Annotated in this window: 50 protein-coding genes (2 of these 50 cut by a window edge); 31 read left to right on the forward strand and 19 right to left on the reverse strand. The window is 40.4% G+C overall.

The annotated features are described in order from the left end of the window. Together ccsA and WG954_RS17740 are read right to left on the reverse strand one after the other, a co-directional pair. Positions 1-1,098 carry the 5' portion of a cytochrome c biogenesis protein CcsA gene (gene ccsA / locus WG954_RS17735; RefSeq protein ID WP_340438138.1) on the reverse strand. It extends 1,371 nt beyond the left edge of the window, so only the first 1,098 of its 2,469 coding nucleotides appear in the window; its start codon is at positions 1,096-1,098; its stop codon lies beyond the left edge, outside the window. Between the two features lie 56 nt (positions 1,099-1,154). Further along, the gene (locus WG954_RS17740; protein WP_340438139.1) at positions 1,155-1,562 is read right to left on the reverse strand and encodes a cytochrome c maturation protein CcmE domain-containing protein; all 408 of its coding nucleotides are present in this window, start codon (positions 1,560-1,562) and stop codon (positions 1,155-1,157) included. A gap of 281 nt (positions 1,563-1,843) precedes the next feature. On the opposite strand from WG954_RS17740, the gene WG954_RS17745 reads away from it, so the two are divergent. The 19 genes from WG954_RS17745 to WG954_RS17830 all read left to right on the forward strand — a co-directional run bounded on the left by WG954_RS17745 (position 1,844) and on the right by WG954_RS17830 (position 22,694). Beyond that, positions 1,844-2,890, forward strand: coding sequence for an agmatinase family protein (locus WG954_RS17745; protein ID WP_340438140.1), 1,047 nt, complete (start codon positions 1,844-1,846; stop codon positions 2,888-2,890). Between the two features lie 592 nt (positions 2,891-3,482). Then, positions 3,483-4,106 (forward strand): hypothetical protein, encoded by a 624-nt coding sequence (locus WG954_RS17750; protein ID WP_340438142.1) that lies wholly within the window; start codon positions 3,483-3,485, stop codon positions 4,104-4,106. Between the two features lie 68 nt (positions 4,107-4,174). Then, on the forward strand, positions 4,175-4,561 hold the full coding sequence (locus WG954_RS17755) for a hypothetical protein (RefSeq protein ID WP_340438143.1): 387 nt from the start codon (positions 4,175-4,177) through the stop codon (positions 4,559-4,561). A gap of 88 nt (positions 4,562-4,649) precedes the next feature. Further along, positions 4,650-8,996 carry a CusA/CzcA family heavy metal efflux RND transporter gene (locus WG954_RS17760; RefSeq protein WP_340438144.1) on the forward strand — a complete coding sequence of 1,449 codons (4,347 nt, stop codon included), beginning with the start codon at positions 4,650-4,652 and terminating at the stop codon, positions 8,994-8,996. 10 nt (positions 8,997-9,006) lie between these two features. After that, complete coding sequence (locus WG954_RS17765; protein ID WP_340438145.1) at positions 9,007-10,134, forward strand: efflux RND transporter periplasmic adaptor subunit; 1,128 nt, start codon at positions 9,007-9,009, stop codon at positions 10,132-10,134. A 303-nt stretch (positions 10,135-10,437) separates the two neighbouring features. Continuing rightward, positions 10,438-11,151 carry a c-type cytochrome domain-containing protein gene (locus tag WG954_RS17770; protein WP_340438146.1) on the forward strand — a complete coding sequence of 238 codons (714 nt, stop codon included), beginning with the start codon at positions 10,438-10,440 and terminating at the stop codon, positions 11,149-11,151. A 10-nt stretch (positions 11,152-11,161) separates the two neighbouring features. Then, the gene (locus WG954_RS17775; RefSeq protein WP_340438148.1) at positions 11,162-11,521 is read left to right on the forward strand and encodes a hypothetical protein; all 360 of its coding nucleotides are present in this window, start codon (positions 11,162-11,164) and stop codon (positions 11,519-11,521) included. Between the two features lie 10 nt (positions 11,522-11,531). Beyond that, the gene (locus tag WG954_RS17780; protein WP_340438149.1) at positions 11,532-12,002 is read left to right on the forward strand and encodes an OB-fold protein; all 471 of its coding nucleotides are present in this window, start codon (positions 11,532-11,534) and stop codon (positions 12,000-12,002) included. A 9-nt stretch (positions 12,003-12,011) separates the two neighbouring features. After that, positions 12,012-12,575 carry a YceI family protein gene (locus WG954_RS17785; RefSeq protein WP_340438150.1) on the forward strand — a complete coding sequence of 188 codons (564 nt, stop codon included), beginning with the start codon at positions 12,012-12,014 and terminating at the stop codon, positions 12,573-12,575. 21 nt (positions 12,576-12,596) lie between these two features. Further along, a complete protein-coding gene (locus tag WG954_RS17790) occupies positions 12,597-13,502 on the forward strand; it encodes a DUF5777 family beta-barrel protein (RefSeq protein ID WP_340438152.1) in 906 nt (301 codons plus the stop codon). A 121-nt stretch (positions 13,503-13,623) separates the two neighbouring features. Beyond that, on the forward strand, positions 13,624-14,220 hold the full coding sequence (locus WG954_RS17795; protein WP_340438153.1) for a hypothetical protein: 597 nt from the start codon (positions 13,624-13,626) through the stop codon (positions 14,218-14,220). Positions 14,221-14,281: 61 nt separating this feature from the next. Next, positions 14,282-15,583 (forward strand): radical SAM protein, encoded by a 1,302-nt coding sequence (locus WG954_RS17800; protein ID WP_340438154.1) that lies wholly within the window; start codon positions 14,282-14,284, stop codon positions 15,581-15,583. 117 nt (positions 15,584-15,700) lie between these two features. Beyond that, positions 15,701-16,882: an MFS transporter gene (locus tag WG954_RS17805; protein ID WP_340438155.1), complete on the forward strand. Its 1,182-nt coding sequence runs from the start codon at positions 15,701-15,703 to the stop codon at positions 16,880-16,882. A 76-nt stretch (positions 16,883-16,958) separates the two neighbouring features. Then, positions 16,959-17,873, forward strand: coding sequence for a DMT family transporter (locus tag WG954_RS17810; RefSeq protein ID WP_340438157.1), 915 nt, complete (start codon positions 16,959-16,961; stop codon positions 17,871-17,873). A 7-nt stretch (positions 17,874-17,880) separates the two neighbouring features. Further along, positions 17,881-18,594 carry an SDR family NAD(P)-dependent oxidoreductase gene (locus tag WG954_RS17815; protein WP_340438158.1) on the forward strand — a complete coding sequence of 238 codons (714 nt, stop codon included), beginning with the start codon at positions 17,881-17,883 and terminating at the stop codon, positions 18,592-18,594. A 107-nt stretch (positions 18,595-18,701) separates the two neighbouring features. Further along, positions 18,702-19,571 (forward strand): hypothetical protein, encoded by an 870-nt coding sequence (locus WG954_RS17820; protein ID WP_340438159.1) that lies wholly within the window; start codon positions 18,702-18,704, stop codon positions 19,569-19,571. A gap of 5 nt (positions 19,572-19,576) precedes the next feature. Then, positions 19,577-19,756 (forward strand): GldL-related protein, encoded by a 180-nt coding sequence (locus WG954_RS21675; protein WP_445298461.1) that lies wholly within the window; start codon positions 19,577-19,579, stop codon positions 19,754-19,756. A gap of 256 nt (positions 19,757-20,012) precedes the next feature. Then, on the forward strand, positions 20,013-21,353 hold the full coding sequence (locus tag WG954_RS17825; protein WP_340438160.1) for an ATP-binding protein: 1,341 nt from the start codon (positions 20,013-20,015) through the stop codon (positions 21,351-21,353). Positions 21,354-21,389: 36 nt separating this feature from the next. Further along, positions 21,390-22,694: a bifunctional folylpolyglutamate synthase/dihydrofolate synthase gene (locus tag WG954_RS17830; protein WP_340438161.1), complete on the forward strand. Its 1,305-nt coding sequence runs from the start codon at positions 21,390-21,392 to the stop codon at positions 22,692-22,694. A gap of 46 nt (positions 22,695-22,740) precedes the next feature. On the opposite strand, the gene WG954_RS17835 is transcribed toward WG954_RS17830, so the two are convergent. From WG954_RS17835 to fbp, 6 genes are all read right to left on the reverse strand, one after another. Continuing rightward, positions 22,741-23,289, reverse strand: coding sequence for an NUDIX hydrolase (locus WG954_RS17835; protein ID WP_340438162.1), 549 nt, complete (start codon positions 23,287-23,289; stop codon positions 22,741-22,743). Positions 23,290-23,373: 84 nt separating this feature from the next. Beyond that, positions 23,374-23,895 carry a YfiT family bacillithiol transferase gene (locus WG954_RS17840; RefSeq protein ID WP_340438163.1) on the reverse strand — a complete coding sequence of 174 codons (522 nt, stop codon included), beginning with the start codon at positions 23,893-23,895 and terminating at the stop codon, positions 23,374-23,376. An 80-nt stretch (positions 23,896-23,975) separates the two neighbouring features. Beyond that, on the reverse strand, positions 23,976-24,731 hold the full coding sequence (gene bamJ / locus WG954_RS17845) for a BamJ family beta-barrel-assembly machinery protein (RefSeq protein ID WP_340438164.1): 756 nt from the start codon (positions 24,729-24,731) through the stop codon (positions 23,976-23,978). A 20-nt stretch (positions 24,732-24,751) separates the two neighbouring features. Beyond that, entirely contained in the window at positions 24,752-25,513 is a 762-nt protein-coding gene (locus WG954_RS17850) for an ABC transporter ATP-binding protein (protein WP_340438166.1), read from the reverse strand. 23 nt (positions 25,514-25,536) lie between these two features. After that, positions 25,537-26,004 (reverse strand): GNAT family N-acetyltransferase, encoded by a 468-nt coding sequence (locus WG954_RS17855; RefSeq protein WP_340438167.1) that lies wholly within the window; start codon positions 26,002-26,004, stop codon positions 25,537-25,539. Continuing rightward, positions 26,004-27,011: a class 1 fructose-bisphosphatase gene (fbp, locus tag WG954_RS17860; protein ID WP_340438169.1), complete on the reverse strand. Its 1,008-nt coding sequence runs from the start codon at positions 27,009-27,011 to the stop codon at positions 26,004-26,006. Before fbp ends, WG954_RS17855 begins: the two co-directional genes overlap by 1 nt. A 165-nt stretch (positions 27,012-27,176) precedes the next feature. Between fbp and WG954_RS17865 the strand changes: the two genes are divergently transcribed. Continuing rightward, complete coding sequence (locus tag WG954_RS17865) at positions 27,177-27,647, forward strand: DUF456 domain-containing protein (protein ID WP_340438170.1); 471 nt, start codon at positions 27,177-27,179, stop codon at positions 27,645-27,647. A 69-nt stretch (positions 27,648-27,716) separates the two neighbouring features. On the opposite strand, the gene WG954_RS17870 is transcribed toward WG954_RS17865, so the two are convergent. Further along, on the reverse strand, positions 27,717-28,229 hold the full coding sequence (locus WG954_RS17870) for a GtrA family protein (protein WP_340438172.1): 513 nt from the start codon (positions 28,227-28,229) through the stop codon (positions 27,717-27,719). 40 nt (positions 28,230-28,269) lie between these two features. Between WG954_RS17870 and WG954_RS17875 the strand changes: the two genes are divergently transcribed. Together WG954_RS17875 and WG954_RS17880 are read left to right on the forward strand one after the other, a co-directional pair. After that, positions 28,270-29,004 carry a rhodanese-like domain-containing protein gene (locus tag WG954_RS17875; RefSeq protein WP_340438173.1) on the forward strand — a complete coding sequence of 245 codons (735 nt, stop codon included), beginning with the start codon at positions 28,270-28,272 and terminating at the stop codon, positions 29,002-29,004. Positions 29,005-29,031: 27 nt separating this feature from the next. Next, complete coding sequence (locus WG954_RS17880; RefSeq protein WP_340438174.1) at positions 29,032-29,793, forward strand: class I SAM-dependent methyltransferase; 762 nt, start codon at positions 29,032-29,034, stop codon at positions 29,791-29,793. A 2-nt stretch (positions 29,794-29,795) separates the two neighbouring features. Here WG954_RS17880 and WG954_RS17885 read toward each other — a convergent pair whose 3' ends face one another. Next, on the reverse strand, positions 29,796-31,775 hold the full coding sequence (locus WG954_RS17885; protein ID WP_340438176.1) for an LTA synthase family protein: 1,980 nt from the start codon (positions 31,773-31,775) through the stop codon (positions 29,796-29,798). Between WG954_RS17885 and WG954_RS17890 the strand changes: the two genes are divergently transcribed. Beyond that, positions 31,767-32,435, forward strand: coding sequence for a phosphatase PAP2 family protein (locus WG954_RS17890; protein WP_340438177.1), 669 nt, complete (start codon positions 31,767-31,769; stop codon positions 32,433-32,435). The genes WG954_RS17885 and WG954_RS17890 overlap by 9 nt on opposite strands. A 65-nt stretch (positions 32,436-32,500) precedes the next feature. Continuing rightward, positions 32,501-33,787 (forward strand): hemolysin family protein, encoded by a 1,287-nt coding sequence (locus tag WG954_RS17895; protein ID WP_340438178.1) that lies wholly within the window; start codon positions 32,501-32,503, stop codon positions 33,785-33,787. Between the two features lie 62 nt (positions 33,788-33,849). Here WG954_RS17895 and WG954_RS17900 read toward each other — a convergent pair whose 3' ends face one another. The 4 genes from WG954_RS17900 to WG954_RS17915 all read right to left on the reverse strand — a co-directional run bounded on the left by WG954_RS17900 (position 33,850) and on the right by WG954_RS17915 (position 40,168). Further along, the gene (locus tag WG954_RS17900) at positions 33,850-34,776 is read right to left on the reverse strand and encodes a class I SAM-dependent methyltransferase (RefSeq protein ID WP_340438179.1); all 927 of its coding nucleotides are present in this window, start codon (positions 34,774-34,776) and stop codon (positions 33,850-33,852) included. A 3-nt stretch (positions 34,777-34,779) separates the two neighbouring features. Beyond that, positions 34,780-35,304 carry a hypothetical protein gene (locus WG954_RS17905; RefSeq protein ID WP_340438180.1) on the reverse strand — a complete coding sequence of 175 codons (525 nt, stop codon included), beginning with the start codon at positions 35,302-35,304 and terminating at the stop codon, positions 34,780-34,782. Positions 35,305-35,422: 118 nt separating this feature from the next. Next, positions 35,423-37,057, reverse strand: coding sequence for a hypothetical protein (locus tag WG954_RS17910; protein ID WP_340438182.1), 1,635 nt, complete (start codon positions 37,055-37,057; stop codon positions 35,423-35,425). A gap of 51 nt (positions 37,058-37,108) precedes the next feature. Then, positions 37,109-40,168: a tetratricopeptide repeat protein gene (locus tag WG954_RS17915; protein ID WP_340438183.1), complete on the reverse strand. Its 3,060-nt coding sequence runs from the start codon at positions 40,166-40,168 to the stop codon at positions 37,109-37,111. Positions 40,169-40,369: 201 nt separating this feature from the next. On the opposite strand from WG954_RS17915, the gene WG954_RS17920 reads away from it, so the two are divergent. The 5 genes from WG954_RS17920 (at position 40,370) to WG954_RS17940 (ending at position 47,536) form a co-directional block, all read left to right on the forward strand. Further along, entirely contained in the window at positions 40,370-40,777 is a 408-nt protein-coding gene (locus WG954_RS17920; RefSeq protein ID WP_340438184.1) for a DoxX family protein, read from the forward strand. Between the two features lie 30 nt (positions 40,778-40,807). Next, positions 40,808-41,218: an acyl-CoA thioesterase gene (locus WG954_RS17925; protein ID WP_340438185.1), complete on the forward strand. Its 411-nt coding sequence runs from the start codon at positions 40,808-40,810 to the stop codon at positions 41,216-41,218. A gap of 21 nt (positions 41,219-41,239) precedes the next feature. Then, positions 41,240-42,505 (forward strand): CinA family nicotinamide mononucleotide deamidase-related protein, encoded by a 1,266-nt coding sequence (locus WG954_RS17930; protein ID WP_340438186.1) that lies wholly within the window; start codon positions 41,240-41,242, stop codon positions 42,503-42,505. Positions 42,506-42,670: 165 nt separating this feature from the next. Further along, the gene (locus WG954_RS17935; protein WP_340438187.1) at positions 42,671-44,020 is read left to right on the forward strand and encodes a dihydrolipoamide acetyltransferase family protein; all 1,350 of its coding nucleotides are present in this window, start codon (positions 42,671-42,673) and stop codon (positions 44,018-44,020) included. 879 nt (positions 44,021-44,899) lie between these two features. Further along, positions 44,900-47,536: a PKD-like domain-containing protein gene (locus WG954_RS17940; RefSeq protein ID WP_340438189.1), complete on the forward strand. Its 2,637-nt coding sequence runs from the start codon at positions 44,900-44,902 to the stop codon at positions 47,534-47,536. A 139-nt stretch (positions 47,537-47,675) separates the two neighbouring features. Here WG954_RS17940 and WG954_RS17945 read toward each other — a convergent pair whose 3' ends face one another. Continuing rightward, the gene (locus tag WG954_RS17945; RefSeq protein WP_340438190.1) at positions 47,676-49,175 is read right to left on the reverse strand and encodes an Ig-like domain-containing protein; all 1,500 of its coding nucleotides are present in this window, start codon (positions 49,173-49,175) and stop codon (positions 47,676-47,678) included. A 560-nt stretch (positions 49,176-49,735) separates the two neighbouring features. Further along, a complete protein-coding gene (locus tag WG954_RS17950) occupies positions 49,736-50,251 on the reverse strand; it encodes a SixA phosphatase family protein (RefSeq protein WP_340438191.1) in 516 nt (171 codons plus the stop codon). Between the two features lie 70 nt (positions 50,252-50,321). Here WG954_RS17950 and WG954_RS17955 point away from each other — a divergent pair, with 70 nt between their 5' ends. Beyond that, positions 50,322-51,035 (forward strand): hypothetical protein, encoded by a 714-nt coding sequence (locus WG954_RS17955; RefSeq protein ID WP_340438193.1) that lies wholly within the window; start codon positions 50,322-50,324, stop codon positions 51,033-51,035. A gap of 2 nt (positions 51,036-51,037) precedes the next feature. Here the strand turns inward: WG954_RS17955 and WG954_RS17960 are convergent, their stop codons facing one another. Beyond that, positions 51,038-52,006, reverse strand: coding sequence for a hypothetical protein (locus WG954_RS17960; protein ID WP_340438194.1), 969 nt, complete (start codon positions 52,004-52,006; stop codon positions 51,038-51,040). Positions 52,007-52,071: 65 nt separating this feature from the next. Continuing rightward, the gene (locus tag WG954_RS17965; RefSeq protein ID WP_340438195.1) at positions 52,072-55,032 is read right to left on the reverse strand and encodes an alpha/beta hydrolase family protein; all 2,961 of its coding nucleotides are present in this window, start codon (positions 55,030-55,032) and stop codon (positions 52,072-52,074) included. An 84-nt stretch (positions 55,033-55,116) separates the two neighbouring features. Here WG954_RS17965 and WG954_RS17970 point away from each other — a divergent pair, with 84 nt between their 5' ends. Next, positions 55,117-57,564 carry a TonB-dependent receptor gene (locus WG954_RS17970; protein WP_340438196.1) on the forward strand — a complete coding sequence of 816 codons (2,448 nt, stop codon included), beginning with the start codon at positions 55,117-55,119 and terminating at the stop codon, positions 57,562-57,564. 31 nt (positions 57,565-57,595) lie between these two features. Here WG954_RS17970 and WG954_RS17975 read toward each other — a convergent pair whose 3' ends face one another. Then, positions 57,596-57,671 carry the 3' end of a DMT family transporter gene (locus tag WG954_RS17975; protein WP_340438198.1) on the reverse strand. It continues 812 nt past the right edge of the window, so the window shows 76 of its 888 coding nt (coding positions 813-888); its start codon lies beyond the right edge, outside the window; its stop codon occupies positions 57,596-57,598.

Consider the following 57,671-nt stretch of genomic DNA (forward strand, 5'->3'; position numbering starts at 1 on the left):
TGATGGAATAACAAAGATTAAAAGGAAGGTGAGCAATTGAGCATTCATTCCAAGATCAGTAAAAGCATGCACACTCGTATCACCCAAGATTCCGCTACGGGTTAAGAAGGTGGAATAGATGATGAACAGGAACTGAAGTATAAAGAATAAGAAAGTAGCTCGTAAAGAATGACCGGTGTGCTTATAAGCGATCAGCGTATGAATACCACAAATGGCGATTAACCAAGGCACCAGCGATGCGTTCTCTACAGGATCCCATGCCCAGTAACCACCAAAGGTTAAACTTTCATAAGCCCATGCAGCCCCCATCATAATTCCCAAACCGAGAATACCGGCGCTGAAGATTGCCCAAGGACGGGCGGGTAACACCCAGCCGCCAAAATCTTTCTTCCAGAGTCCGGCAATGGCAAAGGCAAACGGCACGATAGTACTCGCAAAACCCAGGAAGAGAACCGGCGGGTGAATGGTCATCCAGTAGTTCTGCAACAATGGATTCAATCCATTTCCATCACGGATAAAGCTCAGGTAGTCGCTACGCAAATGACCTTCTGAATCAAAACCAATCGGGAATTGCTCAGGGCTTAACATGCCTTGGTCACGCATCAACACAAATGGATTACTACCTAGTTTAAAATCGAAGAAGTAAATACCTATCACCATGGTTGCCAATGCAAATTGCATGAAACTAATGGTGACCATTACAGGTGCTTCCCATTTCTTTTCACGCAACATGATAATACCACCTAACACACAATGCCAGAAACTCCAAAGCAGGAAGCTACCCTCCTGTCCTTCCCAAAAACAGGCAAGAATGTATTGCATAGGCAGTTGGTAATTGCTGTGCTGCCAGGCATATTTATATTCGAAACGATGATTGGAAATAATGAAATAGAGTACTGCAAAAATGCCGATGATGGCGATGATCTCGGCAATAAACGACACACGAGCAATCCGTTTCCAACTTTGCTGTACAGACGGTATTTGTGATTGTGTTGCTTTGAAGTAAGCAACGGTTGCCAGTAACGAGGCGACGAATGAAAGAATAGCTAAAAAATTTCCGATCTGTCCGGGCAATAACTGTTCACCTATAAATGGCATGGTTCGGTAATTGGTTCAAAAAAACTATTTCGCAACGTGGGTTAACTCAATATTTATCATTTAGCAACTGTACTGATCTTTGTTTTTTCGTCTTTGTACTTGCTGGGGCATTTAATAAGAATATCATCACACAAAAAAGCACTGTCTGTCATCTTTCCTTTCAGCACCATACGTTCGCTACGTTCCATATCTGTTGGAGGCTTTCCCTTCATGTAAACAACTTTGGTAGATCCTCCTAAAGAATCAACCACATGAAAGGCCAGGTAATTCGGATTTTTAAATGCATCGTATTCGATCTCTTTGCCATTTGCAGTATCAAGCTTGGCGATCAGGTGCAAAAACTTACCCGGCTTGGCTTTTGCTGAATCAATGGTATCGTAGGTTGAAAGGTCACCCATGCTGCTGATAAGTATGCCAATCGCAACGGCAATAACGATTAAGATCAGGATATGTGAGGTCTTCATTCGATGCTTTTTTATTGCAGCCGCAAAGTTAGACCAAAAACAAGTCGCTTTTTGTGATGTTAAACATAAAACACAGATAATTGGATAGATGGCATAATTCCTTGTAACAACTGTTGAGACAAGTGAGCGAACTGCAATTATGTTTCCGATTTGCCTTTCCCAACAATTACTTCAACCACCTTCTTTTACAACTTTCTTCATTGTGCAAAACTTTCCATGCAACTCTTTCAGGTTGTGATAATGTCTATTACCTTTGCGAAGTTTTTCCAAATTGTAACCACATGGCCGATCTATCGGGGTTTGACCCCAACAGCGCAGGTAACCCCAACAATAATATTTTCGGGCTCCCATTTTCAGAAGAAGATGCCGATTTGATCATACTGCCCGTTCCCTGGGAAGTAACGGTAAGCTACAAAGCAGGTACAGCCCGTGCTCCTGAACATATTTTCCGTGCAAGTTTGCAGGTTGATCTGCTCGACAATGACACCAATGATGCCTGGAGAAGAGGTATCTACATGCGTGATGTTGACCGCACAATCCTCCTTAAAAGCGATTATCTCCGTAAAGAAGCAGAACTCTACATTAACTATATATCACAAGGTGAAAATGTGAACGATAACAAGTTCATGTGCAAAACGCTAAAAGAGGTAAACGCCGGCAGCGTATTTCTTAACAACTGGGTGTATGAGCAAACAAAAGCCTTGCTTGATAAAGGTAAGCTTGTTGCATTGCTCGGAGGCGATCATAGCACTCCGCTTGGTTACTACAAAGCAATTGCTGAAAAGTATGGCGATTTTGGTATTCTGCAGATCGATGCGCATTTTGACCTGCGTGAATCATACGAAGGTTTCGTTTACTCACACGCCTCGATCATGTACAATGCGTTGAAAGAAATACCACAGATCAAGAAATTAGTACAGGTTGGCGTTCGTGATTTTGGAGATAACGAGTGGAAGATTGTTTGCGAAAGCAACTCCCGCATCGTTCCTTATTTCGACAGAGACTTAAAAGAACGTATGTATGAAGGGCAAACCTGGAAACAGGTGGTTGATGATATAATTGAACATTTGCCGGCCAAAGTATACATCAGTTTTGATGCCGACGGGCTTGATCCAAAACTTTGCCCACACACCGGCACACCGGTTATGGGTGGACTTGAAACAGAACAGGCTTTCTATTTATTCCGCAAAATCATTAGCAGTGGGCGAAAGCTGATTGGCTTCGATTTGAATGAAGTGGGTATAAGCAGCAATGAGTGGGATGAGAACGTAGGTGCAAGAGTGCTTTACAAACTCAGCAACATGCTGTTGGCTTGTAATCCAAACTAAACATACAACTGTATATCAATGAGAGGTTCATTTTTAATGGGCCTCTTTTTTATGCTAACAGGCGTAAGGAAATATCTTTGAGCTTGTTTGAGATGTTCTTAAAAAAAGAAAGCCAACCCTAAAAAGAGTCGGCCGTTGCTAACCTATGAAAAACACCTACGTGCAATATAGAATAAAAAACAATTCAGCGTGTGGTTGAAAAAGACATTTTAAACTAAGTCAGGAAAAAAATGACAAAACTGTGCCGATTGGGATGTAATACTTAAAAGTGATGGACAAAAAACTGATGTAATAAGTATGGGCAAAAAATAGGCCGTCCCTGGAAAGAGTCGGCCGTTGCTAACCTATGAAAAACACCTATGACACAAAAGAACAGCGAAATTTGATATTCTTTTGTAGTATAAAATATGATATTGGCAATGTTTTTACGTTTTTCACATTTTTTAGCCGGCATTGTGCAAAACCTAAACCCGGTGAAGAGATGATATCTATTTATTTGTTTTATTAACAGTACAAGCTGTATTGTTTGTCCTTGAAATACAAATTGTCACTTAGCATTCCCAACAACAGTGCGGCCAATGTATAAATTCATATGCTGTATCTTTATCCTGCCATGAACACATATCGTATTCCCATTTTCTTTGAACCGTTTGAAAAACAAAAAAAAGCAGCCCGTCTTTTACATTTACTGGCTGGGTTTTTAATGATTGCAAATGCATGGGGCGAATTCAAGACCCCTACTCCGGGTTTATTTTTTGTTGTGGTACAAGTGTCGGTTGCCTTGCTGATTATTCTCTATGCATTCGTTGGAAAAAAATGGATGGCTGATCAGTCGAGAAGTAATGGCATTTTTCGGTTATTGGGAGCCGTGGTTCTGTTTTATGCTGCATGGCATTTCTTGCAATTAAACGAAGGAATGAGAGCCGTGCTTCAGTTCTTTGCAGGTGGAGGCCTCCTGTTCCTCTTCTTTACCGAACGAAAGATCTTTTCACCCTGCTATATCACAATTGATGAAAAGGGTGTGCACACACCTGATAACCTGAAACAGCGACTAATTGAATGGAAGAATATTGACAACATGATTGTCAAGAACGATTTTGTTTCCATCAACACCGTTCAGAACCAATTCATACAATACGAAACCGGTGCTGTATTGAGCGAAATTCAAATGGATGAGACGAATGCCTATTGCAGGGAGCAGTTTACAAAAAAGTAATGCGCTTGAAACCTAGTTGCAATTTATATGCAACCAACTTCCAGGTATTTTAAAATATCTTTGCTTTGTTGAAAAAGGCTATCTGTATATTATTTCTGGGAGCGTATCTCATTTCCTCAACAGAGCTTCGTCAGTTGTTGAAGTTTCCGTTGCTGATCAAACATTACAACGAACACAAAGAACAAAATAAAGATCTCGGCCTGCTTCAATTCCTTGCCATGCATTATAATGATGAGGATATTATTGATCTTGATTACAGCAAGGATCAGCAATTGCCATTCAAATCACAAGGCGGATATACCGGTGCTGTATTGAGTGTATTTGAACCTACTCCTTTTTATTCATTGATACCTAAAGTTGAGACCGCACTGCCAGTAGCACATGCTATCAGCAACGAAAGTTTTATCAGCTCCACGTTTCGTTCTTCTATCTGGCAACCGCCCAAAGCCTGTTAAGTAATATCAATTTTATTTTTTCAGTTAGCTTTTCTTGAAGTAAAGAAAGGTTATTGCTGTATTACTTATGCTCTAAACAAAACAGGTAATGCTGAATGCCATTATACGGTTTTCCGTAAAAAACAAACTTATTATCGGGTTACTCATCATTGGTCTTATTGGCTATGGTAGTTATGAAATTACAAGACTGCCCATTGATGCTGTTCCGGATATTACCGATAACCAGGTGCAGGTAATTACCGTTGCGCCTTCGTATGGAGCAACAGATATTGAACGGCTCATCACTTTTCCTATTGAGCAGGTAAACAATAATATTCCCGGCTTAGTGGAGATCAGGAGTTTCTCCCGTTTTGGTTTATCACTTGTAACAATTGTGTTTGATGATAAAACCGATGTGTACTGGGCACGCCAACAGGTAGCCGAACGTTTGCAAAAAGTAAAAGATATTATTCCGAAAGAGATCGGCACACCTGAACTTGCGCCGGTAACAACGGGACTTGGTGAGATCTATCAATACGTTGTTCGTCCTGAAAAAGGTTACGAGAATAAATACGATGCAACGGAGTTACGCACGATCCAGGATTGGATCGTGCGTCGTCAGCTGTTAGGTGTACAGGGTGTTGCTGAAGTAAGCAGCTTCGGCGGAAAATTAAAACAGTACAGTATTGAAATTGATCCGGCAAAACTATTCTCTTATAACATCACCATCAGCGATGTATTTACTGCACTCGAAAAAAATAACCAGAACACCGGTGGTGCTTATATTGAAAAAGGTGCAACGGTACTGTATATACGAAGTGAAGGTCTTGCCGGAAGCCAGGAGGATATTGGCAACATCTCCATCAAACGCACAAACAGCGGTGCACCTTTATTTATCCATGATGTTGCAGAAGTGAAAATTGGTCATGCTACACGTTATGGTGCCATGACGTTTAATGATGAAGGCGAAGTGGCGGGTGCAGTTGTAATGATGTTGAAAGGTGCCAACAGCAGCGAGGTGATCAGGAATGTAAAAGACCGTATTGAACAAATACAAAAAACATTGCCTGAAGGCGTTAAGATTGAAGCATTTCTCGACCGCACAAAAATGGTGGGCCATGCAATAGGTACAGTGAAAACTAATTTGCTGGAGGGAGCATTGATCGTTGTATTTGTACTTGTATTGTTTCTTGGAAATTTCAGGGCAGGTATCCTGGTAGCATCCGTTATTCCATTGGCGATGTTGTTTGCTGTTATCATGATGAATATGTTTGGTGTGAGTGGTAACCTGATGAGTTTGGGTGCCCTTGATTTTGGTTTGATCGTTGATGGTGCAGTGATCATTGTTGAAGCGGTGATGCACCAATTAAGTCATAGTAAGAAATTCAACAGCACCTATCGGTTAACAGGTGAACAAATGGATGCTGAGGTAAATCACAGTGCGAGTAAGATGATGAACAGTGCAGTGTTTGGACAGATCATTATTCTCGTTGTGTATCTACCCATCTTCACGTTACAGGGCATTGAAGGAAAAATGTTCAAACCAATGGCACAAACAGTTGCGTTTGCATTGCTCGGAGCATTTATTCTTTCGCTCACTTACATACCTATGATGAGTGCGTTGTTCCTCAGCAAGAAAATTCATCATAAACAAAACCTGTCAGATAAATTTATGATCTGGCTTGAACGCATCTATCAATCTGCATTGGATAGAGTACTCAACTTTCCAAAGACTGTTCTAGCAGCGGCGCTGTTATTGTTTGCATCATCAATCCTGATCCTCCGTTCACTTGGTGGCGAATTTATTCCTGCACTCGAAGAAGGTGATTTTGCGATTGATACAAGAGTATTGACCGGAAGCAATCTGCAAACAACAATTGATTACACGCAGAAAGCAGCACACATTCTTAAAACAAGATTTCCTGAAGTGGAGAAAATCGTTACTAAGATCGGGAGTGGTGAAGTACCCACCGATCCAATGCCAATGGAAGCAAGTGACCTGATGGTGATCTTAAAAGACAAAGATGAATGGACCTCAGCCAAAACCTTTGATGAACTGGCAGAAAAAATGGGTGATGCATTGAAAGATGTACCCGGCATTACCACAGGTTTTCAATATCCGGTACAAATGCGTTTCAATGAATTGATGACCGGCGCAAGACAGGATGTAGTATGTAAAATTTTTGGCGAAAATCTTGATTCGCTGGCACATTATGCTCAAAAACTCGGGAAGATCATTAACACTGTTGAAGGTGCAAAGAGTTTGTATGTTGAAACCGTGAATGGTTTACCACAAATCATTATTCAATACAACCGTGCTGCTATTGCACAATACAACTTAAGTATTGCTGATATAAACAAAGTTGTCAATACTGCTCTCGCCGGGCAAAGTGCGGGTATGTTGTTTGAAGGTGAAAAGCGTTTTGATATTGTTGTACGTTTAAAAGGCGATCAGAAAAAAGACGTAAAAGATATTCAGCAACTGCTCATCCCTACTCCATCAGGTTCGCAGATTCCGTTATATCAACTGGCGAATGTAGAAATTAAAGAAGGCCCAAATCAGATCCAACGTGAAGATGCCAAACGACGGATTGTTGTTGGCTTCAACGTTCGTGGTCGTGACGTGCAAAGTATTGTGAACGAATTACAGAAAAAAACAGAACAACAATTAAAGCTACCTGCCGGCTATTATATAACCTACGGTGGTGCATTTGAAAATTTGAATGAAGCTAAACAGCGGCTGATGATCGCTGTACCTGTTTCGCTCCTGCTCATTTTTGTATTACTCTATTTTGCTTTTGGTTCTGTAAAACAAGGATTACTCATTTACTCAGCTATTCCGTTATCTGCTATCGGCGGCATTCTATTTCTTGCGATGCGTGGGATGCCGTTCAGTATCAGTGCAGGTATTGGTTTCATTGCGTTGTTTGGTGTGGCTGTATTAAATGGCATAGTACTGATCGCTGAATTTAATCGATTGCGGACAGAAGGTTTAACTGATGTTCGAAGGATTGTATTAATGGGCACCAAGATCCGGTTACGTCCGGTGTTGATGACAGCTTCTGTTGCATCGCTTGGTTTTTTACCAATGGCATTAAGCGATGGTGCAGGTGCGGAAGTACAACGCCCACTCGCCACTGTTGTAATTGGAGGTTTGATCATTGCCACCTTCCTCACTTTATTTGTATTACCTGTGCTTTATATCATTTTTGAAAAAGGAATCAAAATGAAAAAGAAAAAAAACAGTGTGCCGTTAAGTATTTTGTTATTGTTGTTCTTCTTGCATGGGACAGCAACTGCACAAACACCAATCAGCCTGCAGGCAGCAATTGACACAGCAGTAAAAAATAATTTAATTTTGAAGAATGAGCAATTAGTTGCGCAATACAAACAATTACTCATACCATCAGCTTCGGTTGTGCCGCAAACAACTGTGCATGCTGAGGCAGGACAATTCAACAGCATTTACACTGATACAAAGTTTGGCTTATCACAAAGCTTCAGTTTTCCAAAAGTGTACAACACCCAAAAAGAATTGCTACGGGAAGAATGGAAAAACAGTTCGCTTTTTACAGCAGTAAAAGAAAAAGAATTGAAGCAACAGGTGCAATCAGTTTTTTATCAACTCGCATGGCTGCAGGAAAAAGAAAAACTGCTGCAATATGCCGACAGCCTGTTTACTGATTTTTACAAACGTACCGAACTACGTTTACAAAAAGGTGAAAGCAATATCCTGGAAAAAGCAACTGCAGAAACGCAACTGGGGCAAATAAATATCCAACGCAAACAACTGCAACACGATAAAGCTGTATTGCAATTACAATTTCAGATACTGCTCAATACAACTACTGCTTTTATACCTGCGGTGCAAACGTTGAAGATGCCTGTTCAGATCATAAGTGCTGAGTTCAGTTCGCATCCATCGATCATACTTGCGCAGCAGCAGGAACGCATTGCTGATGCAACCATTGAAGCAGAACAATCGAAACTGTTGCCTGAACTTTCATTGGGAGTTTTCAGTACAAGTATTAAAGGTATTGGTGCCGATGATAAATATTACAGTAGTGCAAAACGTTTTCAATCGGTACAATTAGGAGTTGGCATTCCTGTTTTTGCCAGAGCACAAAAAGCAAAGATCAACAGTGCGCAGTTCAGTAAGCAGATTGCTGCTAATCAAACAGCCATCAGCCTGCAAACACTTTCAAGCAATTATCAGAAAACGCTTGCATTGTATAAACAGCATAACGAAACTGTCACTTATTTTGAAAACACGGGATTGAAAAATGCTTCCCTTATCATTGAAACTGCAAACAAACAATTCAGCAGCGGTTTAATCAATTACCTCGAGTGGTTTATGCTGGTGAATCAAGCCACGGCTGTAAAGAACGATTATTTTGATGCAGTGCGGAATCTCAACGAAAGCATTATTCAACTCAACTATTACAACAACCAATAAACGAACGATCATGAAATATTCAATCCTGTCTATATCACTTCTGCTGTTGTTTGCCTGTAGTAGTAAGAATAAAACACAAGGAACAGAAACGCCTACACTTCAAGAAACAAGCATCACACTTACTGATGCTCAATTAAAAAATGCAGCACTTGAATTGGTGCAGGTGCAGCAACGTTCTGTCTCTTCAATTTTAAAACTCAATGGACGAATTGATGTGCCGCCGCAGAATATAGTTTCCATCAGCGTGCCGTTGGGTGGTTATCTGAAATCAACAAAGTTGTTGCCCGGTATGCATTTAAGGAAAGGTGAAGTGATCGCTACTGTTGAAGATCAGCAATACATTCAGTTGCAGCAAGATTATTTAACTGCTAAAGCAAGGATCGGTTTTACAGAAGCGGAATACCTGCGTCAAAAAGAACTGAACGAAAGCAAAGCCAGCAGCGATAAAGTATATCAACAGGCTGAATCAGAATTTAAAAGCCAGAAAATACTCATCAGTGCATTGGGAGAAAAACTGAAACTGGCCGGCATCAACACCAATCAACTTACAGAGCAAACGATCACCCGCAGTATTCAACTGCACTCCCCTATTGCTGGATATGTATCGAAAGTAAATGTGAACATCGGCAAGTATGTTGCACCTACTGATGTTTTATTTGAATTGATCAACCCAACCGATATACATCTTGCATTGACCGTATTTGAAAAGGATGTGAATAAACTTTTTATCGGGCAGAAACTTGTGTCTTATACCAATAATGATCCCGGCATCAAACATCATGGTGATATCATCTTAATTGGAAAAGACCTGGGGCCCGACCGCAGCACAGAAGTGCATTGCCATTTTGATGACTACGATAAAACACTCATCCCCGGAACTTACATGAATGCAGATATTGAAGTACAGAATAAAGCCGCTTGGGTTTTACCTGAAGATGCTGTGGTTCGTTTTGAAAACAAACAATACATATTCGTTAAAAAGACGGATAAAACATTTGAGCTGCTGGAAATACAACCGGGCGCTACCGAAAACGGATTCACTGAAATACTGAATACAGAAAATTTGCAACAAAAACTAGTAGTAGGTAAAGGAGCTTACACACTATTGATGAGCCTGAAGAATAAAACAGAAGATTGATCTTAGATTATTATGCACATCGTTCCATACTTTTTAACGGCAGGATCTAAATCAAAAATGATTTGCATCCTGCCATTGACAACATACAATCCAATGTGACATAAGTCACATTGGATTACTTCATTTATATATTGTTGTACCTTTATAAAAATCTAAACATACCGTGTACAATAAAAACTGTGTACCAGCGTATAAAGATTGAAACACTCCCCACCAATTTCTATTTCTGTTTAAAGTCAATACCACTGCAGTTTGCTGCCTGGTAATTGGAATTTTATTTCGGTAACTATAACCACATAGCACATGAAAAAAACAATGCGCTTTGGGAGTATAATTGGTATTGCCTGTACTTTTTTCTTCCATGCATGCAAACATCAAATTCCAGTGCCGCCTGATAATGGTAATCCCGGTGGTGTTTCTGGTATACCCGGCACCGTTGGTCGTACTTGCAGTACTGACTCCGTTTATTTTGCGAATGATATTTATCCGCTCATCAGCTCAACATGTGCGATGGCGGGTTGTCATGATGCCATTACTCATGTAGAGGAAATCAATTTGTCCACTTACAACAATATCAAAAATTATATCGTTGCAGGAAATGCATCAGAAAGTAAGATTTATAAAACAATCATTAAAACAGATAATGAACGTATGCCACCGCCTCCAATGCCGGCATGGACAACTGAACAAGTAACAAAACTCAGGACATGGATCAATCAGGGTGCAAAAAATAACGCCTGCGACAGATGCGATACAACTGATTATAAATTCAGCACAGCCATCAAACCTTTAATTCAGAACAAATGCCAGGGCTGTCATAATCCTGCTTCATTGGGAGGAGGAATTGATCTGTCAACTTATACAGCAATCAAAGCCGCTGGTTCAAATGGCAAACTCTATGGATCCATTAATTGGTCAGCTGGTTTTATTCCAATGCCGCAAGGCGGATTAAAAATGCCTGAATGTGAAATAAAACAAATCAGAAAATGGATCGATGCAGGCATGCTCAACAACTAAACAAAAAAGTATGAAGCGGATCATCATTTATGTTTTACTCATTTTCAGCAGCTCCTGTTATTACGATGCTGCAGATCTTTTATATCCTGCCAGTGGCGTTTGTGATACCACTGCAACATCGTATTCGCAAAAAGTTGTGCCCTTGCTGCAACAACATTGTTACAGCTGCCATTTGAGTGCCTCATCTGGCGGTGGTATAATGATGGGTACTTATTCCGCTGACAAAACTCTTGCAACAAACGGAAAACTTTATGGAAGCATCAGTCATACGGCAGGTTATTCAGCAATGCCAAAAGGCGCAGCGAAAATGACTAACTGTCAAATTGCAATTATCAAACAATGGATCGATGCAGGAACTCCTGCTAATTAATAAAGACAATATGAAAAGAAAACCGATTTTCAGGATCATTCTCCTTCTTATTATTATCGTTGGATCAATAGGCGCTTATTATGCTTACAGGGAGTATAACCGGAAAACAGAAAATGTTGACAATCTTGAAGCTGCATTTGAACTAACAACTGAGGCATTGATCCAGGAGTTTACAGAAAATGAAGAAGCAGCTACACAAAAATATGCCGGTAAAGTACTGCAGGTTGAAGGGCAGTTAAAAACCATCGACGTTGATGATAAGGGAAACTATACTGTTGTTTTAGGCAACCCTGTTTTGCCTTCGTCTGTGAGATGCAGCATTGATACGCTGTTTGCTATTGAGAAAAATAACCTGCAGATCAACATCCCCATAACAGTTAAAGGTATTTGCACAGGTTTTAACGCAGATGAACTGGGACTTGGTTCTGATGTATTACTGAACAGGTGCATCATCGTTCAAAAAGAAACTACTTCACATTAAAATGTTCATATGAAAAAGATACTTTGTTTGCTGATTGTTGTATTCCTTACGGGAATTGTTTCTGCGCAGGACAAATATTTTACTAAAACCGGTAAGATCAATTTCGACGCTACTTCGCCCGGCTCTCCCGAACAGGTTGAAGGCACTCACAAAAGCACTTTATGTGTGCTTGATACCAAAACCGGTAATCTGCAATTCTCTGTTACCATGAAAGGTTTTGAGTTTGAACGTGCTTTAATGCAGGAACATTTCAATGAAAACTATGTTGAAAGTGATCAATTCCCTAAATCGGAATTCAAAGGGATGATCAGCAACAACAGCAGTGTTAATTATACAACCAATGGCGATTACACTGTTTCTGTAAAAGGAAAACTAACCATGCATGGAATTACAAAAGATGTTGAAGCAAATGGAAAGCTTGTTGTCAAAAATGGCAAGATCGCTGCAACATCTGTCTTTACTGTTCTGCTTGCCGATTACAAAATTACCATACCCGGTTTAGTTGCAGATAAAGTTTCCAAGACTGCAAAAATCGTTGTGAATTGTTTGCTCGACCCATTACCTGCTAAATAAACAACTCATTCTTCAATCAACATGAAAAAGAAAACTTATTTCGCAGTTGCTTTACTTTTCCTGATGTTTTCGTTCAAAGCAAAAGCACAGGAAACCGAAGATCTTTTAAGTCTTGTTGATTCGGGAAGCGCAACTAAGACATTCATTAAATCTGCATTCAAATCAACAAGGGTGATCAATGGACATTCGATGGAATTTCTTTCTCCCGGCACTATGGACTTCCGCATACTGCATCGCTTCGGGCAGCTTGATCTGGGATATAAAAACTTCTTTGGATTAGACCAGGCCAGTATGCGCATGGGATTTGATTTTGGATTGTTTCGTAACCTCATGATTGGTGTTGGCAGAAGCACCTACAAAAAAGAACTTGATGGTTATTTCAAATACGCACCCGTTATGCAGTCAACAGGAAGCAACAGTTTTCCAATGACCATCGCTATTGCAGCGGGCATTACCATGAATACTTCTCCATGGGCCGATCCAACGATTAAGAATTATTTTTCTTCACGCCTCGCCTATTATTACCAACTCATACTTGGAAGAAAATTCTCTGAACGTTTTACGCTGCAATTAACGCCAACAATGGTTCACACAAATCTTGTTGCAATGCACACACAACCGAACGATGTATTTGCACTCGGTGCAGGTGCGAGGTTGAAATTGTCGAAACGCATTGCACTCACAGGTGATTATTTCCACTCGTTTAATGGTATAGAGCAGGGCATTAATTATCATCCTTTGTCAATAGGAGTTGATATTGAAACCGGCGGTCACGTGTTTCAACTTCATTTTTCTAATGCCACCGGCATGAATGAGAGAGCCTTTATCAATGAAACGACAACACGCTGGGGCAAAGGTGAGATCAGGTTCGGTTTTAATTTATCGAGAGTGTTTCAGTTGAAAAAGAAACAAAAAACAGATAGCTGAAAGAACAAGCCGTTATTTTTTAAGTAAACTAAAACAGATTATTTTTCCGGCTTTATAAAAAAATCCGCACCTTTTGTGTGGATTTTTTTATGAACGGCATCTCACATCAAAACCTACTGCTATGGTATCACCACTTTCCGTCTCAATTGTGCATCCTGCTTATAGTAATCTGAAAAAGATCAGCCCTATCCTTCATTTCCTTGCCGGTACCGTTTTTATTGCAGCGGCCATTTATGAAATAAGGATGGACAACCGAATTACCGCTTTCTGTGAAATCATCATTGGTATCGATGTAATTGCGCTGGCATTTATGCGTGGTTTTGCTGAAGAATCAACCCGGCTCAATGCTATGTTTCGTCTTATTGAAGTAGTGGTATTTGGCGGATTAGCTATTTTGGCGGGACTCGACCAGGCTTGGATCACGGCGGTTTTAATGTCGCTGGCTACGGGCATGTACTATTATGTATTTCATTGCGAACGCAAGATCATTAACAGCGAACGGGTTGCAGTGCATCATTTGGGCGTCACTATCTCCAATTTCCCGAAGGATAAAGAACTGGATTGGGAGCAGATAAAGCAGCTGGAAGCTCTGCCTCACAGCATTACCATACACACAAACCGTAATAAAACCCTCCGTTTTGAGTTCCAAAAAGCAATTGCTTTCGATGAACTGGAACAAATTCACGAATTTTGCAGACATTATCTGAAAAGTGAATAGTGAATGGTCAATGGTGAATCAGCCAAACCGCACATTCACCATTCACAATTGACAATTCTCTATGGCATTAGAACATTCTCCTTATTTACTTTACTCCGACGGGAACGGAAATATTTTTGAAGACACTTCACTTTACGCAGTAGGTCGTGAAGCGTGGGATGCTTTTCCGATTGATCTTGATAACTGGATGGAACTGCCGGATGGCGGCAATCTTTACGAATTACCCGACCGCAAAGGCATTGGTCTTGATGTAGAGACGGGTGAAATGCGTTTGTGCGAAAAAGGTTGGGCCGTAGCTGCGTTTATTCCTCCGGCACATACCAGTTTGTTTATTGCCGCATTTGAATGTGAGCCTGGCGCTGACACACTCCCGCTTTTCTGTTATACAGCGGTTGGCTGGCATGATGATAAATTTTACGTTCCCGCCATTCGCATTGAACAAGACATTCGCCAGGAATGTGCTGGTTACAACGATGAGAAAATTGAAACAGGTGCTGAGCATCTCATTAAAACCTATCCGCACAATCGTCTTGTAAAACATTTGATGGAGAATTGCTGCAATACGTACAATTGTCCGGCAGCAAGAAATTTTGCAATGAGTCGTTGGGAATGCCCTATTCCTGTTTCACCTGCTTGTAACGCCAATTGCATTGGTTGTATTTCGTTTCAGCCACAGGAAGAACATATTCAAAGTCCGCAGGATCGTTTAACGTTTAAACCAACTCCTGAAGAAATTGTAGAGTTTACTGTTCCGCATTTAGAAACAGCGCCATATCCTATTGTTTCATTTGGACAGGGATGTGAAGGCGAACCATTGTTGATGTGGGAAACCATGCGTGATGCAATTATTGAAATGCGCAAGCATACACAGAAAGGAAGTATCAATATTAATACGAATGGATCAAAACCTGATGCCGTAAAAGTGTTGTGTGAAGCGGGTTTGAATTCTATTCGTGTAAGTACCAACAGTGCACGCAAGCATGTGTACGAAGCATACTACCGTCCTAATAATTATCAATTTGAAGATATCGTTGAGAGCTTAAAAGTGATGAACAGCTATGGCGGCTGGACGAGCATCAACTATTTTGTATTTCCCGGTATCACCGATTGCGTGGAAGAATATGAAGCATTAAGAAAACTGATCAAAGAAACAGGACTGAAAATGATCCAGTGGCGCAATTTCAATATTGATCCTGATTGGTATCTCGGTAAGCTTGGTATTACTGAAACGAGTGAAATACTCGGTGTAAAACAATTCATTGAATTGATCAGAGAAGAGTTTCCTGATCTGAAACATGGTTATTTCAATCCGCCGATTGAACGTATCAAAGGAAATTACGAGGTTGATTTTGCACATTGGTAAACATGGCCGGCACGGTTGAAAACCATCAGACCAACACTCATAACAGGGTTGTCAACTTTTAAAAAGTTGGCAACCCTTAGTTTTTCAGTTTACATTCCGTAAGTTCATGTTCAGTTCATGCAACGCCCCAACCATATCTTACCACTCATTGTGCTGTCGCAATTTGCAGGCACATCGTTATGGTTCAGCGGCAATGCTATTCTTACAGAGATCAGCAAATCATTTCAATTACAGCAAGACGGGTTAGCGATCGTTACATCATCAGTACTCATTGGTTTTATCACCGGTACGTTTTTATTTGCCATCACCGCTATTGCTGATCGGTTTAAACCATCGGTTGTATTTTTTATTTCATCGTTGTTAGCGGCGTCTGCCAACCTGCTTATCCTGTTACCTCAACAGGATTTTTTATTTTTAGTAGCATCAAGATTCTTTGTTGGATTTTTCCTTGCAGGTATTTATCCTGTTGGAATGAAGATAGCCGCCGAGTGGTACGAAAAAGGACTGGGTAAAGCATTGGGTTATCTCGTTGGAGCATTGGTGATGGGCACTGCATTTCCGCATTTGCTAAAACAAGCCGATTGGGATTATAACTGGAAACATGTGTTGATGGTTACTTCATCAGTTGCAGCTACAGGTGGACTTATTATTTTCCTGTTTGTACCACGTGGGCCATTTTATAAAAAAGGCAGCAGCTATTCGTTTGATGCATTTAAAAACAGTTTTCGTTTTCCAAACTTCCGTGCAGCATCATTCGGCTACTTTGGTCACATGTGGGAGTTGTATGCGTTTTGGGCATTTGTTCCTGTGATCCTTGGTCTTTATGCAAAACAAAATGACCCTGCATTGAATGTGCCGATCTGGTCATTCATCATCATTGCAGCGGGTGCAGTTGGATGCGTGGCCGGTGGTTATATCACACTCAAACAAGGAAGTGCAAAAGTAGCCTACGCAGGCATGTTAGTGTCGTTTTGCTGTTGCGTGTTATCCATCTTCAGTTTTGCCATGCCTCCGTTTTTATTTCTTTTCTTTTTATTGATATGGGGCTTTGCCGTGGTGGCTGATTCACCGCAATTCTCCTCTATTGTTGCGCAAACAGCAGTAGCAGAAAACAAAGGTTCAGCCTTAACCATCGTTACCTGTATTGGATTTTCCATTACTGTTGTAAGCGTATATGTGCTGAATCGTTTGTTCGAACAATTCATGCAATCACCTTATGTGTTATTGATCCTTGCACCGGGACCTTTGTTTGGATTATGGAAATTAAGGCCACTGCTGAAGCAGAAGACATTTAATTAAACAGAAGCATTATTTTTCATATGAAATAAGTTCTCCAGCACCAATGCTTGCACTTTGCTGCATTTATATTTGGTCGATGAAGCCAGCCAGCCAAAACCATATTTTACTTGGGATTGTTCTTGCCATTGTTGCCACCATCATCTGGAGTGGCAATTTTATCGTAGCACGAGCTGTTATTAATGACATCCCTCCGGTTACCCTGGCTTTTTTCCGTTGGCTTACCGCCTGCATTCTTCTATTGCCAATTGCGTGGAAACATATCAAACCGTCGTGGCTGATCGTTAAACAAAACAAAGCTTATTTTTTTTGGACGGGCTTAACTGGCATCAGCCTTTTCAACACTTTTGTGTATATCGCCGGACATAGTTCAACAGCAATCAACCTGGCGTTGATTGGTACTACCTCCTCTCCCATCATGTCCATAATATTGGCGCATTACTTTTTGAAAGAACATATTCAATGGAGACGCATCGTTGGCATTGTGTTATGCGTTGCGGGTATCCTGTTCCTGCTAAGTAAAGGGAGCTTTGAGAACCTGCTGCATCTTCAATTTACCAAAGGCGATGGATGGGTTTTACTCGGAGCATTAAGCTTCGCCATTTACAATATTCTTGCACGCAAAAAACCGAAAGAAATCTCAGCAATTGGATTTTTGTTTTTTGTGTTTTGCATCGGCACCGCCCTATTAATTCCTGCCTTTTTTATTGAATCTTCTTATGTAAAGCCTGTGCAATGGACCTGGCAAACAGGTTCAGTGATTCTTTACCTCGGATTGGGAACATCTGTAATCTCTTTTTTAATGTGGAACCGTTCTATTAAAGAATTGGGTGCAGGCAGAACAGCTTTGTTTGGCAACTTAATTCCCATCTTCAGCAGTATTGAAGCGGTCATTATTCTTGGCGAAAAAATAAGTTATATTCACATCATCAGTTTCCTGTTGATCGTTGCAGGACTTGCCGTCGATAACAGTGTACTGTTGAAACGAAAATAACTGGCTGATGAAGAAAGTGATCATCATTGGTGCAACATCCGGTATCGGCAAAGCACTTGCTCTCCGATATCTTAAAGCAGGACATAGCGTTGGCATTACAGGCAGACGTTCACACTTACTCGATGAGATAAAACATCAATATCCGCAACAGACTTTTACTTCAGCATTTGATGTAACAGGCAACGAAAACATTGTTCATCTGGAAGAATTAATTGAACAATTGCAAGGCATGGACCTGTTTATTTACAACAGCGGATATGGAGAAGCAAGTAAGGAATTGAATTGGGCGATGGATAAAAAAACCACGCTCATCAATGTAATTGGTTTTGCTGAAACAACTAATTATGCCTTCAACTATTTTGTAAAACAAGGGCATGGACAAATTGCTGCCATTTCATCTATTGCAGCTTATCTTGGTAACAGCTGGGCCCCCGCCTATGGTGCCAGCAAAGCTTACATGAGTAATTATATGGAGGCGCTAAGTATTAAAGCTTATCGCATGAAGTTGCCGATCTATATGACAGATATTCAACCCGGGTTTGTTCTCACCGATATGGCCAAAGGCAATAAATTATTCTGGATGGCACCGCTTGAGAAAGCCACCACGCAAATGATCGAGGCCATCGAAAAGAAAAAACGCAGAGTGCAGATCACCAAACGTTGGGCTATTGTTGCATGGTTATTTAAATGGCTGCCTTATTCTATTTATAAAAAGCTTTAAGTCAACTGCTAACATTTTCTTAAAAGCTTCACATCTCTTATGCAATGTGGCATGGTTTTCCATCGTTAGGTGTAAAAGAGCTAAATTCGATGAATCAAACTTCAGCCATGCAATCAGCAGACACACAGAAAAATTATAAAGCGGCAGCCATCACCTTCGTGGTGCATGCGGTGTTGCTGGTTTTGTTTTTTGTGATCACCATTGCCATGACGGGGCCAACACCTCCGGCAGTTGAAGAAGGCATTGAGGTTAATCTTGGTAATAGTGATATTGGTTTTGGCGATGTGCAACCATTGATCCCCGACGAACCTGCTCCTGAAGCCATTCCTGAAACAACCACTACACCTCCTCAACAACAAATTGCAGCAGCAGCAGTTGATGAAACTGAAAAAGAATTGAGTGAGCGTGATGAAGAAGATGCTCCTGAAGTAAATAAACCGTCTAAAGTAACCAAGCCAACCAAGGTTGTTCCAAAAGAAAATCCTCCTGTTGCAACTACGAAACCTGCAACAACAACAGTTGTAAACCCTAAACCAGCTCCTCCTAAACCAAAAGCAGTTTATGGTGGTGGCACAGGTACAGGTGGAAATAATTCTGATACATATAACAACAGCCGTAACCAGGGTATTGCCGGTGGAACAGGCGATCAGGGTAAAGCTGGTGGCAACCCCAACAGCGATAATTACAATGGCAATGGCGGCACAGGTTCAGGTGGTGGACCACGAGTAACCAGCGGCAACCGTAAGATCATTAAATATTATTCATTCGCTGGTGATCTTGAAAAAGCAACGATCTATGCAGTGATCAAAGTATCGGCTGAAGGTCGTGGTACATTTGTACGTATTGGGCCACGTTCAACTTCAGTTAGCCAGGCATATGCAAATGCCATCATCGAATACCTGCGTAATATTCAGTTTGATAAAAGTGGACAAGAGTCTACTGTAACTGTGCAGTTCAATTTTAAAGTGAACGATTAAACTATATGTTGAAACTATTCAAGTACCCCTTACTTCTTTTCTTATGCGGATCACTTGTTACCATTTTTGGTGCGTGGTCAAAAATCCTTCACATGAGTTTTGCTGACATTCTTTTAACGGCCGGCATGCTACTACAGGCAGTTGCTGTCGTATACGCAATGTACGTTTTGGTAAAGTCGAAGTAACATAATCTTGCACTCACTAAACGCCATCATCTGTGATCGTAACGATGCGTTTTCTTTTTACTCCGTCTTATCGCACCAGAACCATCTCTCTTCATCCATCTATTTTACCATTTACGCATAAAAGATAAACAGAACATCCGTCTCGTATGTTTCCTACGTATGTTTATGCCGTAACCTTCGAACTTCTCCTAACAGCCAGCTGACACTGATCAAAACACCCTCAGTTATTATCTATTCCCTTTAAAAACGCAGGATCATGAAGATGATTAGGTTATCGTTATTGTCTGATGCCATCAGCCGCATCAAAAAGATTGGTTACACAGAAGACCTTGATGGTTACGCAGCCCGTCGCTTAGGCATTTTCAACACACTTAATTTTATAGGTTTACTTACAGGGATCATTATTCCATTAATAGCTATTCTTAACAATGGTTATTTACCACTTATTGCTTGGGTTGTTGCAGCAGCGCCTGCATTTATTAGTTTGGTTGTATTGATTGCGAACTATTACCGTCGTTACAACTTTGCCATGCTTTGGTATTTTATCTTGTATCCTGCCATTACTTCATTGGTGTACATGGATAGTATTGACGTGGGCATTGAATTATTCTTTATCCTCTATGCTGTATTCGGCGTTTTCTTTTTACAAAAGCTACGGTTGATATTATTAGCGATCAGCTTTTCACTCATCAGCTACTTTGCAGTATTTATAGTGGAGCAGAACTATGAATTTGTAATGCGGGACATCAACTATCCGTTCTATGTATTCAATCATGTTCTTTCAGTTGCTTTGATATTCATTGGCCTTTTCCTGATCAAAAAAGAAAACAAAGATTACCAGGCTGAGATATTAAACAGTAACGAAGAACTCTACCGTTATACACAGGAGATCGAAAAACAGAAAGAAGAACTGGCGGAGTTAAATAATCTGAAGTCGAAATTATTTTCTGTGATCTCTCATGACTTGCGCACACCTCTCTATGGCTTACGTAACTTATTTAAAAGTGTGGAGCAATATGATCTACCGGCAGAAGAAATAAAAGTATTGATCCCTGATGTGGTAAAAGATCTTCATTACACAACCGACCTGATGGAGAATCTGTTGCAATGGGCCAAAAGCCAAATGAAAGGTGAATCAGTTTCGCCACAATTGATCGATATGAACAAACTCATCCAGGATGTGCAACAGGTTGTTCGTCTGCAGGCAGAAAATAAACAGGTTTACCTGAAAACAAAAGCAGAAAAACCCGTTTATATTTATGCGGATAAGGAAATGATTGAAGTGGTATTGCGCAACCTCATCAGCAATGCCATTAAATTCACACCAAAAGAAGGTGAAGTAATGATTGATGTAAAGGAAGATGAAGAACTGATAGAAGTGCTGGTGAGCGACACAGGCACAGGCATGAGTGAAGAAGCAAAGAATAAATTGTTTGGCGATGAACATTTCAAAACAAAAGGAACTTCCAATGAATCAGGAACCGGTTTGGGATTGATGATCTGCAAAGAATTTCTCAAGAAAAACGGCGGCAATATTCATGTAAAAAGCGAGTTGGGTAAAGGCAGCACATTTGCTTTTACATTACCACGTGCCTGATGTACAAACAGTGCATGCAACTTCTATCTTTGCGACATGACTTACCAGGAGACGATCGATTATCTCTTTACCCGGCTTCCCATGTTCAGCCGTATTGGTGCTGCTGCCATTAAGAAAGATCTGCATAACACCATTGCCTTGTGTGAAGCCTTGGATAATCCTTACAATCATTTTAAAAGCATTCATGTTGCCGGCACAAATGGAAAAGGTTCTGTAAGTCATATGTTGGCTGCTATCTTACAAACAGCCGGTTACAAAACGGCTTTGTACACCTCTCCTCATCTGCACGATTTTCGAGAGCGTATTAAAGTGAATGGAGAAATGATCAGCGAACAATATGTGATCGATTTCACCAAACGGGTACAACCATTGATCGATGAAATTGAACCTTCCTTTTTTGAGATCACCGTTGCTATGGCCTTTGAATATTTCAAACAACAGAATGTAGATATTGCTGTGATTGAAGTGGGACTCGGCGGAAGATTGGATAGCACCAACATCATCACTCCTGAATTATCTATCATCACCAACATTGGTTGGGATCATATGAATTTACTTGGCGATTCACTTGAAAAAATTGCCTATGAAAAAGCCGGGATCATTAAACAACATATTCCTGTTGTAGTTGGAGAAACATTACCAGAAACTAAACCGGTGTTTGAGCAGAAATCAAATGCAATGCAGGCTCCTTTACATTTTGCATACAATGAATTCAATGTAACCGGCAAAAAAACAATTGATCACAAGTTGGTAGTTAATGTGGAAGAGCAGAAAACAAAAAGTCATTTTCAATACACTCTTGATTTACCCGGTGGTTATCAAACAAAAAACATTCTCACAGTTCTTTCATCTGTCCGTCAACTGCAGGAACAAGGCTGGGAAATTTCAGAAGAACATATCCAAACAGCCTTGGCAAAAAGCAAACAGATCAATGGCTTGCATGGCCGCTGGGAAGTTATTCATGAACAGCCAACTGTTGTGATTGATGTTGGACATAATGAAGATGGTGTAAAGCAAATTGTTACTCAGCTTGCTGAGAGCAATTACAACAGGCTGCACATCATCATTGGTATGGTAAAAGATAAAGAAATTGAAAAGGTGTTGGGTTTATTGCCAACAGAGGCAACCTACTATTTTACAAAAGCACATATACCAAGAGCATTACCTGAAGCTGAGCTTCAATCGAAAGCATTTGCATTCGATCTCAAGGGAAAAACATTTGAAAACGTTAATGCAGCGATCAGCACTGCTTTGCAACATGCAAGAAAAGATGATTTGATCTTAGTTTGCGGAAGTGTATTTCTTGTTGGAGAAGTTGATGCAGGAGCGATAAGCAAATAGGCAATTTTTCAAATCATAAATCCTACATCAGAGATCAGAGATCGCATTAGAATTTAAGTTCTCCCAACTTTTCCAATGCATACATCAATGCTGTTACGTGCATACTTTGGATGAACTTTTTTTCACGGATGAGTTGTTTTATTTCATCGATTGAAAAAAGCAATACTTCAATATCTTCTGCTTCATCCAATTGCTGTTCTTTTACCTTTACACCACCTGTTGCGAGGTACACATGCATGAGATTATTATTGGTGGAAGGATTGGCAGAAGTATTGCAGAGAAACTCGATCTTCTCAAACTCATATCCTGTTTCTTCAAGCAGCTCACGTGCACAGGCTGCTTCATAATCAACGTCTGTTTTATCAACGCATCCTCCGGGAATTTCAAGAATGGTTTGACCTAATGCATGACGGTACTGCTTCACCACTAGAACCTTATTCTCTTTTGTTAACGCAACAGCTGTCACCCAATCAGGAAATTCGTACACGTAGTATGGCTCAATAACTTTTCCATCTGGCCGTTCGCATTTATCAACCCGAAGTGTAAGCCAGTTATCAGTAAAAAGATATTTTGAAGAAAGCGTTTTCCAGTTCATGATTGGTTCATTGTTAAGGGTTCATTGTTCACCGTAAAACATGCTTCAAGCTATGAACCATCAGCTATGAACCATGAACTTTTCTCACCATCCTTTCCTCTCACGTAATGAGGTAATATGCGCCACATGATGTTTACCATGCCATGCATACGTGCCCAGCAAATACCAAAGATCAAATTGCTTTTTTGATTGGGAATGAACATAAGTTCTCGTCCATTGTTCAGCAGTTAGGCTTGAAAACAAAGCATGCAACTTGGCATGAATTGTATGCAGCATCGTGAGGGATACATTAACAGGTAACAATATGTATTCAGCTGTTTCAGCCCATTTCACTTCATCATACCCCATCACAGTAGGGTTATCTTCTGTTAATGTAAACTTCAAACGACTTAATGCATTCAGATGACTATCGCTTACATGATGCACCACCTGCCTCACTGTCCATCCGCCATCACGATAGGGAGTATTCAACTGTGCTTCATCTAAATTTTCAATGGCCTGTTCTAACAATCCAGGCAAAAATTTAATATCAGCCAAACGTTCTTCTTTCAATGCTTCACTGAAAGGAGCTGGTTCGTATTCTCCAATGGGATAACGTAAATCCATAATAGTTGATTGTTGATGGTTCATCGTTCATGCAGATCTGCTCAACAAACAGCTAGCAACACTGAACTATGAACCTTCGTTTATTTCTTAACTGGCTTTACATCCAGTAATTCCATTTCAAATATCAACGTAGCACCACCGGGAATCATTCCGCTGCCACGCTCACCATATCCATACTCACTTGGAATAAACAATTGCCACTTACTGCCAACAGGCATCAATACCAATGTTTGTTTCCAGCCTTCAACTAACTGGTTTAACGGATAAACAATAGGTTGACCACGTCCGTAAGATTCATCAAACACATTACCATCAAGCAGTGTTCCTTTGTAATGAGCAACAATGGTATCTTCCAGCAATGGTTTAATACCGGTACCCTGCGTGATGATTTTGTATTGAACTCCGCTTGGCAATTCAACAACACCGGGTTGTTTTTTGTTTTCTGCCAGGAATTTTCTTCCTTCTTCTTTTACAGCAGCATTTTTCTTTGCCATATACTCCTGTAATTTTTGTTGTATAGTCATATTTGCAGTATTAGCATCCATTAATGGATTTGGATTATTTTTCAACGCATCAGCAATTCCTTTGTTCAACGCAACATAGCTCATGTTCTCTATGCCCTGTGCCTGCATGTTACCGCCAATGTTTAAACCAATGGCATAACTTAAACTATCAAGTCCGTTACGAAGTAATGGCTTGGGTGCTGCCGGCTTAGCAGCAGGTTTAGTTGCTGGCTTTGTGGTGGTAGTTGTTTTTTTAACAGGTGGTTTTGTGCTTTGTGCAACACTTGCAACTGCAAAGGATAATAATAAAACTGTGAGAGATAGAATACGCATGTGATTAATTGATTAAAAAATTATTCGTCACGCAAGGCATGACCGGTTAATGAAATAAATACATCTTCTAAATTAGCCGCCTTCATTTGTTTTGGTCGTTCAAAGCCTGTTCCAAGCAATTGATCGATCAGTTTTGAAGGCGAATCCAACGCTACAATGTTTCCACTGTCGATAATGGCAACACGGTCGCAAAGATATTCAGCTTCGTCCATGTAATGTGTGGTAATGATCACGGTTGTTCCTCTTGCCTGGATGTTACGCACCAGATCCCAAAGATTCCGTCTCGCCTGAGGATCAAGACCGGTTGTTGGTTCATCGAGAAAAACAATCTTGGGTTCGTTAATGAGTGTGGTAGCAACAGAGAAACGTTGTTTCTGTCCGCCACTCAACTCTTTAAATTTTGCTTTGGCTTTTTCTTCGAGGTTCACTGTTTTCAGCAAGGCCATTGGGTCAACAGTGCGGTTGTACAATCCGCTGAAGAGCTGAATCAATTCAACCAATGTTAAGCCCGGATAATAACCTGAAGTTTGCAATTGCACACCAATGATCTGTTTAATATCATTCGCCTGTGTATCCAGATCAAATCCATTTACAGTTACAGTGCCACTTGTTTTTTGTCGCAAAGTTTCAATGATCTCAAGCGTCGTTGATTTACCAGCGCCGTTGGGGCCCAGCAAGCCAAATATCTCGCCTTCGTACACATCAAAGCTGATGCCTTTCACAGCTTTAAAGCTGCCGTAATTCTTCACTAAATTCCTGACCTCTATAATTTTTTCCTGCATCTTATTCGTAAGTAAGAGAAACTTTAGTTCGTGTGTTTTAAATTCAGTTCCATTTTAATATCAGCTGTCTCAAATGGCGAGTCTTTCATTTCAATATACTCAAAACCATATTTTTCATACAGCTTCAACGCATTCTTCAATTGATGGTTCGAAAACAATTCGATCTTCACAGCACTCAACTCTTCGGCTTTCTGCAAACAGCTTTCCAATAATAATTTACTGATGCCTTTGCCTTGCCACTGTTCGGTTACACTCATCTTCGCCAGTTCATATACATTGTGTCCTTCCGGAACTAATGCTGCTGTGCCAACAATTTCATCACCAGCCTTTGCTAAATAAATGGCACCACCTTTATCTAATATCGTTCCTTGTGGATCATTCAACACAAGCATATCAGCTTCTTCACACAAATTGAACTTATCAAGCCATTCAAGATTTAATTGCCTGAAAGCATCATGCCACTCATCTCTGTATGAAATAATCTCAACCATTACTTATAATAGGTCTCCAGTTCATCCATCATATTCTTACTGCCAATGAACATGGGCACACGTTGATGCAGTTCTGTTGGCTGTACATCAAGGATTGGAATTTTTCCGTCAGTTGCTCTTCCTCCCGCCACTTCCATAATAAAAGCGAATGGATTGCACTCATAAGCCAAACGAAGTTTACCTCGTGGCCGGTCAACAGTGCCTGGATACATAAAGATGCCGCCTTTGATCAAACTCCTGTGCACATCGGCCACCATGCTGCCAATATAGCGTTGCGTGTACGGGCCTCCGTTAGTTTTATCTTTTTTCTGACAGGCATTGATGTATTCCTGCACTCCTTTTTCGTAACGGAAAAAATTACCGTGATTCACCGAATAAATATTTCCGTCAGGCGGGCATTTAATATCAGGATGACTCAAACAAAACTCACCAATGGATGGATCGAGTGTGAAACCATTCACACCTCTTCTTGTTGCATACACCATCATGGTACTGCTTCCATAAACCATATAACCTGCTGCAACCTGGTTGCGTCCTGTTTGCAGAAAATCTGCTTTAGTACAAGGCTTTCCTCTTTCGCTCACACGACGATACACGCTGAAGATTGTACCAATTGAAATGTTTACATCAATATTACCACTGCCATCAAGCGGATCAAACATCACCACATACTTTGCATTATTGCTTATCTCGTCATCAAACACAACAATATCATCCATCTCTTCACTACCAATACCTGCACAACTGATACCATGCTGCAACACTTTCATAAATTGCGTGTTTGCATAAATATCCAGTTTCTTCACATCTTCCCCCTGCACATTAATACTACCATGATCGCCCAAAATATCTACAAGCCCGGCTTTATTCACTTCCACATTTACACGCTTCGCTGCAAGACCAAGATCACGAAGCAAACTACTTAACTCACCGGTTGCCTGTGGAAAGTTGCGTAGCTGCTGAATGGTAAACTCATCCAGCGTGGATACTCTTCTGTCTATACTCATAAGGTTGTTTTAAGCGTTATCGTTGTAAGCAAAAGTAAGGGTTTAAGGCAGATGAATTATCCTGCTGTGCGGCAAATAGCATCACCTCTTGCCACGCTCGTTTCACAGTTCCGTTTTCATTGCATCAGTTAAAACACATCGTTTCGGTTTTGCTATCTTTAATCAATGGAATGGATCTGGATCATCATTGGAGTTATACTTACCATTGTAGCAATAGCCGGAAGTATTTTGCCACTCATACCCGGCCCACCTATTGCTTACGTGGGCTTGCTTTTGCAGCAACTTCGAGACGACAAACCTTTCTCAACCAACTTCCTCCTCTTATGGGCCGCCATTGTTGTCGTGTCGCTTATTCTTGATTATGTAATTCCCATCTGGGGCACCAAAAAATTCGGTGGAACAAAGTATGGAGTTTGGGGTTGTACGCTTGGTTTTTTGGCCGCATTCTGGCTGGGACCGTGGGGTATTGTTATCGGTCCTTTTGTGGGTGCCTTTATTGGAGAAATGATTGCCCAACAAAACTCAAACATTGCATTCAAAGCTGCGTTGGGTTCATTTGTTGGTTTTCTTGCAGGTAGCTTTTTGAAACTCGTGATTTGCTTTTTTATGCTGTATTACATTCTAACAAGCATCTAAAATATCTATTGATGCGGAGCGTGAATAGACAAAAGCTTTCTTTCCGTCTTCCCGACTTTGCGGTAAAACTCAACTCACTTTAAACGTAAAATACTTCTGTGAAAAATAGCTGAATGCCACAACAAAAAACGTGGTGCAGATCTTCGCTAGTGTGGCATACATGTGAAAGGTTTCCACAAATATTTTCAGAAAAAAATAATTCAGCAAAATAGCACCTGCCACTACGATCATGTATTTTGGCAATTGCTCCCGTTTACGGACTGAACTTCCTTCGAACACTACATATCGGCTTAGAAAAAAACCAACCGGGAACGTGATAACAAACGACATGAGAAAAGCTGCAATGTGCGGACTAACCGTCATGAACGGCGTGTGCACCATTTCCTTGTTGAGAATAAAATTGTAGCTAATGTAAAACAACAGAATATCAAGCACTGTGTTGCCTCCACCACATGCCGCATACCTGAAGGTTTGTGTGGGCATGATTTTTTTGAATGGCGGATAGAACCAATCGATCACTGCATGAATAAAAGCAACAACGCTGTTGATCATAAGAGGCGGCAAAGGTAAAGATTTGATCATTAGTTTACTACTCGTTAACACACATCGGTTTTTGATAATTATGAAAGCAGTTTTGAGCGTAGCTTTGCAAAAAAATGATATGCGTTTACTGGTTGCATCTGTACTCTTTTTGTTGCTGAGTTGTAACAGTGGTGCCCAAACGGGCAAAGAAGTGACTGCCGATGAGTTTGAAAAAGGTCTGGAGCAAGCCGATGTACAGTTGCTTGATGTGAGAACTGCCGGCGAATACCGTACAGGCCATATTAAAAAAGCATTACAGGCAAACTGGAACGATCAAAAAGAATTTGCGGACCGCACTTCAGCTCTTGACAAACAAAAACCGGTGTACATCTATTGTTTGAGCGGTCCCCGCAGCAGTGCAGCTGCAGAATGGCTAAGAGCAAATGGCTATACGCAGGTAGTAGAATTAAAAGCCGGTTTCAACGGTTGGAAGCGCAATGGAAAACCAATTGAAGGAATGGCTGATGTAAAACAGATTACGTTTGCGGAATATCTACAGCAGATCGCTGGTAAGGAATATGTGCTTGTAGATTTTGGTGCAGAATGGTGCCCGCCCTGTCGCAAAATGGAGCCGATTGTAAATGCATTCCTGGCGCAGCACAAAGAGATAACATTCTTTAAAATAGATGGCGGCATTCATACCGACCTGATGAAACAATTGAATGCGGATGGCTTACCAACCTTTATTCTTTTGAAAAAAGGTGAAGAAGTTTGGCGCTACAAAGGCGTTCTTACCCCTGAAGAACTAAACAATATCTGGACAAGCAAGAAATAGTAACTTTAAGAGAGAGGTATTAAAATAATGGAAGCACTTTCTACTGATCAGAAAACATGGTATCGTAACTGGTTTAATTCACCATACTATCATCAATTATATTTTCAACGTGATGAGCAGGAAGCTGCTGCGTTTATCGATCGCCTTTTATCAAAACTTTACCCGCCAGTTAATGCAATGATGCTTGATGTTGCCTGCGGCCGAGGAAGGCACAGCATTCATCTTGCGTCGAAAGGATACACAGTCACCGGCATCGACATCAGCGAAGACAGCATTGAAGAAGCCAAACAATTTGAAACGGATAAGCTGGAGTTTTTTGTTCATGACATGCGGCTACCTTTTCGGATGAACTATTACGATTATGCCTTCAACTTCTTTACCAGTTTTGGATTTTTCCGTACACGTCGTGAACATGATAATGGCATCCGCACCATTGCACAATCATTGAAACCGGGCGGTACATTTGTGATCGATTACCTCAATGCCCATTACGTGGAAAATCATTTGCAGTATAAAAGTGAATTTCAAAAAGATGGTGTAACATTTTACATTACCCGTTGGCTCGATGAAACACATTTTTATAAAAAGATCGTAGTGGAAGATGAAGCCAACCTGGAAGAACCACTTGAATTCACAGAAAAAGTGGCTAAGTTTTCTCTAGGTGATTTCAACGATATGTTTTCGTTTTATGATCTGCAGGTACAGGAAGTGTATGGTGATTATCATTTTGAGCCCTATCATGTAACCAATTCACCAAGGTTGATCATAATTGCCAAAAAGGTGAAGTAGTCTTACGGTTTAACACTCGACTTCTTATTATTCAGCAACATCCAGCGTGAAGATTCGTAGAGAGCAATGGTTTCAACGGCCATTTGTTTCTTCGTGTGTTCGTATTTTTCTTTGGAGAGTAAAGGTGCATTAAAATGCAAAGGCACCAGCGTATCCTTTTGCAGATTCATATTAAGGATATAATAAAACTCATTATTCACCATGCCGATCTTTGCTTCATCATGATGAATGATGAATGCAAAATCTTTCCCTGCTGGTTTACGCAACAAGTCCCGACCGATAGTGCTGTTGGTATAAGGCTGATTTAATAACCCTGCAATGGTCGGTAAAACATCCACCTGGCTCACTACTTCTTTACGCTTTTCCGGTTTAATAAAACCCGGCGCATAAAATAATAAGGGCACATGTTCATCCGTCAAACGCTCATTGGTCCATGCATCAGGATACAATGCTGTTGCATTTCCTTTTACACCATGATCACCAATGAATACAAACAAGGTATTGTTGAACCATGGTTGTTGCTTGGCTGCCTCCATGAATTGTTGAATACTGTAATCGGTATACAACAATGCTTCCATTTCTTTTTGAGAATCGAACCCGTACTTTTTCAACTGGACCTCATCAACCTGTTTTGCTGCCACAGCCGCTGTATCTTCTTCAGGCAAAACAAACGGACGGTGATTATCGGCTGTTTGTATAATACTGAAAAAAGGAGTTGTTTGTTGCGACAAAACCTGGTTGGCTTCCTTAAACAAATTTTTATCACTGATACCCCACACATTAAACTTCGGACTCTTGTACATACCTTCTTCATATAAATGAAGTCCGTTCACATTGTTCACCAGCAAGCCTTTGAAATTATTGAACTCGCTGTTACCACCAATGAAATAAAACTTCTCATGGTTAGTAAAGGAATTGAGGATCGTATGTTGATCAATGGCTTCAATATTTCTTGTGGAGAACTTACTCAACTGTACATCAGGCACACCACTTAATAAGGCAAACACACCTCTTGCAGTTCCAAAGTGCGGAGAGAAGCAACGTTCAAACAACAAGCCTTCATTTGCCAAATGTTGTAAATAGGGCGTGGTATTAAGTGGGTTGCCGCTCAATCCTGTTTTATACATACTCAACGATTCGCAGATCACCAACACCACATTCATTGGTTTGGCGGGTTCCGCAAACACTTCTCTCCTTTGGAAATTAAGCATGGTTGATTCCTTTGGAAGTTGCAACAACTCCTTCATAGCATCAAACTGAACCTTGGCACTTCCATCGTCGGTAAAAGGCTTGCGGAAACGAAGGGTGGTAAAGAAATTTTCCAATGGATTTAAAGCCAGGTAGGCTTTGAAATTATCGCCAAGCTTAAATGCGTCTTTCCATGTTAATGGCTTTGCCGGGTTGCTGCCCGCAACACCTATGATCAACAACAACATCATCCAAAAAGTACGCATTGGCTTAAACGGATGCTTTATGGTATGAACTTTTGAATGGCTGCGTTGAAAAAATCTGTACAAACCATAAATGATCAACGACAATAACAGGAATATCCAAAACAATGGGTACGATTGCCAAAGCATACTCATTGATATGGCAAAATCTTCAATAAAGTTGAGCGCACTTGCATTGAGTCTTGTTTCCACGTAATCAAAGTGCCCGAAATCGGCACCAAAGAAAAACAAGAGGAAACTGCTTACGATAACCAGGTATATGATCCAGAAACGTTTTGTTCTTGGAGATCTAAATGGTGAAAAACGGCTAAAACTGCCGGCAATTAACAACGGTGCAAGCAAAATGCAAACCCAGCGCAAATCAAAGCGCATCCCCATTAAAAAAGATGGAACTGCATCAGAAAAGGAAACCCCATCGGGTCTGAATGAATAAAAAGTAAGTACACGCATGAGGCTGAACAGCAACATGAAGAAGACAAATAAGCGCAGCACCCAGCGTGAAGTTGGTGGTAAATGAAAGCGATGACCCATAGTTTCCTTAAGCGATGCGCAAAAGTAGAAAGAATTCCTTTGTTGAAAGGTTTATTCCATAAACGGTTTGTTATATTTGGCAATACCATGTTGAAGTCAGTGTTACAATTGGACCGTTCTCTTTTCTATTACATCAATAACAAGTGGAGTAATGATGTATTTGATGCAGTAATGCCTTTTATCCGTAACCAATATTTTTGGGTACCACTCTATTTATTTTTATTGGCGTTTGTAGTAATAAACTTCAGAACAAAGGCTTTGTGGTGGATACTATTTTTTCTTGCCACGTTTGCACTTACCGATCTTATAAGTACACAGGTTGTAAAAGCGCTTGTGGAAAGGCCACGTCCTTGTGCTGATCCAATTGCGTCGGAAACTGTGCGTATGCTGATACCCTGCAGTTACAGTTATAGTTTTGTTTCATCACACGCCAGCAACCATTTTGGAATGGCCATGTTTATGTTCATGAGCATGAAACAGTTCAGCAACCGATGGATCTGGCTGGTATTTGCATGGGCCTTGATCGTCAGTTTTGCACAGATCTATGTTGGTGCTCACTTTCCCATTGATGTGTTGGGCGGCGCCCTGTTAGGCTCGTTTATTGGTCATAGAACAGCCATTATTTTCAACAAACAATTTGGCGGGCTTCAGGTTAACTGATTGTTGCTTATTTTCAACAAAAAGAGCACTTGCTCAAAGGATTGTATCTTTGCGCTTTGACAACAATGGAAATATTTATACTACTCGTTCTTATTTTTCTCAATAGCTTATTTGTAATTGCCGAGATCACATTGGTTTCAGCCCGCCGTTCCCGCCTTGAAATGTATGCTGCCAAGGGCAGCAGCAGTGCCCGGACAGCCCTCGAACTTTCTGAGAATCCTGAAGTTTTTTTATCTGCGGCACAGATTGGAATTACACTAATTGCCATTCTTACGGGTGTGTACTCCGGTGAAAAATTTGGGAAAGATCTTGCGCCGGTTTTTGAAAAAATTCCTTTGGTTGCAGAATATGCTGAAGGAATTGCCACAGGTATAGTTGTTGTGATCGTCACCATTCTTTCGATCATACTCGGTGAACTTATTCCAAAACGAATTGGTCTGATGAACGCCGAAAAAATTGCCATGGCTGTTGCCAAGCCCATGAAGTTTTTTGCAAAAGCAGTTCATCCATTGGTTTGGTTCTTAAACAAAAGCACCAACCTGATCTTTCGGTTATTCAATGTAAAAACTGTTTCAGATAATCATGTAACTGAAGAAGAGATCAAAGCCATCATCAGCGAAGGAACAGAACAGGGTACTATTGAAGAAGCTGAGCAGGAAATTATTGAGCGGGTGTTTCATTTAGGTGATCGTAACATCACTTCTTTAATGACACATCGCAACGACATTATCTGGTTCGACCTGAATGACAACGAAACATCCATCAAAGAAAAGATCATTAATCAACCCCACTCCATCTATCCTATTTGTGATGGTGATCTTGATACTATCAAAGGTTTTGTATCTATCAAAGACATGTACGTATCTGATGATTTTACGTTGTTCAAAGATTTGATGAAGCCTGCTTTGTTTGTACCTGAAAATAATTCAGCGTACCAGGTACTGGAGAAATTCAAACAAGGGAAGATCCACAGTGCATTTATTGTTGATGAATACGGCAGCGTGCAGGGCATGATCACACTTAACGACATTCTCGAAGCTATTGTGGGCGATATTCCTGAGCCGCACCAGGATGATTATGAGATCATAAAACGTGATGATGGCAGCTATCTTGTAGATGCACAAATACAGTTCTACAAATTCCTTTCACGTTTTGAGAAAACAGAATGGATGAATGAAGGTGAACAGGAGTTTGATACGCTGGCCGGTTTCATTTTACATGAACTGGAGCGTATTCCGCATGCCGGTGAAAAATTCGACTGGAAAGGATTCACCTTCGAGATCATCGACATGGATGGTCACCGCATCGATAAAGTATTACTACATGTGCCCGATGGTGTTGGTGAAGAATAACCGCTGATCCGATGAATGAATGATGAGAATGATTTTCATACACCATCATTCCCATACCCGGCTCAATCTTCCCGTTCAATTATGTACACAAGTGAACTGCATTGTTCTTTATGCAGCAATGCATTGAAGTTTGATACAAGTCCGTTCCAGATACCTTTTAAGAAGAATCCTTTCTTATATTTTTCACTGAGAAGTGAAATGTAAAAACTATCGAGCCACATACGTCTTGTACCGATTACTTGCATACCATGGCGCTTAATAAGCATTCGCATGGAGTTTGGAGAGAAATGATAAAGATGTCTCGGCACATCATAGCTTGCCCAGAATTCTTTGTAAATCGCAGCATCCTTGCTTGTATAATTTGGCACAGCAATAATGAGTTTACCTGTTGGCGCCAACAAATCTTTCATGCGATCAACATATTCATCTAACTGATGCACATGTTCCAGTACATGCCACATGGTAATAACGCTGTAGGTTTGTTCGGGTAAACGAAACAGTTCATCAGACGGATAAATATCACAATTGTATTTCTTGATGGCTTGCTTTCTTGCTTCCGGATCAGGTTCAAGACCAACCACGTTCCAACCGGCTCTTTCCATTGTATGTGCAAACGTACCGGTACCGCTGCCAATATCGAGCAACATCCCCACCTGGCGTTTAGCAGCTTTTTTTACCAGCTTCTCTTTCGACATCATGGTAAAAAAACGTGCAACATGATACAGGAAGTTGATCACGCCTTTCTTAGTATTACTATGCGAAATGTAAGCGGAAGATTGATAATAAGGAGCGATCTTATCCTCAGATGGAGCATTTAATGTATATCGCAACCCACACATACCGCACTCGGCAATGGTGAATGTTTCACTACTGACTGTGTGATCTTTAGCGGTTAAAACTGGTTTGATTGATTCATTTTTGCAGACCGGGCAGTTGGCATAACTCATCAGCTGAAGGTTCATGATTGGAGCAGTTCGTTTCTGGGTCATGGATTATTGAATTTTATGCAATGGCGGCGCCTCGTTTACTTTCAGCTTCTGGTTATTTCCTTGCTTGTTCCATTGCGGTGAATAATTAGCGAATAGCAAAATACTTATTACGGCTGACAAGAACAATGCCAGCGCAATCATCCACCAAAGATTGAGGGGTTTCCTCTTATTACCCGTCAGTAATTCCGTCATCTCCTCGCTTGTTTTTTCCTGCTCACCTACCAGTATAGAATGCGAAGTATTCTTACGTATGATCTTTTCTGCAGTTACGGGATTTCCCTTTACCGCTTCGTAAAGCGACGAAAAATGAAGTAGTTTCTGTTCATCTTTTGTAAAAACGCCGAGGCCAGTCAAAGTCATTTCCCCTTTTTCAGACAATGTACGTTGAAATTCTGCTGAAAGGTTTTGTTGTAAAGTTTTTACTTCTTCCCTGTCCACATTCAGTTCTTTTTGAAGCCAATGTTCAAATTGCTCATCAGTTCCGGTACCTGATGATGAGTAATGAAGAATAAATTCGGGGGGATACAACAGCCGGTTAGGAAAATCAAGCCGGGCAGGCAGGTGCTCAACCGAAAAAGTACCGATTCCGTGTAGGGAGACCTTTTTTTGGAAAGATAGATAACGTAATACCTGTTCAACCATGCCTTTACTGTTGCTTTTGGTCAAAAGTAAGTCTTATTCCCGCAAGTAGATTAAATCCAACCACCTGGTAATTATTCCAGCGCTGGTAGGTATTGTTGAAGATATTATTGAACTGGCCCCATACACTGATCAGCGGGTGAACTTTAAATTCCATCCCGGCATTCAGATCAAATACTCCACGCAGGCGCTCGCTGCTTTCGCTCAAATCTTTCCGGTATACCGCCCCCTGCCATGAAAGCAGATCTGCCTTCACCATGATCTTTTTACTCGGCTGCCAGCGAAGTGCCGCACTCAATTCTATAGGTACAAAATGCCAAGGTCTTTTTTCGTCCTGCTGGTTGAGGAAATTATAAATATCCATTTTAGCGCTGGCATTAAACTGATCCTGCAATACAAAACCTATTTCACCCTGTGTATGCAATACCTGCAGTTTTCCTTCACGCAGTACCTGAAACAAACCGGGCTGTATGTGATTACTAAACAATGGAATACTCATGTATTCCAGGAAACCTGTTTGCACACGGTAGTTGAATGAATTTGCAAGTGTTCCTTTGAAACCACCATAAAGTTCTGTAATGCGGGTATTGAACTGAGATAGCGGTTGATTGATCCACGGATTCTTTGCAACCAAGGCCTGGTAAGTATTCTTCTGCACATAACCTGTCCAACCACCTGTCAGGATGATTTTCTTTTCCTGAAGATGAATGTCAACCAATACATCGGGCAATACATTCAGTTTACCCTGATCCCATGTTGGGCGTATACCTCCTTTAATAAACAGCCTCGATGTTTTGAGCATAGCTGCTGCATTAAGGAAAAACACATTATTTGTGTAAGTTTCCCCGCCTGTTGGTGTAAACGTTGTAAGATCAAAATTTCCACGTACAAGCAAGCCAAAGCTGTTTCCAAATCTTACTTCCACTGGAAGATCAAGCACACCGTTTGTTTCGGTTGAACGTGTATCGCTGAAAACATTAATATTAAGATCGGGATTATAGCTGATGCCGAAACGGTTAATAAATGCATTACGTACACCTGCACGTATATTGATGGTTTGATAGGGTTTCTTCAATGAATCTTCTTTCGAATTGGCAAATACTGGATCCGGACCATACAAAAAGAAGGTTTGGTTTTGATACCCTGCCTTACCATATACTTCTACGTTCTTCACAATAGAATTGATGTTAGCAGCAAAAGAAGTATTGCTGAACCGTTGCACACGCAGCTTGCCTCTTTGTGAAAGATGATTGGCGAATAAAGTGAAGTTCGTTTTCTTTCCATCGCCCAATGTAAAACCGGCATCTACTAACGGAGTGTTGTAGTTGCCGTAGCCCACTTTTATATAGTTGCTGTTATGCGCCTGACCAGCTGAATCAATTTGCAACGACATTGGCTTCAACCCAACCGGTTGCAGGTTAAAGTATAAATTCTGAACAGGAATGTTGTAAGCAAGATTGGGTGCGCCTGTTTCTGGAGCAGGTGGTGTGGCATTGAAATTAAGTTTCACTGCATTTTTCAACACTGGTTTAAATGCCGATACAATTTCAACAGATTGTTTCTTTGTTGTATCCTGTGCAACAGCATAAATGCCGATGCTGCTAAATATCAATGTGAATATCGTTAATCTGCGCATGTTCATGTTTGTTCGTTGTTCAATCGTATCTCCTACTTCTTACGTCGTACTTTTTATCTATCCTTCGATCTTCGAATTCCTTTTTTCTTCTTCAGTAACCTGTTGCAGTTTTGCCTGTGCTTCCTGCTTCAACTGCAGGTTCGTTGCATTATCAACTACACTCTGGTAAGTTGCCTTTGCATTGAAGTAATCTTTTTGTTTCAGGTAGATATCTCCGAGTAAGATGTATGATTTGGTTACCCAGAAATCATAAGAACCGCTTAGTTTGATGACATCAAATGCAGCTTTCTCAGCATTGGTGAGGCTGTTCAGATCAAATTGACATTTTGCAATTTCATATCTCGCTTCTGCTGCCCACTCTCCTTTGTTGAGATTAACCACTGCACGGTACGATTGAATAGCGAGATCGTATGTATTATTCAACTGATGGTTACGACCTGTTACAAGATTCGACAATGCCTTATCATCATTACCTGCACCTTTAGCGATCAACAGATCTTTCGCCACATCAGCAGCTTGCTTGTATTCTTTCAACTGATAATGGCAACGCAATAATCCACGCAATGCTTCCAGTCTGCTTTCATCTGTTGTGGCAACGGTACGCAGTATTTCATAATAAGGTTGTGCTTTTGCATAATCCTTTAACTCAAAATAATATGAACGTGCAGCGATCAATGCACTCTTTTCTGCAAACTGACTGCTACCTTGTTTTGCTACATATTCATAGCCGGGCAGTGCACTCTTCCAGTCTTTACGTTGCATGTAACATTCGCTGCGGTTATAATGCGCATTCAATGCATTTGCGCCATTCGGGAAACGTGTGAGATAACTATTGATCTGTTCAACAGCACCTGCGCAATCGTTATTTTCCAATTTCACTTCAACTGCAGCATAGGCCAATGAATCAGCTTCGCTCGCAGAAACATTTCTACCTGTTGAACGAATGAATGCTTCGTATTCCTGTGGCCGTCCTGTTTCCACATAAATTGCACGGATATTTTCCAAAGCAAATGCTGCTTCTTCACTGTTTGGATATTGCTGTAATAGTTTTTTGTAGTTATCTAAAGCTTCCTGGTTTTTATTCAGGTTACTATAACAAACAGCTAACTGTAACAATGCCGTTTGTTTAAAGCCTGTATTCTGCGGCGCATTGATTACATTGTTGAGGAAAGGAATAGCAGCCTGAAATTTTTCATCGGCCATATAGGTTTTTGCAATTTCCATGTTTGCATCTGGTATCAGGTTGCTGCGTGGATACAAACGTTGCAGGGTGCTCATCTGATCGATCTTTCCTTTACTGTTATTAATACCGGCAAGCATTGCCTTTTGATACAACGCATAATCTGCATTGGGCCATGAATAGTCAATTGCTTTTTGATACATGCTTAATGCAGTAGTATAACTCTTCTGCATAAAATAACAATCTGCTAAACGGATATGCGCATCCTGATCAATTGGTGCGGAGTTAAGCGCTACACGACCAACTGCTTTTTGAAAGAATCCTTGTGCCACTACGAAATTTTCTTTGCGCAGGTAGCAATAACCCATGTTATAGTTTGCTTCTTTCACTGTTGCCTCACCCATACCCGGGCTTCCGCTTTGGAGAAACTTATCGTAGAAACGAATGGCATCATCCAATCGATCATTACGGTAAGCGATCTCTCCTTTCCAGTAATTAGTTAATGGAAGAACAGGCGAATTGTATTTGTCTTTTAAAATTTTATCGAGCAGTTCATCGGCTTTATTCAACTGACCATCATTGATCAATTCAGCAGCACGGCCGTACAACATACGAGGATACAATTTCTTCGTTGATTCCGATGGATCAACCAACGACTCCATTAATGAGATCGCATCTTTGTAATTGCTTGTGCCGGTTAACAAACCAACCAATAATTCTTTTGCTTCATTACTATAAGTGCTGCGTGGATATTCGTTGAGGAATCGTTTAAATTCGCTGATGGCAACGCCTTGGTAACCTAATTCATATGAAAGCTTTGCATAGTTGAATAACGATACTTCACGCTGTTGCTGGTTGCTGTTATTGGCAGCGCAAAAAGCAAAAGCGTTTCTTGCATTTTCTTTCTGATTTGTTTTGAGATAAGCATCGCCCAGCATATACATTGCACTCTGGCTGAGTGAATCTTCACTGCCACTTAATTGTTTGAAACCATCAATGGCTTTATTGAGTTGATTATTCTGATAATAGCTGTAGCTGAGTTCATACAGATCCTGACGTGTTACTTTATCCGCTTTGTTTACATATTCTTCCAATAACGGAAGTGCACGTTTGTAGTCTTTCTTTTCGAAATATGCATGACCAAGCAGTTGTTTCATCTCAAGGTCATACAATATATTCGGACGCTTCACTGCTTCTTCTGCAATTTTGATCGCCTTATCTTTTTCTCCACGGAAATAATAAATAGAAGCAATATAGAAAGGAACGATCTTACCGTACTCAGGATGGTCTTTCACTTTTTCAAAACTTCCAAGTGCTTCATTGTATTGTTTATCGTTGTACGCAAGAAAACCATAGTAATAGTTTGCATCGAGGTAATGCTTATCATCCGGCATTTGACGGATTGTGTTGAACAACGGCTTGGCCTGTGCATAACGTTTCAAATGAAAATAACTATAACCCATCCTGAATTTTGATTCAGATATCTGTTCGTTATTTAAACTGGCGATCTCTGCTTTTTCATAAAACTCCAGTGCATCTGTAAACAGTTGCTTGCGGAAGTAGTAATTCGCTAAATGAAAACTCAATTGTTGTGTGCGTGGCATATTATGCACCACGGTAATAAACTCACGGCTCGGTTGCACTGCACGTTCATCGTTTTGCTGCAAACCGCAAGCAAGGAGATAGTAGTCGATTTCCTGCACCTGTATACCGGCATTCAGGATGGTTGAGCTTTGTACTTCCTGTTTCAACTCACGCAACAATGGCATGGCCAAACTGTACTGATCAGTTAAGAAGTACTCCTGTGCCTGTTTGAATTTTGCGTTGGGATCGTTATTTATTGCGGTAACCTGCGCATTCACTTGCACAGAAAAGCACAAGAGCAGGAACGAAAGAATGTAAGTAATGCGGTTGTTCATTGCCGGGTAAACGTTCATCGTTGGTAAATATTTTAACCTGTCTCTTAAAGTCCGTTCGTCGGGCTAAAGGTAAATTGTCCTTTTCCTTTCAAACACCATTCCAGATTTTTGTGGATAAAAGTTGATGTTCCGTTAATTTCGCAACCTGGAATCAATATTCTTGAAACGAACTGCAATGATATGTCCATTTTTCATTGCGGCTAAAACTACAACGGACACATGAAGAAACTCTTATCTATTAATTACTCTGCCACTGCTTTTAACATTTCATTCTTATTATTGAGGCTTGTTTTCGGCATCAGCCTCTGTGTAAACTATGGTTATGATAAGTTGGTTCACTTTGCAGACAGGAAAGACAGCTTTGTAAATCTCTTTGGAATCGGTAGTACGGCCACTCTTGCATTAGTTGTTTTTGCGGAGTTCTTTTGTTCCATTTTTGTGGCCATTGGTTTATTTACACGCTTCACCGTAGTACCTATTATTGTTGCAATGAGTTATGCATTTTTTGTTTCGCACAACAGTGCATTGTTTGCAAAAGGTGAAGTGGCAGCTTTATATTTAACCGGCTTCTTTGCTATTTTGTTATGTGGCCCCGGCAAAGCCAGTGTTGATGGAATGATCAAATAAATAGCGCAACCTATCTGTTGCGAAGGAACGATGTTCAATAGTGAAACCAACATAAGGGTGCGATACTCTGAAACGGACCAGATGAACGTGGTATATCATGGTAATTATGCCCAGTATTTTGAAGTGGCAAGAGCCGAAGCCATCCGTGAAATGGGTATTACTTATAAAGAAATGGAAGAGATGGGAATTGTGATGCCCATTGTTGAACTGCATACCAAGTTTTTGCGACCTGCTAAGTATGACGATCTGCTAACGATCAAAACACAGTTGCGTGAATTACCCACCGATCATCGTGTTGAGTTTCATCATGAGGTGTATAATGAAGAAGGTAAACTTTTAACCATTGGCCGTGTTGTATTGTATTTCTTAGATGCGAAAACAATGGCAAGAAGTAATATGCCGGCAGCATTAGCAAATCATCTTCTGCCCTATTTCAAATAATTTAATTTCTAAATTCTCTTCATGCAGAATCAACAAATCTACGCCTCCATCATTACCATTGGAGATGAATTATTAATAGGACAAACCATTGATACCAACAGTGCTTGGATGGCGCAGGAACTAAATAAAATTGGTGTGTGGGTGAAACGTCGTGTGGCAGTTGGCGATACTAGAGAAGATATCTGGCAGGCATTGGATGAAGAATCTGCATCAGCACAAATAATTTTAATTACGGGTGGACTTGGTCCAACAGCAGATGATATTACCAAGCCTTTACTCTGCGATTATTTTGGCGGCAAAATGATCGTGAATGAAATGGTGCTTGAACATGTAACGAACATTTTTCGCCGTCTTAACCGGCCTCTCATTGACCGAAACATGAAACAGGCCGAAGTACCAGATGTATGTACCGTGCTCATGAACAGACGTGGCACGGCACCAGGCATGTTATTCCGTAAAAGCAACTGCATTTATATTTCAATGCCGGGCGTACCGCATGAAATGAAAGGAATTATGACCGATGAAGTATTTCCTCTGTTGAAACGTGAATTTGAAATGCCGTTTATCCTTCACCGCACATTGCTTACTGCCGGTGTGGGCGAATCGTTTCTCGCAGAAAAGATCAATGCATGGGAAGAAGCACTTCCAAGCGATATTAAGCTTGCTTATCTGCCAAACTATGGTATGGTTCGTTTGCGCTTAACCGCCACCGGTACAAACAAAGAACAATTAGATGAACAACTTGACCGCCTCTTTGCTGAATTGCAAGAACAGGTAAAAGAATGGTTGATTGTTGCAGAAGATCTTCCGCTTGAACAGGCATTGGGACAATTGTTGCTGCGCAAGAAAAAGTCAATGGCAACTGCTGAAAGCTGCAGCGGTGGTTATATTGCTCATCTTATTACTGCCATTCCGGGTTCATCTGAATATTTTAAAGGAACGGTGGTAGCTTATGCATATGACGTGAAAGAGGATGTGCTGGGCGTACAACACTCAACGCTTGAAATAAAAGGCGCAGTGAGCGAAGAAACAGTTACCGAAATGTTGAACGGCCTGTTACAAAAAACAACTGCAGACTACGGCATCGCCACAAGTGGCATCATGGGACCAGGTGGTGGGACGGAAGGAAAACCCGTTGGTACAGTATGGGTGGCTGTTGGTTCAAGAGAGAAGATGATCGCAAAAAGATTACACTTTCGTTTTGACCGGTTAAAAAATATAGAATTAACGGCAACAAATGCTTTGCTGATGCTCTTCCAGTTTATTGAGGGAGAGACGGATAAATAAGTCTCCAATCCTTACCTTTGACGCCTATTAACGATTGTTTGTCCAGGTTACCGGTGCAGTTGTCAGAAAGCTGAACTCTGCATTGTGGCACAAGTGAGTGACACAACCGGTGATGAATTGAATTCCTGTTGCTGGTCAACAAAAAAATAAAAACATCAAATTATTATGGCTTTAGTTGATTTAGTAATGCCTAAGCTCGGTGAAAGTATTATGGAAGCAACCATTTTGCGTTGGCATAAGAAACCGGGTGACAGTATTAAAATGGATGAGACTGTACTTGACATTGCAACGGACAAAGTTGACAGTGAAGTGCCCAGCACGGCTGAAGGTGTGTTGAGTGAAGTGTTATTCAGCGAAAATGATGTGGTGCCTATTGGTGCTGTGATTGCACGTATTGCAACAAACGCCGCTGAAGCTGTTGCTGCTCCGGTTGCAACTCCTCCTCAGGCTTTTGAATCAGTTGCTGAATTTGTGGAAGAAGCAATTCCCTATCAACCGGCAGGTGCTAAAGTAAGTGCGCCAACTAATGGAATCCGTTTTTACTCGCCGCTTGTTTTGAATATTGCAGCGCAGGAAGGCATTGGCATGGCTGAATTGGAAAAAATTCCGGGTACAGGTAATGATAATCGTGTTACGAAGAAAGATATTCTTCAGTATGTAAGCACACGAAAAGGCGGAGGTACTGGTTATGCTCAGCAAGCTGCACCGAAAGAAGATGTATTGGTTGTGCCGATGAACCGAGTTGAACAACCAGCACAACATCAACCAGCTCCTGCTCCATCAATGGCGCCAACTGTTTACAGTGGTAATGTTGAGATCATTGAAATGGATCGCATGCGTAAGTTGATTGCTGATCACATGGTGAGAAGCAAACACACAAGTCCGCATGTAACAAGCTTTACTGAAGCTGATGTGACCAATCTTGTGCAATGGCGTGATAAGATGAAGAAAGAATTTGAAAAACGTGAAGGAACGAAAATTACGTTCACTCCGTTGTTCATTGAAGCAATTGTAAAGTGTATTAAGAAATATCCGTTGATCAACAGTTCAGTTGATGGCGACCGAATAATTGTAAAGAAGGACATCAACATTGGTATGGCGACAGCCTTACCAAGCGGCAACTTAATTGTACCCGTGATTAAGAATGCAGATCAGTTGAATCTTGTTGGCTTAACCAAACAGGTGAACAATCTTGCTGATTCTGCACGTAACGGTAAACTGAAAGCTGATGATACAACTGGCGGCACATTTACGTTAACCAATGTTGGAACTTTTGGCAGCTTGATGGGCACTCCTATTATTAATCAGCCACAGGTTGCAGTATTAGCAGTTGGCGCTATAAAGAAAAGACCTGTGGTGATTGAAACTCCAATGGGTGATAGTATTGCCATCCGCCACATGATGTATTTAAGTATGAGCTACGATCATCGTATTATTGATGGCAGCCTTGGCGCTACATTCTTAACTGCGGTAGCGAATGAGTTACAGAATTTTAATCCTGATAGAGATTTGTAATATATCATCATCAAAGAAAGCCTCCTGTTTTGCAGGAGGCTTTCTTCGTTTTATGCATTATTTTATAATACGTTGAGTCCCGATATTGATTGCTATTTCAAGCAAGCGACTTGATACTATTTTGTATAATAAATTTTCAATGGCATTTTTTACTAAACGCTTGCATTTTTAATTTGGAGCTTGTAATTTGTGTTTCCCATTAAATCTACGTACGGTTTTATTAGGTTAATCAACAAGCCCAACTCCTTCTTGTTGGTCAATAAGAAAAACCTTGAAAAATACCCAATGAACAAGCTTTTCTAATCAGCACTCTTCCTGACTGTTTTAATATCTACCCCCTGTCAACCCTTATCTGTGCCTTGTTCTTATTCGTCCAGATGATTTTTAAAACAGGATTTTCTATTTCAAAATGATATTAAGTATTACGCATTAGTAACTGAATGCGTACCTGAAAGATTTTCCCTGACTTTTTTGTACAAAGACAGTCTCTGATCATTCTATAAAAACCATTATACATTTTTTATAAACCTTAAAACGCACTACCCAATGCACATTAATATCTTTTTACACTACTTCTTACAGTAGCCCTCAACCGGTAAATACAACAAAACCAGTAACGTTTCAGGAGGCAATTATTAACTCAGCAATACTGAGGAAGAATGCTATTGTTTGAACTACTGCAACAACTGCCGCCTGTTGTATACTGTTATACCCGATTTGTAAATAAATAATTTCTCACTTGCAATAAGCAAACTGAGAGAAGGATGCTTTTGCTCTCACTCAACTTGCATACTCTACCTGCAAACTGAACAGCACAGGAAGCACTCTTTCGTAAAGAAATTGTCACAAACATTTTCAAAATCATTAAAAACTAATTTTATGAGTAACGTAATTGTACCTGCGGGCACCCGAAAACCAAAGCGGAAAATATTTTTTTCACAACGGATAAAAATATTTCTTTCATTTTTTTTAATCAATCTTTTGTATACTTCATTCTCATCATTTGGCCAGGGATTTACCACGGTTGATTTTCACCAGGCGCAAAATGACAGAAACGGTGCCAAACTATATTTGATCGATTGGGTGAATGGGTCTTTAAATTCAACCCATACTGATTATTGGGAAGGGATCGGTGTACCACAAAGAATTGTAATGACCGGTATTCTTCCAAACAATGCTAATTCTAACGTTAATAAGCATTCAATACGTTTCCAGGTTTTATCAAGCAAAGGAAGCAAGCATGCTTATGATTTTCCTATTTCATGGGATCAAGCTTTCAAAACAGCAGAGGACATTGGGGGAAGCGTAAATGAATTACAAAATCTTTTTAATCTACAATGCGGCGATGCATTCAGTGCTATTGCAAAAACCACTTGTAGTGAACTAACTGACGGTGCAAATGATAATGTTACCACTGCCGCATTTCCTGATGTAATTGGAAACCCGGGTAAGCCGACTATTGGTGCTCCCAATGTAAATGATAATATTGCCTGCTTTGAAGCCTACAAAAGATTTGGTGAAGCAACCGAGCGGTATGGAAACAGGCTTATTGAAATAAGAGGTAATGCTGCTATTAGTAATGTTACTGTGACTTTTACCGGCTACCAAGGTAGCGGAAAGGACTATGCAGAATATCTCCTTACCTGGGAATCTACTTCTGATAAAATAATGATTCGTTTTGCAACCCGTCTTGCACCGGGAAATGGCCGATGTGGTTATGGATCTGGAAATGGTGCTGGAAGTATTAGCGGTGCTCCTTACCATGTTACCCTGGTTAGATTTGATGATGTAGATGATCCAAGTGATAATGCTCCTGAGTCCGGTGTTTCAATGGGAAGCCAGGATAACCAGATCATGTCAAATGCCATTCAAATTCCTGCACCTCAATGCGGTCTTTCTAATGGATCATCAGGATGTACTGATAATACAACACCTTTTGTTGTAAACTATACCAGTGCCGATGCTGCAAATGCAACAGTTAAATTTTATTTCACCAGTAACACTGCAGGTGCAAAATTGCCAAACGATGTTACTGCTGTTGGTAACTGTACAACCAGTACTTATTCTGTGGTAGCTGATGCAAACGGAAGTGCCAATATTTCAATCGCTCCTTCAGGAAGTGCATTTACACAAGGAAGTTTCCGTATAGGTGCCTGCGTGACTGGTCCCGGCGGTAGTACCACTTGTGAGCAACCATCAGCAACCACAATTCATGCAGCTTCAGTAGCAGGCAGAGTTAATGGAAATGCAACAACCTTATTAAGTCCGCATACCATTAATTCAAATCTTGCCAATCAAACAGCAGCTCTCACTGCCTTGGGTACGTTGAACGGCATTCAAGACAACGCTTTGTTCAGCAGTTTTGTATGGACAGTGGCTAGTCAAACTGATGCACCAGGTAACATTGCCGCCATTGGAAATTTATCTAATGCGAACACCAGCACTGGTAATGCAACATTTACTCCAACAGCGCAAGGTCTGGGTTACCAGGAAGGTTTATATGCCTTTAAAGTAACGGCAACTTCCGCTGCAAATGGTTGCGGTGCCACTGCACTGGTATTTATAAATGTTTCAGGAGGTGCAAACTGTCCTGCAGATATTACCGGACCAAGCCCGGTCTGTGAGGGAACTGCAGGTCATGTTTATAGCTCTGCTGCACTTGCTGCTAAGAATCCTTTCCCTGAAGCTGGCCTAACCTATACTTGGTCAATTGTTCCGTCAAATGCGGCAACCATAACTAGTAGTTACGTAAATGTTACCTCCATAACAGTTACTGCGGGCACGGTTGATTTTACAGTAAAGGTTACAGTAACTAATCAGCATGGAGAATCGTTCGCCAGCTCGAATTGTGAATTTGCGGTTGATGTAGTTGCCAAACCAACTGTATCCGCTATTTACAATCCTCCGGGATGTTCAGATCAAAGCTTTAGCGTTGATGTACCAAATTCAGACGCTAATTGGAGCTATACTGTTACACAGCCTAATTCTAATTCCGGCTATAGTTCAACTAAGGCCGGTACCGGTGGAACTTTACATTTTACAGGTCTTGCCCTTGGTGGTGGATTCTTAGTAACAGTCAGCAACCCTAATGTAGCAGGTAGCTGCACCGGTTCTACTGATTGTGCCGGTAGCACTAATAGCTGCGCAAGTGAAAGTATCACTCAAGCGAAAGTAGCTACAGACAAAGTTATCAGCACTATCAAGGAACCTGCTATTCCTACATCCGATGAGCCTTACAGGATTGTTCTTGAATCACCAACAAAAGTCAAAGCTGTTCCAAATCCATATACAGATAAGATCAGGTTTAACCTTGTATCAGGTGTTTCAGGAATGGGAATTTTGGAATTATTCAATATGCAAGGTCAAAAGATAGGAGTTGTTTTTGAAGGATTTGTTCAGGCAGGACGAGAATTCACAAAAGAGTATGTTGTTTCAGGAGCATCAAGAACAAATCTTGTTTATATCTTCAGAGTAGGCGATCAAAAAATTTCCGGGAAATTAATCAACCAGAAATAGTTCTAAAAACTCAATTTCATTTTTGAGGATAAAAACAAATCAGGAAAAGAAAACAGGTGCTAATAACTAGCACCTGTTTTCTTTTTAATTTAGAATAAGAAAATCCAATTTTCTTATTAAAGGTTGATTGTTATATAAATTAATTATTAATGACAAAAGTCCACATACCACCCGTCTGTGCAAGAAAATCATAATCGATCCATGAGTATCCTGCATCACCCCAATTTGTTCCCCATGAATTCATTACTTTAAAAGCATGCTTGGAATCATCATAGCCACAAATCACTAATGCATGCCCAAATCCATCTGCGCCGGAATAAGACTTCCAGATAAAGCCCGGTTGAGCATTTGTAAAACTTGCATCAAGGTTTACTGTTAGAATAAGAGGATGCTTATTTACGATCATTGTTTTAATGGCGGTTATATCTGATTTAGAAATAACTGAATAAGAATTTATTTTATAATTAGCGGCTTCAGATGACTGGCTGCTGTTTGGTAAAAGTGAGCAACCATTTAAATCGCTATAAGGCATTGATTGCTCTGAGCAAATGCCATACGTTTTCAAAAATTCAAGTACAGTAGTAACGCTTGTTCCCGCACCACAGTCACCAAATTTGGTTTGATTATATAAAAATTCAGAGCTGAAAATATTGGTTGCATTATTATAACCCGAGGCACCGGTCTTGTAAAATTGTTCTGCTGATCTTGCAGCATACCCGGCAGCAAATGCTACGCATGAAAATTCTCCACCCTGATTTCTTACCGGGGGCATTATTAATTGTGCACTTGCCGGAAGAGTGGGAGGATTTATTACTGTTGTGTTCACCGTAACCTGTATGGATTGTGAGCTGGTATTACCTGCTGCATCATATGCCGTCGCCGTTACTGTATGAATGCCTGTTGCAATTGAGGTTGTAGTCCAGGAGACACTGTAAGGCGAACCGTAATCGGTACCAACTGAAATTCCATCAATACTAAATTTAATTGAGCTAACTCCGATATTATCGGATGCATTTGCCGCAATCTCTACTGTACCTGTAACAGAGGCTCCATTTGCGGGTGATGTAATATTCACCGTTGGGTTACTAAGATCAGTGTTCGATACTGTATTCACCGTTACCTGCCTGGAAGCTGAAGCGCTGTTACCAGCCGCATCTCTCGCTGTTACGGTTAACGTATGAGTTCCATTGATAACAGTTGCTGAATTCCAGGAAATAGTAAAAGGAGAGTTTGTACTGCTGCCAACTAAGGTGCCATCAACACTTAAACTTACTGAATTTACGCCTCGATTGTCTGTTGCATTTACCGTAACACTGATAGTGCCGGAAACCGTTGCTCCACTGGCGGGAGAGTTTATACTGATTGTTGGAGCAGTTAGATCATTGCCACCTGTTGGTTTGCCTTTGAATGCTAGTAGTGAAGGATCCTGTGAGATTCTTTTCAATAAGTCTGATGACATGATCACCGGAATCTTACTCACTAAATTTGGATCATCATCCACTACCCCGGATGTTCTTGCATAATGTGGCTCCAGCATTTCATCAACGATTTGACCGGACTTTTCTTTTTTACATGCTGCAAGCAAAAGCATAAAGCTGAGTGCAGCCATTGCACAGGTACGGGATTTCAAGAAGATCATACTGGTTTCTTTTTAGATATTGTTATTAATTTAAAAACATTGTTTTAGAACATCAGCAACTTTTACCTGCAGGCACGATGCACCTTAGCCCGTAACCTTTATTGAAAAGTTTGCACGCATTAACAATCATAGCATTTCAACAAGGTGAAAGCTTAATTGTTGTTCAGTAAAAAAATGGGAATTAAATTAATCGATGGCTGGCGGATTAAGATACTTCGCTAAAGACGGATCGTGTACTTTATAGTTCCGGATTCAAAATTTAACCAGACAGTTTGACCATAAAAATCAAACTACCACGAAAAAACAATTTCCCTACCGTAAAAATAAACAAATACAATACCGATTCATAAAGGGCAAAGTCTTCAGAATTCAACGTTAGCATTTAAACAATTACCTGCCAATCATTTAGACCAAAAACAGAAATTATACAGGTACGAATTTGTCCAATAATATTTTATTGATTATTACTAATTGGCCGATTCAGTTAGAATATGATTGTGTAATAAAACTTTATCGAGCATGCAGGAAAATGCCAACAGCTATTGGTTTGGCCACAATTCTCAATATTTCCTTTTTTCAAAAGAATACTTCTTCCCTTTCCGTTTTACAATAAATAAGTTATCATATTCTGTTTCTGCAAGATCGGTTAAGAGCGATTGTCCCATCATTTTATTTACGAGGTCATCAACTGTATTTGAATGACCAACAAGCAACACATCTCCTTTTTGAATAGTTTTCACACGATCAATAAATTTATCAACTGTATCTCTTGGTGAATATAATTGGATTGATATGCCTTCAACTTCACTCAGTGGTTTTGCTGTTGACTGTGTGCGGATATAAGGTGTTGAAAAAATTGCAGAAAATGATTTGTTCTGCAATAATGTTTTCAGGTTTTGAGCTCGTTGTTCACCTTCTGCACTCAATGGCACATCGCTGCTCATATTTGCTGTGGCGTTTGCCTTTTCAGCATGGCGGACAATGTAATACGTATTGCGGTTACAGGATGATAAAAGGGTCAACAGGAAAGTAATCGTTAAAATTGATGATAAAGTGTGGTTTGGTGAAACTGACATGAAACAAGGTTTTAAATTATTAAATGAGTTTTGTAAATTTAAGGAACAATAACCCAGTAAAACTCCATGTATGAAGACTTTATCCGAAACCTGGTTTGCCGATGGCTTTATTGATTTTGAGTTGAAGAAATATACCCTGCTCGCCTATTTGCAGGAAGTAAACAAATATTTCAACGAAGCTAAATTGTATCCGCAACTTGCAGATGTGATCTTTCACTATAACAATCTTGTCGCCTTTAGAGAGAATAAAAAATACCTGCAGGAACAATTCCCGAAAAAATTAACTGGCATACAAATTGAAAAATTGCAGTTGCTTTATGAACAAATGATCGAAGATGATGAACTGATGCAGGAACTGGAAACCATTATGCATTATTCTATCGCCACAATGAAAACCACCATTTCAAACGGCACGGAAATTTATGAAATGGTAGAACAAAGCATTTCCATTGCACCAATTGGTATTCTTCCCCTTGACACAAGAGAAGGTTATTTATTTTTGCGTAACACCAATGCCAAGCAGACAAAAGTGTATCAATACCGCCTCAGTTTTTTTGAGCGACATGATGAACAGTACCGTACACTCAAAACAAACTTTGTTGATTCATGGATCAGCAATATTGTGAATACGTACGAGAATATTAAAGGAGAACTCATCCGTAATAAAACAGAATTGCCAAACCCGGCTGTGTACAGTATTGAAACAAATCTTTCTTACCCGGTTGAAGAAACGTTTTTACCGATTGCAAAAAGGAGCTTTGTAAAATTCCTGAGTGCGGCGTAAGATCAGAATTGTTTCAGCAGTTCATCGAATTTTATCCAGTAAATATCATCCAGTCCATTACCCGGACCGGAAAGTTGTTTCTTTAATGTAGATGCCGTAACAGGTTTATCAAACGGCGCAGCATGCATATTCCGATTGCTTGTAAAGAACAATGTGCGTTTATCCCAACTTACAAACGGGCAATAATCCAAACCTGTTGAATTGATCGGTGCACCAAGATTCTTTGCTTCCTGCCACTCTCCTTTCTCATTCTTTTTACTGATGTACAGATCTCCTTTACCCATATCGTCTTTACGGCCATAACCAGTGAATAAAATAAATTGTTCATCAGGATCAACAAAGGCATTGAACTCATAGCCTTTTGAATTAACAGCTGTTGAAACAGGAATGGGTGATTGGTATTCTCCATTCTTAAGCTCACACATAAAAATATCTTCTTTACCAACGCCGTTTTCCAATTGAGCAGTAAAATAAAGATTGCCGCTCTTTGTAACAGATGGATAGAATTCATCATTCGGTGAGTTAACAGTGAAACCTAAATGAACAGGCTTTCCCCAACTGCCGTTGACAGCTTTCTCTACATACCACATATCGTAATCGCTGATGGTATCTGATGCATCAACTTTCCGATTGCTGCTGAAGAATATCTTTTTCCCATCGGGAGAGAACTGAGCTTCAAGATCATTGTACATTCCTGAAAACGGAGCAACTTTCACTTCACTCCATTTGCCATTCTTCAACTGAGTGTGCATAATGGTGCTGCTGATAAAATCTTTGTGCTGAATCGTGAAAAATATCTCATCGCCTTTTGGAGAAATTGTAAAATCACGGTTGATCAATCCATTGGAGATAATTCCCTGCGCAAATACCGTTGGTTTGTTTGTTGCATTTCCCTGGTTGAGATAATTTACTTGCTGTGCATTGGTTTGCAAAACAAATAGTAAACCCACAACTGTTATAAGGTTGCGCATAAAAATGAATTTAGCATGAATATAAAAAAGGCCGAAACAAAGTCCGGCCTTTTTTTATCTCGATTTTATTTCACTATATCAAATCCCCAATCAATTCCTTTGTCAGCCGCTGGCACACCATCTTTCATCCACTTGGGCATTGGTGCTCCTTTCAGGTAATGATCAAAGAACTGGCTTAAGCGAACAGAAAGATCTTTCCTGTTTCTGCGTTCAACGAGGTTATGATCTTCATCATTGTATTGCAAAAACCATGCTTTCTTGTCTAAGCGACGCAATGCTGTAAAGAATTCAATACTTTGATACCAAGGCACCGCACCATCTTTATCATTATGCATCAACAGCAATGGTGTTGTTACTTTATCGGCTTTAAACAACGGAGAGTTTTTGGTATAAAGATCAGGACGTTGCCATGGCGTTGCACCCAAACGTGTTTGCGAACGCTCATACTGGAACTGCCTGCTGATACCAGCACCCCAACGGATACCACCGTATGCACTAAACATATTCGCTACAGGTGCACCAGCTCCTGCTGCTGCAAACATTTTTGTACGTGTTACAAGATACGCAACCTGGTAACCACCCCAACTTTGTCCTTGTATGGCCATCTTTGTGCTATCAACAAATTTCATTTTGCTGAGATACTTTCCGGCACTCACTACAGAGTTGTATGCACTTTCGCCAGGCTCACCATCTTTGTAATAAATATTTGGATCAAAAACGAGGTAACCATTACTTGTGAAATAAGCAATGTTTATTGTTGATGCACTTGGTGCAGGTGTGCGATAACTATAGCGTGTATCGCTGTTACGCTCATAGAAATAAAAGATCACAGGATACTTTTTGTTTGGATCGAAATTCTCAGGTTTGAATAACAAACCTTCTGATTCTTTACCATCAAACATTTTCCATTTATGTAATTCAACAGTGTACCAGTTGTAATCTTTCTGTTGTTCATTCACCCGACTCAATTGTTTTGCTGATTTGTGATCCTGTGCTGCATTCAATGTAGTAGAAAACAAACTTGCGCTCATTTGAGGAGTCATTGCTGTATAAACCAACACATCACTATTCTTTCCTTTCAATACATTGCCGTTATTGATCACTGCAGGATTAGTTACTGCTATTGATTCGTTAAGTACAAAGTTGCCGCCGAGTTTAAGAGTTGTTAAACCATATCCTTTCTCTTTGTTGTCAAATACGCCAAGTAGTAATGTTTGGCCATCTTTTACAAAACGTTCCTCACGATCAAGTTCGCTGTAGCGGAAAGTCAATTGTTTTTTACGTCCAATACCATTGGTGATAGAAACAGGTTTTTCTTTTCCTGTAGGATCAATTTTCCAGATATCGAACTTATCATACACATACAATGCTGCATCATTTTCATGCCAGCCCATTACACCATGTGGCGGTGGATCATCCGGATGATCATCATCTTCATCAAACAAAGGCACTTTAATATCTTTTGTTGCAACAACAGTTTTGCCTGTAGCTACTTCATAAGACATGTATTGATGCGTCTTCCAATCGAACCACATCACAAATTTTCCTTTAGGTGAAATACCACCACTGCGGATCTTCTTACCGATGAGTTTTCGTTCGCCTGTTTTTACATCAACTAAATACAGATCGTTATAGTTGTGTTGCTCCCATTGGTTTTGTTTACGATAAGGTTTGCTATCGTAACCAATTGCAACATCTGAATCATCTTCATCGGTTGTAACAACACGCTCCAATGTTTCAGTTGCCAAAGGTGTTACTGCAGAAGCATCTCCATGCAAAACCGTTAAATAACTCCGACGCATTTCATTACTCACCTGCAGTAATTGTTGTGGTTGAAGTTCGGGGTCATTATAATGCCAGATATCAAGTCGTGCAGTTTCAAACTCAACAAGGTTGGTATCTTTTGGTTGACGGATTGGTGCCAATCCAAAGAACAACCGATCGCCTTTTTTGCTGAATTTATTGATGTAGTCAGGACTAACCGTCATGCCTGTTTTCACAGAAGCGGTTGAACGATCAACACGCAAACGTGCACTATCCATACCGGTTTTGTAATGCCAGAGCTTATAAAACTTTCGCAATGCTTTGCTTACACTATCACGCTCTGCAACAAATGCAAGTTGTGTTCCTGCTTCATCCATTGCATAATTTTTTGCATCATTAAAACCCTGAAACACGGTATCCACTTTTCCTGTTGCTGTATTCATCCAAAGAACAGCAGCCTTGCTTAATGTATCAGCATTCTTCTTTGAAATTTCTATCAATAATATATTTCCATTTTTACTGAAATAATATTCGTTAACCAATTTGAATTTTTTCTCCTCACCTGTTTGCGTATTTCGTACAATCAGTTCAGTACCTTCTTCAACAGGATCGGCAGCTGGTCTCGATACCTGTCTCGCTCCGCCTTTTGCAGGTTGCAAAACAGTTAAGCCCTTTGTTTTTGCTTCATTGGCTTTGTTCTTTAAACTATCAGCCACACGCATCAACGAATCAGCCATTGAAACCATTTTATTGATCTGCGTGAGTGAGTCCGGTTTTGCAGCCGGTTTCGGTGGTTCGGGTAAAGCTTTATCCATATGATAAGCAACCCAGCCATTTCCTTTCTCTGGTGTTTTGAATGTTTTTACACGTGCTACTTTCCATACACTGTCCTTTCCCAATTCAACAATCGCTAAACTATCCTTTGGCATTTCATCCGGACGTTTCTTTTTGATTCTTGCATCACGTGTATCTTTGAATAACGGACGAACCTTGAAGATCACAAAACGACTATCATTGGTAATAACAGAACCGTAACCACGGGCAACAGTTTTTTTATAATTACCATCGGTCGATTGAATGATCATATCTCCGTCACCTTCCTGTGGATTGATCATGTACACCACCCACTTGCCATCATCGCTGATCTGAGCACCTTGTACACTTTGCCAACGGTCGTAAACGGAATGATCGAGTGGTTTTTTGGATTGAGCAATGCCAAACAACGGAACTGAAAGCAAAAGACAAAAAACGAAATTTCTCATGTGCAGTAGTTTTTTAAAAGTTCTTCAAGATATATTAAACAATTTAGCCGTATTCTTGTTTTACACCAACGGAATATAACACTTATGAACAGATACATTTTAGGCTTACTCCTTATCACACTCTTAGCCAACCCTGTTTTTGCACAGAATAAAGGCATAATTGCAGGAACCGTTTCAGACAAATCAACACAGCTTCCGCTTGAAGCCGTTTCGGTAAAAGTTGAAAACACCGAATGGGGTGCTGTTACCGATTCTCTCGGCCGTTTCCGCATCATCAACATCGATCCGAAATCATACAATATCGTTTTCAGTAAAGTTGGTTACAAGGCGTACACGATTTATAATATTGTTCTTACATCTGGTAATGAAACAAATGTAACAGTTGAACTGGAAGAAGAAATAAAATCGATTGGAGAAATAACGGTAACAGGAAAACGTACAGCCAAAGTGGCAACACTTGAAACACCATTGAGTGTGCAACGGTTAACAACAGAAGAAATTAAAGCAAATCCGGGTGGCAATTTCGATATCAGTCGTGTGATCAATACACTTCCGGGTGTTGGCGGAACGGCTGGAAGTGTTGGCGGTTTTCGTAATGATATTATTATTCGTGGTGGCGGGCCCGGTGAGAATGTATTTTATTTAGATGGAATTGAAATTCCCGTGATTAATCACTTTGCAACACAAGGTGCCGGTGGCGGACCAACAGGCATTCTAAACGTAAGCTTTATTGAAGATGTGAAACTCAGTTCTTCTGCGTTTGATGCCCGTTTTGACAATGCACTCAGCAGTGTATTTGAATTCAAACAAAAAAGAGGAAACACAAATCGTGTACAAGGTAATGTCCGTTTGAGTGCAACAGAACTTGCCGCCACATTAGAAGGACCATTAAGTAAGAACAAGAAAACGACCTTTCTTGCAAGTGCACGCCGTAGTTATCTGCAATTTTTATTCCAGGCATTAGATCTTCCTATTCGCCCCAACTATTGGGATTTTCAATACAAAGTGACACATCAGTTTGATAAGAAAACGACATTGACTGTTTTGGGTGTTGGTGCTATTGATGAATTCAGTTTTGCAGTTCCATCAGAAGCAACACCGGAGAAATTATACATCCTCAACAGTAACCCAAACATTAATCAATGGAATTATACAGTTGGTGCTGCGTTGAAACGGAATATTAAAAATGGTTTCTGGAATCTTGCAATCAGCCGCAATGCATTCAATAATAATATTACTCGTTTTGAAGATAACCTCAACCCTACTCCTGCTAAACAATCGTTGGATGTTGCATCGAACGAAACAGAAAATAAATTACGGTTTGACGTTAATCAAAGTTTAAATGGATGGAAGCTGAGTTATGGTGCTGTTGTACAAAATCCGCAATTCAGTAACAAAGGTTTTGCACGCATCCGTGCAGAAGTGAGAGATACGTTAGGGAATCTTGTTCAGCCTGAAGTGAAAGCTAACTTCAATACATCAAAAAGTTTTTTAAAGCTGGGTGGATTCGTGCAGGCGGGCAAACGTTTCGTTGATGATCGTTTAGGTGTAAACGTTGGCATTCGTTTCGATGGCAATACCTTTACCGATGAAGGCATGAATCTCTTGCAAACATTTAGTCCACGACTTGGATTGAGTTATGTGTTAAGCGATCAGTGGACGGTGAATGCAAGTGTGGGTCGTTATTATCGTTTAGCCCCTTATACTATTCTCGGATTTCAAAATAATAACGGCAACTATGTGAATCGTGATGCAAATTATCTGCGCAGCGATCATTATGTGGTAGGATTTGAGTACTTACCTAAGAATACAACTCGTTTTACCATTGAAGGTTTCTACAAACAATACGGCAATATGCCCGTGAGTGTGCGTGATGGAATTAATCTTGCAAACAAAGGCGGCGATTTTAATATTTTAGGTAATGAAGATATTATAAGTACAGGTAAGGGACGAACATATGGCGTTGAGTTCTTTGCGCAACAGAAATTAACGAAGCGTTTCTATGGAGTGTTTAGTTATACTTTATTCATTAGCCAATTCAGTGGTGTGGACGGAAAATATGTTTCGAGCGCATGGGATAACCGCCATTTGTTGAGTGTAACATGGGGCTATAAATTTCCACGCAATTGGGAGCTTGGTTTAAAATTCCGTTACCAGGGTGGCGCTCCGTTTACTCCGTTTGATGAAACGGCGAGCCGACAAAATTACCTCAGCACTGGTGAAGGTATTCTTGATTATGCACGTTTGAATCAAAACCGTTTGACTGCGTTCAACTCAAGCGATGTGCGTATTGATAAGAAGTGGAATTTTAAACGCTTAACGCTGGATGTATTTCTCGATGTGAGCAATTGGTATGTTGCAAAGAGTCCGGCGTTTCCTCAATATACCTTTCAACGCACTGCAAATAACAGTGGTTTTGCAACCACAAACGGAAAGCCAATTGCATTTGATGGCAGTAATGCGATTCCTGTTATTCTGCAGAATAATGATCCAAGTGTAACACCAACGATAGGATTTATAATTGAATTTTAAAATACTAAATTGAAATTGGAAAAGCCATTCATTAAACGGATGGCTTTTTTGTTTGCCATACACGAACCGTCTGGATCACCACGCTGGCAACGATCAACAGAATTCCC

Origin of the sequence: Lacibacter sp. H375 (assembly GCF_037892425.1) — a bacterium.
Classification (GTDB): domain Bacteria; phylum Bacteroidota; class Bacteroidia; order Chitinophagales; family Chitinophagaceae; genus Lacibacter.

Coding starts and splice junctions, on each gene's coding strand:
- WG954_RS17810 (WP_340438157.1), top strand. CDS start 16,959: ATGAAGCCAGCCAGCCAAAACCATATTTTACTTGGGATTGTTCTTGCC.
- WG954_RS17855 (WP_340438167.1), bottom strand. CDS start 26,004: ATGGTTGAGATTATTTCATACAGAGATGAGTGGCATGATGCTTTCAGG.
- WG954_RS17900 (WP_340438179.1), bottom strand. CDS start 34,776: ATGACCCAGAAACGAACTGCTCCAATCATGAACCTTCAGCTGATGAGT.
- WG954_RS17885 (WP_340438176.1), bottom strand. CDS start 31,775: ATGGGTCATCGCTTTCATTTACCACCAACTTCACGCTGGGTGCTGCGC.
- WG954_RS17955 (WP_340438193.1), top strand. CDS start 50,322: ATGAAGACTTTATCCGAAACCTGGTTTGCCGATGGCTTTATTGATTTT.
- WG954_RS21675 (WP_445298461.1), top strand. CDS start 19,577: ATGTTGAAACTATTCAAGTACCCCTTACTTCTTTTCTTATGCGGATCA.
- WG954_RS17820 (WP_340438159.1), top strand. CDS start 18,702: ATGCAATCAGCAGACACACAGAAAAATTATAAAGCGGCAGCCATCACC.
- WG954_RS17825 (WP_340438160.1), top strand. CDS start 20,013: ATGAAGATGATTAGGTTATCGTTATTGTCTGATGCCATCAGCCGCATC.
- WG954_RS17895 (WP_340438178.1), top strand. CDS start 32,501: ATGGAAATATTTATACTACTCGTTCTTATTTTTCTCAATAGCTTATTT.
- WG954_RS17745 (WP_340438140.1), top strand. CDS start 1,844: ATGGCCGATCTATCGGGGTTTGACCCCAACAGCGCAGGTAACCCCAAC.
- WG954_RS17790 (WP_340438152.1), top strand. CDS start 12,597: ATGAAAAAGAAAACTTATTTCGCAGTTGCTTTACTTTTCCTGATGTTT.
- WG954_RS17850 (WP_340438166.1), bottom strand. CDS start 25,513: ATGCAGGAAAAAATTATAGAGGTCAGGAATTTAGTGAAGAATTACGGC.
- WG954_RS17830 (WP_340438161.1), top strand. CDS start 21,390: ATGACTTACCAGGAGACGATCGATTATCTCTTTACCCGGCTTCCCATG.
- WG954_RS17775 (WP_340438148.1), top strand. CDS start 11,162: ATGAAGCGGATCATCATTTATGTTTTACTCATTTTCAGCAGCTCCTGT.
- WG954_RS17835 (WP_340438162.1), bottom strand. CDS start 23,289: ATGAACTGGAAAACGCTTTCTTCAAAATATCTTTTTACTGATAACTGG.
- WG954_RS17930 (WP_340438186.1), top strand. CDS start 41,240: ATGCAGAATCAACAAATCTACGCCTCCATCATTACCATTGGAGATGAA.
- WG954_RS17870 (WP_340438172.1), bottom strand. CDS start 28,229: ATGATCAAATCTTTACCTTTGCCGCCTCTTATGATCAACAGCGTTGTT.
- WG954_RS17795 (WP_340438153.1), top strand. CDS start 13,624: ATGGTATCACCACTTTCCGTCTCAATTGTGCATCCTGCTTATAGTAAT.
- WG954_RS17920 (WP_340438184.1), top strand. CDS start 40,370: ATGAAGAAACTCTTATCTATTAATTACTCTGCCACTGCTTTTAACATT.
- WG954_RS17890 (WP_340438177.1), top strand. CDS start 31,767: ATGACCCATAGTTTCCTTAAGCGATGCGCAAAAGTAGAAAGAATTCCT.
- WG954_RS17785 (WP_340438150.1), top strand. CDS start 12,012: ATGAAAAAGATACTTTGTTTGCTGATTGTTGTATTCCTTACGGGAATT.
- WG954_RS17765 (WP_340438145.1), top strand. CDS start 9,007: ATGAAATATTCAATCCTGTCTATATCACTTCTGCTGTTGTTTGCCTGT.
- WG954_RS17910 (WP_340438182.1), bottom strand. CDS start 37,057: ATGAACATGCGCAGATTAACGATATTCACATTGATATTTAGCAGCATC.
- WG954_RS17780 (WP_340438149.1), top strand. CDS start 11,532: ATGAAAAGAAAACCGATTTTCAGGATCATTCTCCTTCTTATTATTATC.
- WG954_RS17925 (WP_340438185.1), top strand. CDS start 40,808: ATGTTCAATAGTGAAACCAACATAAGGGTGCGATACTCTGAAACGGAC.
- fbp (WP_340438169.1), bottom strand. CDS start 27,011: ATGAGTATAGACAGAAGAGTATCCACGCTGGATGAGTTTACCATTCAG.
- WG954_RS17970 (WP_340438196.1), top strand. CDS start 55,117: ATGAACAGATACATTTTAGGCTTACTCCTTATCACACTCTTAGCCAAC.
- WG954_RS17880 (WP_340438174.1), top strand. CDS start 29,032: ATGGAAGCACTTTCTACTGATCAGAAAACATGGTATCGTAACTGGTTT.
- WG954_RS17760 (WP_340438144.1), top strand. CDS start 4,650: ATGCTGAATGCCATTATACGGTTTTCCGTAAAAAACAAACTTATTATC.
- WG954_RS17935 (WP_340438187.1), top strand. CDS start 42,671: ATGGCTTTAGTTGATTTAGTAATGCCTAAGCTCGGTGAAAGTATTATG.
- WG954_RS17960 (WP_340438194.1), bottom strand. CDS start 52,006: ATGCGCAACCTTATAACAGTTGTGGGTTTACTATTTGTTTTGCAAACC.
- WG954_RS17915 (WP_340438183.1), bottom strand. CDS start 40,168: ATGAACGTTTACCCGGCAATGAACAACCGCATTACTTACATTCTTTCG.
- WG954_RS17865 (WP_340438170.1), top strand. CDS start 27,177: ATGGAATGGATCTGGATCATCATTGGAGTTATACTTACCATTGTAGCA.
- WG954_RS17770 (WP_340438146.1), top strand. CDS start 10,438: ATGAAAAAAACAATGCGCTTTGGGAGTATAATTGGTATTGCCTGTACT.
- bamJ (WP_340438164.1), bottom strand. CDS start 24,731: ATGCGTATTCTATCTCTCACAGTTTTATTATTATCCTTTGCAGTTGCA.
- WG954_RS17945 (WP_340438190.1), bottom strand. CDS start 49,175: ATGATCTTCTTGAAATCCCGTACCTGTGCAATGGCTGCACTCAGCTTT.
- WG954_RS17805 (WP_340438155.1), top strand. CDS start 15,701: ATGCAACGCCCCAACCATATCTTACCACTCATTGTGCTGTCGCAATTT.
- WG954_RS17740 (WP_340438139.1), bottom strand. CDS start 1,562: ATGAAGACCTCACATATCCTGATCTTAATCGTTATTGCCGTTGCGATT.
- WG954_RS17965 (WP_340438195.1), bottom strand. CDS start 55,032: ATGAGAAATTTCGTTTTTTGTCTTTTGCTTTCAGTTCCGTTGTTTGGC.
- WG954_RS17840 (WP_340438163.1), bottom strand. CDS start 23,895: ATGGATTTACGTTATCCCATTGGAGAATACGAACCAGCTCCTTTCAGT.
- WG954_RS17950 (WP_340438191.1), bottom strand. CDS start 50,251: ATGTCAGTTTCACCAAACCACACTTTATCATCAATTTTAACGATTACT.
- WG954_RS17815 (WP_340438158.1), top strand. CDS start 17,881: ATGAAGAAAGTGATCATCATTGGTGCAACATCCGGTATCGGCAAAGCA.
- WG954_RS17875 (WP_340438173.1), top strand. CDS start 28,270: ATGAAAGCAGTTTTGAGCGTAGCTTTGCAAAAAAATGATATGCGTTTA.
- WG954_RS17750 (WP_340438142.1), top strand. CDS start 3,483: ATGCTGTATCTTTATCCTGCCATGAACACATATCGTATTCCCATTTTC.
- WG954_RS17800 (WP_340438154.1), top strand. CDS start 14,282: ATGGCATTAGAACATTCTCCTTATTTACTTTACTCCGACGGGAACGGA.
- WG954_RS17940 (WP_340438189.1), top strand. CDS start 44,900: ATGAGTAACGTAATTGTACCTGCGGGCACCCGAAAACCAAAGCGGAAA.